This window comes from Microbacterium sp. MEJ108Y, assembly GCF_000834175.1.
Classification (GTDB): Bacteria; Actinomycetota; Actinomycetes; order Actinomycetales; family Microbacteriaceae; genus Microbacterium; species Microbacterium forte.
Window position 1 is genome coordinate 1 of the sequence record NZ_JXQX01000041.1, and the last position, 52281, is coordinate 52281.

At 69.2% G+C, this 52281-nt stretch carries 41 protein-coding genes; 28 read left to right on the forward strand and 13 right to left on the reverse strand.

Annotation, left to right across the window (positions count from 1 at the left end; genetic code table 11):
- The 11 genes from RU09_RS17725 to RU09_RS18640 all read left to right on the forward strand — a co-directional run.
- The coding region (locus RU09_RS17725; protein ID WP_042542222.1) for an HNH endonuclease signature motif containing protein at nt 1-914 on the forward strand (914 nt) is incomplete at its 5' end.
- A gap of 369 nt (nt 915-1283) precedes the next feature.
- Complete coding sequence (locus tag RU09_RS18155; RefSeq protein ID WP_052493029.1) at nt 1284-1973, forward strand: GntR family transcriptional regulator; 690 nt, start codon at nt 1284-1286, stop codon at nt 1971-1973.
- 64 nt (nt 1974-2037) lie between these two features.
- Nucleotides 2038-2604, forward strand: a complete 567-nt coding sequence (locus RU09_RS17735) for a DNA-3-methyladenine glycosylase I (RefSeq protein ID WP_042542223.1) — start codon at nt 2038-2040, stop codon at nt 2602-2604.
- Between the two features lie 133 nt (nt 2605-2737).
- On the forward strand, nt 2738-3868 hold the full coding sequence (locus tag RU09_RS17740) for a serine/threonine-protein kinase (RefSeq protein ID WP_228385641.1): 1131 nt from the start codon (nt 2738-2740) through the stop codon (nt 3866-3868).
- Nucleotides 3868-9858 (forward strand): Ig-like domain-containing protein, encoded by a 5991-nt coding sequence (locus RU09_RS17745; RefSeq protein ID WP_052493030.1) that lies wholly within the window; start codon nt 3868-3870, stop codon nt 9856-9858. The genes RU09_RS17740 and RU09_RS17745 overlap by 1 nt, the downstream gene beginning before the upstream one ends.
- Before the next feature lie 99 nt (nt 9859-9957).
- The gene (locus RU09_RS17750) at nt 9958-10923 is read left to right on the forward strand and encodes an AAA family ATPase (protein WP_042542259.1); all 966 of its coding nucleotides are present in this window, start codon (nt 9958-9960) and stop codon (nt 10921-10923) included.
- The gene (locus tag RU09_RS17755) at nt 10920-12290 is read left to right on the forward strand and encodes a DUF58 domain-containing protein (RefSeq protein WP_042542225.1); all 1371 of its coding nucleotides are present in this window, start codon (nt 10920-10922) and stop codon (nt 12288-12290) included. The genes RU09_RS17750 and RU09_RS17755 overlap by 4 nt, the downstream gene beginning before the upstream one ends.
- Entirely contained in the window at nt 12287-14839 is a 2553-nt protein-coding gene (locus RU09_RS17760; RefSeq protein ID WP_042542226.1) for a transglutaminase domain-containing protein, read from the forward strand. The genes RU09_RS17755 and RU09_RS17760 overlap by 4 nt, the downstream gene beginning before the upstream one ends.
- A complete protein-coding gene (locus RU09_RS17765; protein ID WP_042542227.1) occupies nt 14836-16674 on the forward strand; it encodes a DUF5684 domain-containing protein in 1839 nt (612 codons plus the stop codon). Before RU09_RS17760 ends, RU09_RS17765 begins: the two co-directional genes overlap by 4 nt.
- Nucleotides 16671-17501, forward strand: a complete 831-nt coding sequence (locus tag RU09_RS17770; protein WP_042542228.1) for a PP2C family protein-serine/threonine phosphatase — start codon at nt 16671-16673, stop codon at nt 17499-17501. Before RU09_RS17765 ends, RU09_RS17770 begins: the two co-directional genes overlap by 4 nt.
- Nucleotides 17498-18295 carry a hypothetical protein gene (locus RU09_RS18640; RefSeq protein WP_042542229.1) on the forward strand — a complete coding sequence of 266 codons (798 nt, stop codon included), beginning with the start codon at nt 17498-17500 and terminating at the stop codon, nt 18293-18295. The genes RU09_RS17770 and RU09_RS18640 overlap by 4 nt, the downstream gene beginning before the upstream one ends.
- A 26-nt stretch (nt 18296-18321) precedes the next feature.
- On the opposite strand, the gene RU09_RS17780 is transcribed toward RU09_RS18640, so the two are convergent.
- The 7 genes from RU09_RS17780 to eccD all read right to left on the reverse strand — a co-directional run bounded on the left by RU09_RS17780 (nt 18322) and on the right by eccD (nt 24757).
- Nucleotides 18322-18789, reverse strand: a complete 468-nt coding sequence (locus tag RU09_RS17780) for a hypothetical protein (RefSeq protein ID WP_042542230.1) — start codon at nt 18787-18789, stop codon at nt 18322-18324.
- Nucleotides 18790-18817: 28 nt separating this feature from the next.
- Nucleotides 18818-19531 carry a hypothetical protein gene (locus tag RU09_RS17785; RefSeq protein ID WP_042542231.1) on the reverse strand — a complete coding sequence of 238 codons (714 nt, stop codon included), beginning with the start codon at nt 19529-19531 and terminating at the stop codon, nt 18818-18820.
- 49 nt (nt 19532-19580) lie between these two features.
- A complete protein-coding gene (locus RU09_RS17790) occupies nt 19581-19904 on the reverse strand; it encodes a hypothetical protein (RefSeq protein WP_042542232.1) in 324 nt (107 codons plus the stop codon).
- Between the two features lie 4 nt (nt 19905-19908).
- Nucleotides 19909-20634, reverse strand: a complete 726-nt coding sequence (locus RU09_RS17795; RefSeq protein ID WP_042542233.1) for a hypothetical protein — start codon at nt 20632-20634, stop codon at nt 19909-19911.
- A 92-nt stretch (nt 20635-20726) separates the two neighbouring features.
- Complete coding sequence (locus tag RU09_RS17800) at nt 20727-22070, reverse strand: S8 family serine peptidase (protein ID WP_052493031.1); 1344 nt, start codon at nt 22068-22070, stop codon at nt 20727-20729.
- A complete protein-coding gene (gene eccB, locus RU09_RS17805) occupies nt 22070-23422 on the reverse strand; it encodes a type VII secretion protein EccB (RefSeq protein ID WP_042542234.1) in 1353 nt (450 codons plus the stop codon). Before eccB ends, RU09_RS17800 begins: the two co-directional genes overlap by 1 nt.
- Before the next feature lie 3 nt (nt 23423-23425).
- Nucleotides 23426-24757 carry a type VII secretion integral membrane protein EccD gene (gene eccD, locus RU09_RS17810; RefSeq protein WP_042542235.1) on the reverse strand — a complete coding sequence of 444 codons (1332 nt, stop codon included), beginning with the start codon at nt 24755-24757 and terminating at the stop codon, nt 23426-23428.
- A 288-nt stretch (nt 24758-25045) separates the two neighbouring features.
- Here eccD and RU09_RS17815 point away from each other — a divergent pair, with 288 nt between their 5' ends.
- The 8 genes from RU09_RS17815 to RU09_RS17850 all read left to right on the forward strand — a co-directional run bounded on the left by RU09_RS17815 (nt 25046) and on the right by RU09_RS17850 (nt 35729).
- Nucleotides 25046-25360, forward strand: a complete 315-nt coding sequence (locus RU09_RS17815) for a WXG100 family type VII secretion target (RefSeq protein WP_042542236.1) — start codon at nt 25046-25048, stop codon at nt 25358-25360.
- 41 nt (nt 25361-25401) lie between these two features.
- On the forward strand, nt 25402-25683 hold the full coding sequence (locus RU09_RS17820; protein WP_079113895.1) for a WXG100 family type VII secretion target: 282 nt from the start codon (nt 25402-25404) through the stop codon (nt 25681-25683).
- Nucleotides 25684-25809: 126 nt separating this feature from the next.
- Complete coding sequence (locus RU09_RS17825) at nt 25810-26196, forward strand: hypothetical protein (RefSeq protein WP_042542238.1); 387 nt, start codon at nt 25810-25812, stop codon at nt 26194-26196.
- Nucleotides 26196-27566, forward strand: a complete 1371-nt coding sequence (locus tag RU09_RS17830; RefSeq protein WP_042542239.1) for a S8 family peptidase — start codon at nt 26196-26198, stop codon at nt 27564-27566. The genes RU09_RS17825 and RU09_RS17830 overlap by 1 nt, the downstream gene beginning before the upstream one ends.
- Nucleotides 27559-29037: a WXG100 family type VII secretion target gene (locus RU09_RS17835; RefSeq protein ID WP_153302123.1), complete on the forward strand. Its 1479-nt coding sequence runs from the start codon at nt 27559-27561 to the stop codon at nt 29035-29037. Before RU09_RS17830 ends, RU09_RS17835 begins: the two co-directional genes overlap by 8 nt.
- Before the next feature lie 115 nt (nt 29038-29152).
- On the forward strand, nt 29153-30517 hold the full coding sequence (locus tag RU09_RS18645) for a hypothetical protein (protein ID WP_042542241.1): 1365 nt from the start codon (nt 29153-29155) through the stop codon (nt 30515-30517).
- A complete protein-coding gene (locus RU09_RS17845) occupies nt 30514-31758 on the forward strand; it encodes an RDD family protein (protein ID WP_042542242.1) in 1245 nt (414 codons plus the stop codon). Before RU09_RS18645 ends, RU09_RS17845 begins: the two co-directional genes overlap by 4 nt.
- Nucleotides 31755-35729: a type VII secretion protein EccC gene (locus RU09_RS17850; protein WP_042542243.1), complete on the forward strand. Its 3975-nt coding sequence runs from the start codon at nt 31755-31757 to the stop codon at nt 35727-35729. Before RU09_RS17845 ends, RU09_RS17850 begins: the two co-directional genes overlap by 4 nt.
- 48 nt (nt 35730-35777) lie before the next feature.
- Here RU09_RS17850 and RU09_RS17855 read toward each other — a convergent pair whose 3' ends face one another.
- Together RU09_RS17855 and RU09_RS17860 are read right to left on the reverse strand one after the other, a co-directional pair.
- Nucleotides 35778-36248, reverse strand: a complete 471-nt coding sequence (locus RU09_RS17855; RefSeq protein WP_052493032.1) for a recombinase family protein — start codon at nt 36246-36248, stop codon at nt 35778-35780.
- Nucleotides 36249-36300: 52 nt separating this feature from the next.
- Nucleotides 36301-37290, reverse strand: a complete 990-nt coding sequence (locus RU09_RS17860; RefSeq protein WP_042542244.1) for a malate dehydrogenase — start codon at nt 37288-37290, stop codon at nt 36301-36303.
- Nucleotides 37291-37341: 51 nt separating this feature from the next.
- On the opposite strand from RU09_RS17860, the gene ypfJ reads away from it, so the two are divergent.
- Nucleotides 37342-38226 carry a KPN_02809 family neutral zinc metallopeptidase gene (ypfJ, locus tag RU09_RS17865; protein ID WP_042542245.1) on the forward strand — a complete coding sequence of 295 codons (885 nt, stop codon included), beginning with the start codon at nt 37342-37344 and terminating at the stop codon, nt 38224-38226.
- Between the two features lie 2 nt (nt 38227-38228).
- Nucleotides 38229-39191, forward strand: a complete 963-nt coding sequence (pip, locus tag RU09_RS17870) for a prolyl aminopeptidase (RefSeq protein ID WP_042542246.1) — start codon at nt 38229-38231, stop codon at nt 39189-39191.
- Nucleotides 39192-39213: 22 nt separating this feature from the next.
- On the opposite strand, the gene RU09_RS17875 is transcribed toward pip, so the two are convergent.
- The 3 genes from RU09_RS17875 to RU09_RS17885 are packed head-to-tail and all read right to left on the reverse strand — an operon-like array spanning nt 39214 to nt 42696.
- Entirely contained in the window at nt 39214-40968 is a 1755-nt protein-coding gene (locus tag RU09_RS17875) for an aldehyde dehydrogenase family protein (RefSeq protein WP_042542247.1), read from the reverse strand.
- Between the two features lie 46 nt (nt 40969-41014).
- Complete coding sequence (locus tag RU09_RS17880; protein ID WP_042542248.1) at nt 41015-42394, reverse strand: MFS transporter; 1380 nt, start codon at nt 42392-42394, stop codon at nt 41015-41017.
- 38 nt (nt 42395-42432) lie between these two features.
- Nucleotides 42433-42696 carry a glutaredoxin domain-containing protein gene (locus RU09_RS17885; RefSeq protein WP_042542249.1) on the reverse strand — a complete coding sequence of 88 codons (264 nt, stop codon included), beginning with the start codon at nt 42694-42696 and terminating at the stop codon, nt 42433-42435.
- A gap of 99 nt (nt 42697-42795) precedes the next feature.
- Between RU09_RS17885 and RU09_RS17890 the strand changes: the two genes are divergently transcribed.
- A complete protein-coding gene (locus RU09_RS17890) occupies nt 42796-43188 on the forward strand; it encodes an SIP domain-containing protein (protein WP_042542250.1) in 393 nt (130 codons plus the stop codon).
- A gap of 30 nt (nt 43189-43218) precedes the next feature.
- Here RU09_RS17890 and RU09_RS17895 read toward each other — a convergent pair whose 3' ends face one another.
- Nucleotides 43219-43677: an adenylyltransferase/cytidyltransferase family protein gene (locus RU09_RS17895; protein WP_042542251.1), complete on the reverse strand. Its 459-nt coding sequence runs from the start codon at nt 43675-43677 to the stop codon at nt 43219-43221.
- A gap of 97 nt (nt 43678-43774) precedes the next feature.
- On the opposite strand from RU09_RS17895, the gene RU09_RS17900 reads away from it, so the two are divergent.
- From RU09_RS17900 to RU09_RS17925, 6 genes are all read left to right on the forward strand, one after another.
- Entirely contained in the window at nt 43775-45016 is a 1242-nt protein-coding gene (locus RU09_RS17900; protein ID WP_042542252.1) for a glycosyltransferase, read from the forward strand.
- Nucleotides 45017-45118: 102 nt separating this feature from the next.
- Entirely contained in the window at nt 45119-46327 is a 1209-nt protein-coding gene (locus RU09_RS17905; RefSeq protein WP_042542253.1) for a lipopolysaccharide biosynthesis protein, read from the forward strand.
- Nucleotides 46328-46386: 59 nt separating this feature from the next.
- Complete coding sequence (locus RU09_RS17910) at nt 46387-47718, forward strand: YveK family protein (RefSeq protein WP_042542254.1); 1332 nt, start codon at nt 46387-46389, stop codon at nt 47716-47718.
- On the forward strand, nt 47702-48979 hold the full coding sequence (locus RU09_RS17915) for an O-antigen ligase family protein (RefSeq protein WP_156145974.1): 1278 nt from the start codon (nt 47702-47704) through the stop codon (nt 48977-48979). The genes RU09_RS17910 and RU09_RS17915 overlap by 17 nt, the downstream gene beginning before the upstream one ends.
- Before the next feature lie 57 nt (nt 48980-49036).
- Nucleotides 49037-49687 carry a hypothetical protein gene (locus RU09_RS17920; RefSeq protein ID WP_042542256.1) on the forward strand — a complete coding sequence of 217 codons (651 nt, stop codon included), beginning with the start codon at nt 49037-49039 and terminating at the stop codon, nt 49685-49687.
- Nucleotides 49688-49797: 110 nt separating this feature from the next.
- A partial coding sequence (locus RU09_RS17925; RefSeq protein WP_197066116.1) for a LamG domain-containing protein occupies nt 49798-52281 on the forward strand: 2484 nt, incomplete at its 3' end.

Sequence of the window (52281 nt, forward strand, 5' to 3'; positions counted from 1 at the left end):
TGCAGCTCATCTTGGACGCGATCCTCAACCCGAAGGGCGACGGGCCGCCGATGCCCGGGGTGTTCTTCGCGCCGAGCGGGGCCCCCGGTGCCGACACCGATTCTTCGGACACCGACTCTTCGACTGGTGCCGCTGCTGGTGCTGGTGCCGGTTCTGGCGTCGACGCTGACGCCGAGAGGGGGCGCGATCCGGAGGAGACCGATCCGTTCAACTCCGACCCGCGCTCTGTGCTCGATGACCGCACCGCGGCGCAGAAGCGCCACGACGCCCTGACCGCAGCGCTCGGCATCGCGGCCCGGCACAAGGACATGCCCACCCTCGGCGGCGCATCACCGGTCGTCGTCGTCACCGTCGACGCGAACGACCTCGCCACCCACGCCACTCATGCCACCGGTGCTGCCTTCGGAGGCGCTGCCTTCGGAGGTGCCGGCGCTGCGGCCGGGGCGAGCGGCAATGGTGGGTGGGCGACGATCCCCGGCTCCGGTGCCCATGTTCCCGTCTCTGTGGCCGCGCAGGTCGCATGCAGCGGAGCGATTCAGCGCGTCCTCATGGACGAGGGGCGGATCATCGGGATCACGACCACGGATCGGATCTTCACCGTGCACCAGCGTCGGGCGATCATCGCCCGCGACAAGGAGTGCCTGATCCCCGGATGCCACGTCCCCGCCTCATGGTGTGAGATCCACCACGTCACCGAACACGCCAGGGGCGGCCCGACGCACACGGATAACGGTGTGCCGTTGTGCTGGTGGCACCACCGCTCCCTCGGCACCTCAGGGTGGGAGATCCGGATGAACGACGGCCTCCCGCAAGTGCGCGGACCGGCATGGTGGGATCCCGCCCAGCAGTGGCGCACCCCACGACTCAGCCTGCCGTCACCCGCTCGAGTGCGCCGCACCTCACTTCGCATCTGAGCGCGTTTCGCTCGATGAACTTCGAGTAGAAGCGGTAGAACACGAGCCCGGAACCCATCGGTTGACGCGCGCCGTCACGTGACACCCTCCCTCGCGTGACACCCTCCCTCGCGTGACACTCATCATCACGTGGCTGTCACCACTGCGTGGCACCCAATACCGAGCACCGAGCACCGAACACCGAACACCGAACACCGAACACCGAGCACTGATCGCCGCACAGCGACCACTGGTTGTCGGCTCTCCACATTCGTATCTGACGTCACAAGGTGTCCTAGAGCCGAGCCCGGCGGGTTGGCTGGTGACTGTCACAGCGCATCCGGCACGATCCCCCCCACCGGTGTTCGGCACCATGAGAAAGGCAAGACCATGCCCACGGGCTCCCTCGAGGAACAGCTGAGGCCGCAGCTTCTCAGCGGTCTCGCCTACGAGCGACTGCTCGCCGAGATCGTGAGCGGCCGTCTTCCTCCCGGGCAGCGGCTGCGTCTCGACCTGCTCGCCCATGCCTGGGCTGTGTCGCGCACCCCGGTGCGCGAGGCTCTGCAGAGACTGGTCGACATGCGATTCGTGCAGGTGTCGCCGAGCGCAGGGACCCGCGTCGCAGAATGGTCGTCCGTCGACATGGTCGAGCGCGCTCACGTCGTCGGTCGCCTGATCGTCGAGAAGACGTGCAGCGGCCCGCCCGTGCCGATGCGCGAACAGGCTCCTCGGTTCGCCGAAGGCGCCTGTGAACTGCTCGGATACCTCGAACTCGCCGAACACCTCATCTCGCGGGAACTCGGCCGCCTCGGCACGAGGATCGTCCGCGATCACATCGACCCCCTCCGGCTGTTCGTGGACTCGCAGACCGCGAGTCGTCACGGCGTGGACCTCGACGCGGATCGCACTTCGCGCCGCGACCTCCTTTCGGGCGCCCTCGACGCCATCGAGCGACAGGAGCCCGTCGCGGCCCTTGAAGCACTCGACGCGTTCTCGGCATCCTTCATCGACGCGCTCGGATCCGGAACCGCGCGAACCGCCGCTCAGCCGCAACCCCAGACCCCGGACATCTTCTTCTGAGGGCATGCGAGCGCCGGCGCAGCGATCCGTCCCGGGTGTCCGTGGCGACGGCTAGCGTGGACACATGACGTCACTGATCGCCGGCCCCGACCGACGCGAGCGATGCGGCTGGGTTGGCGACGACCCGGAATACCGCCGGTATCACGACGAAGAGTGGGGCACGCCCCTGCATGGGGATCGGGCGCTGTTCGAGAAGATGGCGCTCGAGGGTTTCCAGGCGGGGCTCTCGTGGATCACCATCCTCCGCAAGCGCCCCCGCTTCCGCGAGGTCTTCGCCGGATTCGTCCCTGAGCTGGTCGCCGAGTTCGATGAGTCCGACGTGGAGCGCCTCATGGCGGATGCGGGGATCATCCGCAACCGGGCGAAGATCGAGGCCACGATCGGCAACGCGCGTATCGTCCGCTCGATGGCAGAGGGCGAGCTCGATGAGCTGATGTGGTCGTTCGCGCCGGCGCCCGGCATCCGCCCCGCGTCCTTCGCAGATGTTCCGGCGGTGACGCCGGAGTCGACGGCGATGAGCAAAGAGCTGCGCCGTCGAGGCTTCAGGTTCGTCGGGCCGACCACCATGTACGCCCTGATGCAGTCGGCCGGCATGGTCGACGACCATGTGGTGGGATGCTGGCGCGCCTGACCAGCAGCATCGGCCCAGACCGCCTTCGAGATCATCCATGCCCTCGATATACTCGTTGATCGGGGGGATCGTCCAGCGCAGCGCGCAGGGCGAATGCAGAGCGCGGTCTCCCATCCGACCGTGAGGAGCATGGGTGGCCACGCGCATGGCATCGACACCGCCGACGCTGGCGGGGTACAGCTATGTGCGCCCGCTGGGTTCCGGTGGGTTCGCCGACGTCTTCCTGTATGAACAGGACATGCCGCGTCGCGTCGCCGCTGTGAAGGTGCTGCTGGCGGATGCGGTGAACCGCGAGGTGCTGCGCACCTTCAACGTCGAGGCCGACATCTCCGCGAGGCTCAGCGCACACCCCTCGATCGTGACGATCTATCAGGCGTCGATCTCTGCCGACGGCCGTCCGTACTTCGCCATGGAGTACTGCCCCGACACCATGAGCGCTCGCTACAAGAAGGCGCCACTGGCGCTCGCCGACGTGCTCGACACCGGGGTGCGTATCGCGGGTGCGCTCGAGACGGTGCACAGGGCGGGGCTCCTGCATCGCGACATCAAGCCGTCGAACGTGCTGATCAACTCCCTCGGGGCTCCCGTGCTCGCCGACTTCGGCATCGCCGCAGCCGTGATCGACGAGGGCGACGGAGAGACGATCGCGATGTCGGTGCCGTGGAGCTCGCCCGAAGTGCTGCAGGAGCGCGTCTCCGGGTCGGTGCCGAGCGAGATCTGGAGCCTCGGTGCCACCCTGTACACGCTGCTCGCCGGAAGGAGCCCGTTCGAGAGAGCGGACCGCGGCTCCAATTCACGCGATCAGCTCACCGATCGGATCATCAAGGCGCGTTACACGGCGGTGCCCGTCGACGGCATCCCTCCGATCATCGACGAGATCTTCGCGACCGCGATGCACCGTGATCCCGCCAAGAGGTTCGCGAGCATGGCCGACTTCGCCGAACGACTCCGCTGGGCGCAGTACGAGCTCGGACTGCACCCGACGGCGTTCGAGGCGGCATCCGCCGAGTGGGCCGCCGCGGCTCCCGTCAGCTTCTCGGACGCCACGGCCCGTGGCCCGGTGATCACGACGGTCGCACCCGACTCGCGACGTGCCGAGCGTGCCGCACGGCAGCAGGCGATGCCGCGCGACCGCGACGACCTGCCCGCAGCGCGTGCGAAGACCCGCTCCCCACTCGTCGCCGGTGTCATCGGCGCGCTGATCGGAGCCGCGGTGCTCGCCGCAGTCGGCCTCGGCGCCCTCCACCTCACCGGGGTTCTGTGATGGCGATCGGCGATCGCGCGCGTGCGGAGGCGAACCCCCGATCACGGGGACGCCTGATCACGGCGATCTCCGGCATCGCCGCTCTGGCGGTGGTGCTCACCCTCGCCATCACCGCGCAGGGCTACCAGTCGCAGGAGGTGCCCCGGCTCGAGTCGTCGGTCTGGGTCATGCGCGACAGCGGTCAGTACGCACGCGTCAACACCGAGCTCGCCGAGATCGACACGGTGCGCAACGTCGACGACCCGGAGGCGGTCTGGCAGAACGGCTCCGCGGCCGTGGTCTATGCGCAGGGCAACCGGCAGCGCTGGGACGTAGACCCTGCAAGCCCCGCCGATCTGCTCTCCGACTCGTCGGAGGAGGGCACGCCGATCGCTTCCGAGCCGACGCCGGCGGGCACGCGGGAGATCCTCTCCGCCGGGGCCCACGTGGCCTATCGCACCGACACCGGTCAGGTGTCGGTGACCACGCTTGACGCCGGCGCGGCCACCGCTCTCGTCGACCCGTTCGCGGGCGTCGAGGTCGAAGAGGGCGAAGATCCCCCGACATACACGGCGGATGCGATCGGACTGTCGCCCGAAGGACTGCTGGTGCTCTATTCCTCGGACGAGGGCGCGATCCGGCGGTTCGACATCGACGAGCACAGCTTCCTCGGCGATCCCGAGTCCGTCTCCGCAGCTCCGGATGCCGCCGAGGGTCTGACCCTCACGGTCGTGGGAGACCGCTGGGCGATGCTCCAGACGGGCACCGGCGAGCTGTGGCTCCAGGGGCGCGACGAGCCGCTCGAGCTCGATGTCGCCGAGGATGCGCGCCTGCAGGAGGGCGCCGACTCCGGCGAGGTCGTGGTGATCGCCGACTCCGACGGCCTCGTGTCGGTCGACCTCGCCTCGGGTGAGCCCGAGCGCGTCGCGGAGGCGTCGGGCGTCCCGGCCACTCCTGTCGTCGTGGCAGGCGAGACCTACGCGGCCTGGCTCGACACCGGTGCGGGAACCCTGTGGGCGGACGGCGAGAGCGTGCCGCTGCGTGTTCCGGACGGGGCCCTCGACTCGTCGACGATCGAACCGGTGTTCCAGGAGAACGGTGATCGCGCGGTGCTGAGCGAGATCGGCACCGGACTCATCTGGACGGCCCCCGACGGCGTCCTCATCCCGCTCGAGCAGTGGGCGATCGAAGACGATACCGAGCAGCAGGAGGGCACGATCATCGTCGAGGACGTGGCCGAGCAGATGCCGCCCGTCGCCGTCGACGACGCGTTCGGCGTGCGCGCGGGTGAACAGGTGATCCTGCCGGTGCTGCTCAACGACCACGATCCGAACAAGAAGGACGTGCTGTCGATCGACCCCGACTCGGTGTCGGGCGGACTCGGCGATCCCGCGTTCGGCGACCTGACTCTCGTCGCCAATGGGCAGTCGCTCGTCGTCAATGTCACGGCGGGATCGGGGCAGGCCAGCTTCACCTATGCGGTCACCGACGGTGCCGCCATATCGTCGCCGGCGACAGTGACGCTGACCGTCGTCGACGAGGACGCCAACTCCGCGCCCGTGTGGTGCGGGGTCGACGCGTGCCAGCAGGAGTGGCCGACACCGCAGCTTCTTCCCGGTGGCAGCACCGTCGTCTCGGCGCTGTCGGGCTGGGTCGACCCCGAGGGCGACCCGTTCGTGCTCAGCGATGCCTACGAGACCGACTCCTCGTCGCCCGTCATGGTCGTGCCCATGGCAGACGGACGGGTGGCCATCCGCCACACCGACCCCAACGCCGCCGATGCGGTGATCTCGGTCACCGTCGTCGTCGAGGATGTGCACGGTGCGACGGCCGAGAAGACCCTCGATGTCCAGGTCACCGGCAGCCCGGCCCTGGTCGCCTCGCCCGTGGCGCTGACCGCCCGAGTCGGAGAGCTGCAGTCGGTCCGCATCTCCGACCACCTGTCCGGAGGATCCGGCTCGTACCGTCTGGTCGACGCCGTGCAGACCGCCGCGACCGCTCAGGGCCTCGAGGTCAACCCCAACGCGGCGTCGGGCACCGTCGAGATGACGGTGGCCGAACCCGGTCAGTACGTCGTGACCTACACCGCCCAGGACGTCTCGACCCAGGCGGAGCAGTCGGCGGTCATCCGCATCACGGCCGTCGACGGATCCGCAGGCCTCGCGATGGCACCTCTGACCGCGTTCGTGCGCGAAGGCGAGGACACGACCGTCGATGTGCTCCGTGCCGTGCAGAACACCAGTGGGCGAGTGCTCATGCTGGCGGATGCCGTGAGCTCGACGCCTCAGCTCGGCGTGCGTGTGGTCGGCAACGAGAGCATCCGCGTCAACGGCACCACGGAGGACGGCGAGCCCGGGGTGATCGGCAAGGCCACCGTGACCGTCGCCGACGGAACCGGAGCCGCGGTGCAGGGAACGGTCACGGTCTTCCTCACTCCGCCGTCGACCGTCACCCGGCCGATCGTGTTCCCCGATGCGATCACCGTCCGTGCCGGTTCACTCACGCGCATCAACGTCGCGGCGAACGACGTGGCCCCGCGCGGTGAACCCCTGGTCGTGCTCCCCGAGGTGACCGGCTCAGGTGAGTCCGGAGAGCTCGTCTTCGCCGATCGCAACGCGCTGCGATACCTCGCACCCACGACGCCGGGCACCTACCGCCTCACGTACTCGGTGTCGCTCGAGCGCAATCCTGCTCTCTCCGACAACGGCGTCGTGACGGTCACGGTCGTTCCTCCGGGCACGAACCGCGCGCCGACACCCTCGACACTGACGGGTCGGGTCCTCAGCGGTCAGACGGTGTCGCTGCCGGTGCCTGCGACCGGCATGGACAGCGACGGCGACCGCGTGGCCCTCGCGGGCATCGACCAGCCCCAGAAGGGCTATGGCACGGCGACGATCTCGGCCGACGGAGACGCGATCGTCTACCGGGCACCGGCGGCCGGCGTCGACGGCGGTCAGGTGACGTTCCGCTACACGGTGCGCGACCCTCAGGGCGAGCAGGGGACAGGCGTGGTCCGCGTCGGCGTGCTCGACGCCGACATCGACGACGCGGCTCCCGTGACCTTCAGCGACTACGTGCGGGTCGAGGCAGGATCGACCACTCCGATCGTGCTGGACCCGCGTCTCAACGACCTCGACCCGGCGCAGAGCGAGCTCGAGATCACCGAACTCGTGCCCAACGCGCCTCCGGTCAAGGGCAACCCGCTGTACGACCGCCTGAATGCGCTGATCGACTCGGACACCTCTCTCGAAGACGGCCGCGTCGTTCTCCGTGCGGGAGACACGGCAGGCACGAACTCCTACTTCTACACCGTCAAGTCCTCGCGCACGTCGAGCACGTCGCAGGGGCTCATCGTGGTCACCGTGACCGACGGCGCGGTCGCCGATCAGCCGAGCGTCGCCGACACCGTGCTCACCGCGCGCGACCGGGAAGACCTCCCGGAGCGGGGCATCGACGTCGTGACCGACCGTGTGAGCTGGCCGTCAGGCGATGCCTCCTCGCTCACGCTGAGTCTGTGGGGTGACCAGCCCGGATTCACGGTGCAGGGCGACCGCATCGTGGGCGCGGCGCCGGAAGACGGCGCGCTGGTGCCGTTCCAGCTCAAGGGCAAGGGGTCGGGAGGCAGAGACGTGGTCGCCTACGGGTTCCTGCGCATTCCCGCCTTCGACGACATGCAGGTGCAGCTGAAGCCCGGCACGACCCCCGTCGTGGTCGACGAGGACGCGTCTGTCTCGTTCGATGCGGCCGACTATGTCGATCTGATCGCCTCGGATGCCGTCGAGGTGGGCTCCGGCCAGTTCAGCGCCCAGCGCGCGGCGGCGTCGTGCTCAGCCGAGGGCTCGGGCGAGGTGACCTACCGAGCCGGCCGGGAAGCGCCCTGGTCGGACACCTGCCTCGTTCAGGTGCGGCTGCAGGGGCAGGAGCGCTGGTCGTTCATCGATGTGCCGATCAGCATCCGCCCTGCGGAGCCACAGCTGCTGCTGTCGTCGATCTCGCACACGATCGCTCCCGGAACCACCGAGACGGTCGACATGTACTCGAACATGGCCGCCTGGGAGGGCGGCCGCGAGGGGGACGCCGGATCGCTCGAGTACCGGATCGTGTATTCGGGATCGGCCTTCATCGTCACGCGCACCGGTTCTCAACTGACCATCGAAGCGCGAGCGGACGCCAGACCGGGCAACACCGAGAACGTGAGCGTCACCGTGCCGCAGTACGGTGAGCCGTCGGCATCCGTCCGCCTGGTCGTCGGCGCGGCGCCGCCCGATGCGCCGCGGGGCGCGACCTTCACGACGCAGTGCATCGTCACGAACCCGAGCTGCACGATCGATGTCGTCGACGTCGCGGGGGAGTACGATCCGTTCGCGGGCAAGCCCGGATCGGGGCTCCGACTGATGTCGCTCGGCGGGGGCTCACGGTGCGATGTCGCATCGGTCTCGACCTCGGGGAGCACGTCCATCACTGCGACCTGGCCCGGCGGAGGGCAGGCGCCCGGGGGCCAGTGCATCATCCCGTTCATCGTGTCGGATGCGCAGGGACGCACCGGCACCGGAACCCTCACCCTCGATCTGCAGGGCTTCCCGCAAGCGCCCGCCAGCGTGACGACCGTCGGATTCACACGCTCGACCGTGGTGCTGGACGTGCCGCTCGGCGAAGCGGGGCGCGCGCACCCCGGCGTCACCGGTGTGACGATCCTGCAGGACGGCTCCCCGGCGAACGCGTCATGCAGCCCGGCGGGAGGCGTCTACCGCTGCACGGTGAACGGGCTCGTCAACGGAGCGCCGCATGTCTTCACCGCGGCGGCCGTCAACGCGGTCGGAACCTCAGCGGCCACGTCACCGCACACCAGCTGGGCGTATGCCGCCCCCGAGGTGTCGAACGCGACCGCCATGCCCGTCTACCGCCCCGACGGCACCGAACGCGGACGCGGCATCGTCGAACTCGCGATCGCCGCGTCAGACGACTCGCTGTCCTTCCGCATCGAGGAGACCGGCCAGGTCATCAACCGCACCGGCGCGACGACCTCGGCCGAGATCGCGCTGTCTCCCGGCCCGCAGAACATCACGATCGTGCCGATCAGCCAGTTCCAGCCGCCGACGGGCGACGGCGGCAATGAGGGCGGCGCCTTCCACACGTCGGTCACGGCCGCGGGAACCGTCTACTTCGACCCCGCGGGCACGCAGGCGAAAGCGACCTCCAACACGTCGATCGATGTCTCCGGCGTCGCTGCGCAGCCCAACGGCAGCGCCCTCGGAATCGACGTCGTCTACCTTGCGTGGCGCTCGGGCGATGCGAGCTGCAGCGCCGACGGAAACGGGCGGCTGCGGATCTCGGGCGCGGAGGCGCAGTCGTCCTCTCCCGCGTTTACCGGACTCGCCGAATACTCCACTTATAACGTCAAGGCCTGTGCCTCGAACGGGTTCGGCGTGTCCGAGTCGAACACCACGCAGGTCTTCACCTTCACTTTCGTCGAGGGTCCGAAGGGCAAGACCAACTACACGGTCGCGACCCAGCCCTCGGTCGAGGGCAACCGCTATTCCTATGGCCTGGAGTCGCCGCCCGAGATCGGTGCGCGAGACGGCTTCATCGCGCGGTACAACCTGTACGGATCGTGGTTCGAGAACTTCGAGCTGAGCCCCGATGCTTCGCCGCTGCCGGTCGTCGCGCGCTCCTGCCACTCGGTGCTGACCACCTACTGCTCCGATCCGATCGAGATCACCGCGAGGACCGTGCCTACGGTGGTGGTCGTGCAGTTCCAGGAGTGCGTACCGGCGAACCCTGGTGACCTGTTCGTCGTCAGCCGCGCTGCGCGCGGTTCGTACTCGACCATCCTCACCCCGAACATCGTCGACGGGACCTCCGTGATCGACGCGAGGATCACCTGGACGGGGGCCTACGCTCCGCTCAAGCCGATCACGCACCGCGCGCCGCTGTGCACGCAGCCGGATCCGGTCGACCCGCCTGCCCCCGTCCCGTCAGGCCCTGCCGAACCGGCCGACCCCGAGGGATGAGCGCGCTCAGATGACGACTCCCTACACCCCACCGCCCTGCACCGCGCAGGTGCCCGAGACGAATACGGTTGCCCTATGCCTGCTCCCTCCGTCGCTCCCGTGACCATCGCTCCCGAACAGGCCTCCTGGTTCGCGGAGACGTTCTCGATCCTCGCCGCCAACGTCGAACAGGCGATCCTCGGCAAGCGGCATGTCATCGAGCTGGCGCTCGCCGCGGCCGTCAGCGGCGGGCATGTGCTGCTCGAGGACTTCCCCGGCACCGGCAAGACCGCTCTCGCCCGAGCCATCGCCCAGACCGTCACGGGCACGAGCACGCGCATCCAGTTCACCCCCGACCTGCTTCCGGGCGATGTGACAGGCATCACCGTCTACGACCAGAAGGAAGGGGCGTTCGAGTTCCACGCCGGCCCCGTCTTCGCGAACATCGTGCTCGCGGACGAGATCAACCGGGCGAGCCCGAAGACGCAGTCGGCGCTGCTGGAGGTCATGGAAGAGGGCACGGTCACGGTCGACGGTGTCACGCGTCCTGTTCCTTCGCCCTTCCTCGTCATGGCGACGCAGAACCCGATCGAGCAGGGCGGCACCTACCGCCTGCCTGAGGCGCAGCTCGACCGCTTCATGATCAAGACGTCGATCGGCTACCCCGACGAGGCCGCGACCATGCGCATCCTCCAGGGCGCCGCACAGCCGAAGCATGTGCTCGACGGCATCGTCGGCACCGACACCATCCTCACGATGGCCGAGATGACGCGCGGCGTGTATGTGAATCCGCTGGTGTCCGACTACATCATGCGCATCGTCGATGCGACGCGTCGCGCCTCCGAGGTGCGCCTCGGCGCCAGCGTGCGAGGTGCGATCGCGCTCTCGCGCCTCGTGATGACGTGGGCGGCGAAGAACGGCCGCACGTTCGCCACCCCCGACGACGTCCGAGAGCTCGCGGTCGTGGCACTCGCCCACCGCCTCGTGCTCGAACCGGAGGCCGAATTCGACGGCGTCACCGCGGTCGCCGTGGTGGGGCAGATCCTGCTCGACGTCGAGCCGCCGCGCGAGAACGGCACTGCGTGAGCTTCAGCACCGAGTCCCGTCTGACGCGCACCACGGCGGGCACCAGCACGTCGACGCGTACGTCGACGGTCACGCGATACGACCGCACACGACGAGGGCCCGTCCGCGGCGCCGTCTTCGGTGTCCGTCGTGCCGCTCGCACGACGCGTCGCGCGGCCCGCACGGCTGTCGCGTGGGTGCGCGAGACGGTCACGTCGGCCGGGATGCTGGTCGTCGTGGCGCTCGTGCTCTGCATCGCCGCCGGACTGCTCTTCGGGTGGGTCGAGGCATGGGCGGTGGCTGCGATCGCGCTCGTGCTGCTGATCGCGTGCGTCCCCTTCATCCTGGGGACCCACGACTATCGCATCGAGCTGACGCTCGACCGCGATCGCGTGGTCGCGGGGGCGGAGATCGGCGCGACGCTCGATGTGCGCAACAACAGCGAGCGCCTCTCGCTGCCGGGTATCGTCGACGTCCCCGTGGGGGAGGGGCTGGTCGAAGCACACGTTCCACTGCTGCGCCCCGCCGCCCACCACCGCGAGCAGCTCACGATCGCCGCGCACCGCCGCGGTGTCATCGACGTCGGACCCATGACCATCACCCGAGGCGACCCGATCGGCATCCTCCGACGCGAGCTGCGGTGGCCCGACGTCCAGCGCATCCATGTGCACCCTGTCACGGTTCCTCTGCCCAGCACGAGCGCGGGTCTGATCCGCGATCTCGAGGGAACGCCGAGCTCGACGCTGGTCGATGCCGACCTGTCGTTCCACGCGGTGCGCGAATACGTGGTGGGTGACTCGCAGCGGCACGTGCACTGGAAGTCGACCGCGAAGACCGGAAAGCTCATGGTGCGCCAGTACGAGGAGTCGCGTCATGCCCGCATCGCGATCATCCTCGACCTCGACACCGAGTCGTACGAGAGCGACGACGAGTTCGAGAACACGGTCAGCGCTGCCGCATCCCTGGCGCTTCAGGGCGTGCGCGACGGCCGCGATGTGCTCTTCTCGGTGAGCAACGAGATCCCCGAGCACAGCCGTGCCGAGGTGCTGTCGATCCGCACACTTCCCACTGTCACGCCCAAGGCGCTGCTCGACGCGACGTCGACCATCGACCCTGCCGACCGCGTGATGCGCCTCGAGGCGGTCGCCGCACTCACCGCGCAGTCCTACCCCGACCTGTCGATCGGGTTCCTGATGACGGGCTCGCGCATGCCGCTCGAGCGACTGCGTCATGCCGCGGTCAAGCTGCCGGCGGCGGTCGAGGCTGTCGCGGTGCGCAGCGAGCTGGGCGAGCAGCCCACGATGCGCACGGCACGCGAGCTCGCGGTGATGACCCTGGGCGCGCTGGGCGATCTTCCGCAGATGCTGGCTCGGGGAGCGCTGCGATGAGCGCGGCAGGCCCCCGGCGCGGCGTCGCAGGGTCGCGACGTTCGTTCGCGCTCTCGGCCCTGACTGTCTGGGCTCTCGGATACGTGCTGGTCGGCGTCGGCCTCGCGACGGCGGCCGCGTGGCCGGTCTACGAGGCCCCGCGCGCTCTGGCGGTCGGCCTGATCGGCGGACTGCTCGGCATGGCCGTCGCCGTGCTGACGCGGGTGCTCCGGTGGGGCATGCTGATCGGTTCTCTCGCGGCGGCCGGCACCTATCTGGTCGTCGCGGTTCCGCTCGCGATCCCCTCGGCACTCTCGTCGATCCCTGCTTTCCTCGGCGGACTCCGGGATGCCGTGCTCGGGATCGCACTCGGGTGGAAGCAGATGCTGACGCTGAACCCGCCGCTCGGCGAGTATCAGGCGGTGCTGATCCCGTTCCTCGTCGTGATGCTGTTCGGCACGTTCATCGCGACCCTCCTCGTGCTCGAGGGCGGTCGTCGCGCCACGATCGCGGTTCCCGTCGTGACCGCGATGAGCGTCTTCGGCATCGCCTTCGGGGTGAGCGGCACGACGGCTCCCGTCTCTGTGCTGGGCGTGGCGCTTCCGGCGCCGCGGGAATGGCTGATCGGCGTCGCGCTCTTCGTGACCTCTCTCGTCTGGCTGGTCGGTCGCTCGCGGCTGCAGCGTGCGCAGGCGCTGCGCACCGTCGCCGCGGCGAACATCTCGCGTCGGGCGACGCCTGTGTGGCTGACCATCCGGCGTCATCTGCTGTCGGCGGGGCTCGCCGTGGTCGCCCTGGTCGCCGGGTTCGCGGTCGCACCCGCAGCGGCCGGGTGGAGCGATCGCTCGGTTCTGCGCGACGAGGTCGAGCCCATGGTCGTCGTGCAGCAGCAGGCGAGCCCGCTCAGCGCCTACCGCTCGTGGTTCGCCGGCAGCACTCTCGACGACACTGTCGTGAAGATGGAGGGCGACCCCGGCGCGATCGAGCGCCTCCGGCTCGTCACCCTCGACTCGTACGACGGCGAGGACTTCCACATCGCCCCCGAGGACCGGTTCAGCAGATTGCCCCGCACGGCGATGCCGGGCGCCGGTCGCATGTCGCTCGAGATCACGATCGGCGACGCGTACCGCGGCATCTGGGTGCCGTCGCCCGCGGGTCTCGCCGAGGCGCCCGACTTCACCGGCGCGCGGGCGGATGCGCTCGCCGACGGCTTCCATGTGAACTCCGGCGGCGACACCGCGATCACCGTGGCAGAGGCGCCGGGCGGCGGAGAAGGGCTCGTCCCCGGTGACCGCTACACCGTGCTCGTGGACGCTCCCGGTGCCCCCGGCGAGGTCGCCGCGCTTCAGGGCTCCGCCTCTCACCTCGACACAGACCTGTATCCCGCGCTCACCGAGTGGGCCGAGATGCAGGAGCAGCCTCGCACGGGAGCCGGATACCTCGAGATCATCGATCGTCTGCGAGCGCGTGGCTACCTCAGCCATGCGCTCATCGACGACGACGCCGCGACGGGGTGGATCGCCTCGCTCGAGGAGTCCGAGGGATACGCGTTCGCGCCGAGCTATGCGGGGCACTCTGCCGCCCGCATCGAGGAGCTGTTCACCGACATGGTCGAGCAGGAGCGAAGGGCGGGGTCTGACGCCGCACCCGAGCTGCTGGTGTCCGCCGTCGGCGACGACGAGCAGTTCTCGGTGGCGGCTGCGCTGCTCGCCGAGCACTGGGGTCTCGAGTCCCGAGTCGTGATCGGGGCACGGCTCGCGGCGGCAGAAGAGGTTCCGGGCATTCCGGCCTGCACCGAGACCTGCACGGGCGCCAACATGAGCGCCTGGGTCGAGGTCAGGGGGTCCGGTGGAGAGTGGATGCCGGTCGACACCACGCCGCAGTACGCGATGCTGCCGAGCTCCATCACCGAGGGCGAGCAGCTGCCGGAGCACCCGACCGTGCCCGAGCAGCCGCGGTCCGAGGCGCTCGACCCGCCTCAGGCGCAGAGCGATTCGAACAACGACGCACCCCCGCTCGAGGCTCCGCAGTCGGAGGTGCTCGCCTTCCTGCTGCCGATCCTCAAGGCCGTGGGACTCAGCCTGCTAGCTCTCGCGCTGCTCGCTCTGCCGTTCCTGGTGCTGTTGTTCGCCAAGAGGCAGCGCGCCCGAACCCGCCGCACGGCGGAAGACCCCGAGGTGCGGCTGGCCGGAGCCTGGGAGGAGCTGGTCGACGTGTACGCCGATCACGACGTGGCGATGGACGCCGAGGGCACCCGAACCCAGCGCGCGCTGTCGACCGACCGCGAGGCCGCTGACCGCCTGGCGGTGCTCGTCGATCGCGCGGTCTTCGCCGAGCATCCTCCGACGAACGACGATGCGAGCGCCGCCTGGGCGATCGTGGATGCCGAGCGGGCTGAGCTGGCAGCATCCGGCAAGTGGTGGCACCGCATCGTCAGGCGTGTGCGGCCGACGTCGTTCATCGGACGCATGCGGGCTGCGAGCGGTGGAGGTTACGCCGGAGCCAGGCCCGCTCTCGCTACGCTCGGATTCACCGGGTCGTTCGGCGACCGGAAGAAGGGGAACTCATGATCGCACCCGTGGATAGCGGCTACGTGACGATGCTCGCCATCGTGGGAGGTGTCGGCGTGCTCGTCGGCCTCGCCGTCTACGTCTGGTACGCCTTGGCGCTGTCGCGTCTGTTCCCGCGCATCGACGGAGAGGGGTGGAAGGGCTGGGTGCCCGTCCTCAACGAGGCCGAGATCCTGGCGCGAGGCGGAGTTCCTGCGTGGTCGGTGGTCTTCTACTTCATCCCGATCGTGCAGCTGTACGGCATCTACCTCAAGGTCGTCGCGACGCACCGCATCAATCGGAGGTTCGGCAGGGGTGCCGGCATGACGGTGCTCGCCATCCTGCTGCCTCCGGTCTGGGCGACCATCCTCGCCTGGGGCACCCCGCCGCACCCCGAGGGCGAACGACTGGCCGCGCTGCAGCCTGGTCCTCGCCGCACCGCGCAGCCCGCTGCCGCGCCTGCCAGGGATGCGTCGGGGTACACGATCCCGTCGCTGGCTCCGCACACTCCGAGTCAGCCGGATGCCCCCGCGCTCGTGTTCCCCGACTACGCCGCGCCGACCCGTGCGAACGCGCCGTCTGACGCGCACGCCGGCGCCGTCGCGCCCGGCGCACCCTCGGATGCCGACGCCGTCGCTCCCTCTGCGTGGGGAGCGCCGCCGCAGAGACCGCAGTCGCCGGTCGGGCGCCCGCCGGTTCCCGGGGCTGCGCCTGTTCCCGGGGCCGCGCCTGTTCCCGGGGCTGCGCCCGCTCCTGGAGCGCCTCCCGTTCCCGGAGCACCGCCCGTTCCCGTCAACGGGCAGCCCCCGGCCGCCGGTGCGCCCGCTGCGTCGTTCGCGCCGCCCCAGCCTCCCGCTCCTGCCTACGGGCAGCAGCCTCCCGCTCCCGCCTACGGGCAGCAGCCTCCGGCACCGCAGTCTCCTGCGCCTGTGGCAGCACCTGCACCGCAGCCCCCTGCGCCTGCGACTCCTGCCGATCCGCACCCGACGACCGGGATCATGGCGGCAATGGGCGGCGACCCCGTGGCCGCGGGCACGCCGCAGCCCCCTGCGTCTCCGGCACCCGCCCCTGGCGACATCGCGGTGCAGCCGCCTGCGTCCCCGGCGCCCGCATCCGCGCCTGCGTCTCCGGCACCCGCATCCGCGTTTGCGGCCCCGTTCGGGACGTCGGGAGAGCACGCGCCTTCTTCGCCGCCCGTCGGAGAACCGCAGCGCGCGGTCCGACCCGCGCCGCCGTCGTTCCGCGACGGCGGGCACTCGGCCGAACAACCGCAGATGCCGACGATCCGTCCGGTCCCGTCATCCGCCGCAGATGTCCCTGCCGCCGCAGACGTCCCGGTCGCAGAGGCACCGCCCGCGCCCGCCGCTGATGCGCCTGATGCGCCTGCCGTGCCTGCCCCACAGTCTCAGGGGATGCCGTCGGGTGGGCTCGCGGCGGATGTCGACAAGACGGTCGTCACCCCGCGCCCGACGGACGACGTCGTCGTCGACGACCTCGACGCGACGGTCGTCGTCGCCCGCAGGCGCGGTGTGCGTCGCTCGCTGGTGCTCGACGACGGACGCAAGTTCTCGTTGTCGGGGGCGAGCGTCGTGATCGGACGCAACCCGATCGGCGAGCCGGGCGAGCAGCGGCTCGCGATCTCCGACACCACCCGCACGCTGTCGAAGACGCACGCTCGCCTCGTCGTGCACGACGACGAGTGGCGCCTCACCGATCTGCACGCCACGAACGGCGTCGTCGTGGTCGAGGAGAACGGCACCGAGACGCTGCTAGATCCGGGCGAGAGCGTGACCGGCAACGGCCGGTTCATCCTCGGCGAAGTGGGAATGCACGTGATGGCGGAGCGCGACTCGTGACGGTCTCGTCGGTCGTACTGAACGTCGCGTCCTTGACCGACACGGGGCTCAAACGCGCCGCGAACGAGGACTCCTTGCTCGTGGCATCCCCGGTCTTCCTCGTCGCAGACGGCATGGGCGGGCATGAGGCCGGCGACCGAGCGAGCGCCGCGGTGGTCGATGCGTTCGAGCCTCTTCGCGGGTCGGTGATCGAGGTCGCCGACATCGGCGACGCGCTGAGCCGAGCCTCGGCCGTCGTCGACGACATCTCCGCCGAGCACAAGCGCGGGGCGGGCACCACGGTGACGGGTGTCGCGCTCGTCGACCACGAAGGCGCACCGCACTGGCTCGTCTTCAACGTCGGCGACTCTCGCGTCTACCGGCACCACGCCAACGAGCTGACCCAGCTGACGATCGATCATTCGCTGGGGCAGGAGTTGGTGGATGCCGGTGAGCTCCGCGCAGAGGATCTCTCGTCGTTCTCGCAGCGCAACGTCATCACCAGGGCGATCGGGGCGCCGGACAGCACGGCCGACAGCTGGCTGCTGCCGGTGGTCGACGGTGAGCGGCTGCTGCTCTGCTCAGACGGCCTCAGCGGCGAGGTGAGCGACGAAGCGATCCGAGCCACCCTGACCATGAACGGGAGACCCGAGTCGGCCGCTGCGGCTCTCGTGAGCCGGGCGCTCAAAGCGGGTGGTCGCGACAACGTGTCGGTCGTCGTGATCGACGTGGTCTCGGGAGGAGCGAACACGCGTCCGGACGACAGCACGGCCGGTCGCGAGGCCGCATCCGCCTCTCTCACCGACTCGAGCCTCGAGGGCACGACGATCCCGGTCCGCGCCAGATGACCGACGACGAGTCCGAGGTCGACGAGACCGTCATGCTCACCCGTCGCGATCGGCGCCGGGGCGGGGTGGTCGTCGGTTCGCCAGCAGCGCCGAGCGAATCGGAGGCGGCTGTCGCGGACGGCGCAGCGGAGACCCACGATTCCACCGCGGCCGACGATTCTGAGGCGCCGGGCGATGTCGATGAGGCGACCGTCGTCGTCGACCGCCATCCGATCGCGGTCGACGAACCAGCCGGTGCCCTCGGGGAACCAGTGGATCCTCTCGGGGAACCAGTCGATCCTCTCGAGGAGGCGACCGTCGTCGTCGACCGGAGCCCGTCGAGGTCCGATTCGAGGTCGGATGTGCCGGACGGTGCTCGCGACGGGGAACGGGATCAGGAGCTCCCCGATGAGCCGACCGTGCTCGTCTCCCGGACTCCGCGCCGTGTGCGCAGGAAGCGATCGGAACGGCCCGAACAGGGCGACGCCGTCGGCGATCCCGCCCCCCTCACCGATCCCGTCACCGATCCCGTCACCGAGCCCGTCACCGATCCCAGTGCCGCAGCCGTCTCGTTCGAGGCGCCGACCGACGCTCCGGAGCCGGCGATCTACCGACCGCGTCCCGCGCCACTGGGCCCTTCCGCGCCGCCCGTGGTGATCGGCGCCGCCGCGCCCACCCGCGCGGTGGACCCGGAGCTGCCTTCGGTCACGAAGCAGGGACTGCGCTGGAGCGTGACCACCCTCTTCGCGTTCGCAGCGGCCTGTGTCGTCTCGGTCGCCGGACTGGTGGCACTGGGCTTCGTCGTCTTCGCCTGACACCCTCACCCGGATGGGCGCATCGCTCAGCGCCGAGGCTCTCCCACCGGCCGCTGGGCCGCCAGAGGGCCCTGGAGGGAGCGCGCCTTCCAATTGAGGATCAGGAGGGTTTCGAGAGCAGCGGAGAGCACCACGGCATAGACGAGAAGCACGGCCCATCCGTCGGAGCCCACGGCGGTGATGGCGGAGAAGACCATCGCGAAGACCACCACCAGCCCGACCAGCGCGATCAGGCGGTCCGTCGCCGCGCTCATCTCTGTGTGCCCGCCTCTCGCAGCGAGAACGAAGGCCCGAACCGCGGCGACGAGGAACGCGGCGCTGAGCAGCAGGTTGCTGGGGAGTGAGACCATCCCCGGCGCCGCTGTCTCCTTCCAGAGGTCGAGGGTCAGCAGCACGCCGATGAGACTGACGACCACCAGGATCGCCGCGACGATACCGCGCAGACGCGCGGAACGACGAACTCGGTCAGGCGGAGAACTCGTGGAAGACGTCATGCGATTCTCCTCTGCGGAACAGCTCGCCTCAGCTGGCTGCGAAGTCGGGCCATCCGGTCGCCTTCGCGGCGACGCCCGCGATCTGGCTCTTGGCCGAGTCGATGGCGTTGTCGAGCTGCACGTTGGCGCTGGCGATCTGGATCAGCGCCGCGGCGAGCGCGCCGACCATCGCAAGGATCCCGGCGGGTGCCGCGATCAGCGTCGCGAGAGCAGCGATGCCGGAGATGAGTCCGGCGACCAACGTTCCCAGCGTGGTCCACATCAGCGTCGTGAAGGTGTCGAGGCCGCCGGCCAGCTTCTCGAGTCCGCCCGCCACCGGGTTCACGATGGCGGATTCGAAGTCCGAGAGAGTCGTCCGCTGTGCGGCGGTGGTCTGCTCGTAGCGCTCAGCGCCCTTTCCGCCCCACTCCTCGTCGGTCTGCAGAGCGGAAGGATCGATCTGATCCTTCGCGTTCGAGAGCGGCGTGGCGAGGTCCGAGCGCCAGGTGCCGGCAAGGGCGCGGATCTGCTCACGGTAGCCGGGGCGCTCGTACGGGGCGGAGATGACATCCCAGAACTCGCCGAGACGCTCGGTGAGCCAGTTCCAGGCGTCCAACAGGCGGTCGGCCGCCCATTGCAGCCAATCCCAGACGTTCGAGAGAAGGTTGTTGACGTTGTTCCGTGCCTCTTCGATTCGCTGCTCGATGTCTTCGACCAGCTGACCCCAATCGGGGGTTCCCGAACCACTCACAGGGATGGACATTGACGCCTCCAGACGTTGCGGTCGACCCGCAGGTTCATTCGGACTTGGTTCACAGCTGCACGTCCCATGCGCCGTTGATCGTGCTGACCGTCTCGTCTTCGCGAGCGATGAACAGGTCGCGTACTTCGCGGAGGACCTGAGCGCCGTCAGCCGCTGCGGACGATCCGTCCGCAAGATATGTCGATACCGCGTCGACGATCTCGGTGTACTGAGCGTAGAGCTCGTCACCCTTCCAGCAGAACGCCGCATCCGAGGAACGCATCGATCCCGTGGCGGATGCTGCTGTCGAGAGCGTCGCCGAGACGCCATCCCACACCGTCGCATCGCTGCTGAGAGCTTCGGATGCGACCCTGATCTCTTCCGGTGAGAGCATCGTCTCAGCCTCCCCTTGTCAGCATTCTGATCATCTCGACCGGATCGGCCATTCCCTCGGCGTACTGCGCGAGCGGAGTGCCCTCGAAGGGGAGTGCCGGCGTCGCCGCGGCGACGGAGGTCTGGGCCTTCGAGAGAGCGGAGCGGATCGCGTCGGTGACGTCTCGGCCGTCGGCGGTGCGCAGCCAGGTCTCGTCGAGTCGGAGCCCCACGATCGTGCCCCTGCTGTCGAGATCGACCTGAGCGTTGCCGCCGCTGTCTTCGCCGCCGTGCACCTGAGCGGCGCGCTCGCTGAGCTGAGACAGGGTCGAGTTCAACTCCTTCGAGAATGTCTCGATGAATCGATTGACGTTGCGGTGGAAGACGTCGCCATCCGCAGACTCCACGAGCTCGTTGATCTCGTTCGCGGCGATGGCGGGCGAGGGCGCGGGCGGCGCCGCGACCTCGGGAGCGTCGTTGCTGAAGCTGGCTCCCCACGCGTGAAGACGAGCGAGGAGCACCGTGTTCACGGTCTCGAGAATGACGCCGGACAACTCTTCTGGGCGGATGGATGCGCGCCAGAAGGTGCCGATCGTGATCTCGATCGACGGATCGTCGAACCGGACGGAGACCTGTCCGGTCGGATCCTCGGCGGTCTCGGAGCCGGTCTGCTCGAGTGCCTCGCGCATCTGGACTGTCTTCTTCATGAGCTGATCGTGCAGCTCGTAGATCGCGTCGTTGTCGTGAGCCATGCAGTTTCCCCCCCCGGGTGAGCGTCGTCCGACGGTCCCACCGTACATGATCCGACTGCCCCCGCCCTAGGGCCTCGAGCGCGTCGCTCGGTTCAGAGAGATCTGCCCGTATCGGCGGAGCCCGGCCCGGGCACGTTGAGCAGCCCGCCCTCGCGTTCGATCTCCACTGGATCCACGGCAGGCTGCTCTCTGCGGCGGCGCAGCACGATGAGGATGCCGAGCACACCGAGAAGGGTCGCTCCGCCGATGGTCGTGAAGAGTGCGGCCTCCCGTGTGAGCAGGAACGGCGATGCGCCGTGGTCGGGATTCACGGCGGCGGCAGGCGGGCGCGCCGCGCTCTCGCTGGTGTCGAAGTAGGGGCTCACCGGCCCTCGCGTCGTCTCGTCCGGGAGCAGCTCGATGGCCGCGAACGGCTGGATGAATCCCCATCCGTTGACGTCGTCACGGTTGTCGGCGTCGTCTCGCAGGGCCGTGGCGGTGAGCCGGTATGCCCATCCGGCCGGTGGATCCTCGGGGTGCGCCTCGGCCACCAGAGCCGCGGCCGCGCTGGCGTATCCGGTCGCGAAACTCGATGCGGGGGCGTCGGCGGCGAAGATGCAGTCTCCACCGCCCAGCGCCGCGCTCAGCACATTCATCCCGGGAGCCGTCACGCCGACCTGCGGGCCATGGATCGATGCATCGTTCGCGCGGCCGCTGGCGTCGGCGGCGCTGACTCCGAGCACCTGCTCGTACCCTGCGGGGTAGCGAGCGCCGTCTTTCGCATCGGGGTCCGATGCCCTGTTGCCGCCGCTCGCCACGACCAGGGCTCCGACGGCTGACGCGTGCTCCACCGCCGCACGGAGGTCGGGGGAGTCGGTCTCCTGCGAGATCGAGACGTTGATGATGTCGGCGCCGTTGTCGGCCGCCCAGTGGATGCCGTCCGCGATGCGCTGCGACGTCGGTCCGAAGCCCTTGTCCTTGTCCTGCTGCTGGTTGCTGCGGAAGACCCGCACCGAGAGCAGACGGGCGTCCGGCGCGAGCCCGACGACCCCGGAACCGTCGACCGGCTGTGCCGCGATCTGGCCGGCGATGGCGGTGCCGTGCCCGGTGGTGTCACTCAGACCATCGGCGCGCTCGCCGTCGCCGACGAGATCCACACCGCCGATCACGACTCCGGCGAGATGCGGATTTCCCGCATCGATGCCCGAGTCGACGACGGCGACGACGACTCCTCTGCCTGTGGCGACGCGGTTGGCGTCTTCGGCGCCGAGCAGAGCGAGGGCCGGTGGGGCCTCGGGTGTGAACACCACGGTGCCCGGGGTGCAGGCCTCTCCGGCAGTCGCTGCGGGCACGGTCGAGCCGAGCGTGGCCGCCGATGCCGGCGCACTCGTCAAGACGGCGCCGAGCGCGATCGCGCCCACCAGGAGGGCGGGAAGGGCGGTTCTGCGTCGACGCATCACTTCGTCCCTGAGCCGGGCGACTCTCTGGCGGCTTCGGAGGTCAGTGCAGGGCCGGCGGCGAAGAACTCGATCCACGCGTCGGACACACGCCCGACGTCGTCGGGGGAGTAGCCGAGCTGAGCGATGGGGCCGCTCGCCGCGTCCTCCGCGCTCTGTTCCGCGGCGGCACCGGGGATCGCGAACGCGGTGCCTGATTCGTCGATGAGCACGGCCAGGCCCGCCGCGTCGTCAGACGCTCCGCTCACTTCGACGAGGGCGCCGCCGCCGACCGAGACGTCGACGCCGGAGCGCTCTTCCGGCAGCTCGGTCGTGGTCGCTCCGAGCACGGTGCGAGCATCATCGGTGACCATCGCGCACGGTGTCTCGCCCGCAGCGAGCGTCGTCAGCGGGAGAGTCGGCCAGTCCTCACCGCCGATGAACGGACGTGTCTCCACGTCTGCGATCTCCGCGGGAGACACCTCCTGCTCGGCGCCGGCCTCCTGCCCGCTGCCGAGAAGGTAGAGCTGGTAGGCGAGCGGGCTGAGGCGAGCGATCTCGCCGGTCGCGAGCGCCACATAGCGCTCCTCCGCGGGGCTGCCCTGCGTGTGCACGATCGTCCCCGCCGTCAGATCGGTGCCGGGAACCGAGGCTCCCATCGCGTTGAGACTGATCGGCTCGAGATCCTCGCCCGACTCGAAGAGATTGAGCCAACGCCCGTCGACCTCGAGGATGTCGGCGGTGCCGAGTCCGACGGCGCGGAGCACGGCGTTGGCGTCGTCCGACGGAACGGCGTATCGGAGACCGTCGGCGATCACGAACAGCTCGTCGCCGCGCTGGACGACGGCGCCGGTCCCGGTGGAGATCTCGGCGATCGGCGTGCTCGACAGCGAGACAGACGCACCAGCGGTGTCGTCGATGCAGGCCGTCCACGACGAGTTGATCAGGGCGCTCGGGGCCGGCAGGTCGTCCGGTGCGCCGAGGATGCCGATCGAGGGGCCGACCGGGATGCCGTCGAGTGCGGCCTGATCCGTGCGCACGACCTTGAACTCGCCGGCAGGGATCAGCAGTCGTGCGCTCGCCGTGTTGATCACCGGGTACAGCGTTCCCTCGACCGAGACGTAGCGGGCCCCGGTGTCGGTGGCGACGATCAGACGGTTGTTCTGCCAGTCGCCCGGGAGTCCAGGCTGCATGATCCCCCAGAACACCCCGACGAGGATGACGCCGATCGTGAGCGCGACTCCGGCGACGACCGCGCGCAGCGGCTTCGCGGGGTCGAGCTCTTTGCCCCCGGGGGCTCCACCGGTGAACGCCGAGAGCAGTCGTCGCCTGCTGAAGCCCTGGGCCTCGATCAGATCCTTCTTGGTCGCCATGGGTCAGACGAGCCCGGCCGTCGTGACGCCGAGCGGCAGCAGCAGCGCGAGGGCGATGACCTCGACCGTGTCGCCGAGCCTCGTGAGCCGCAGACGCGCCTTCGGCGTCAGCAGCGTGAGCCCGACCAGGATCACGGTGGCGACGACGAGGATGAGGAGCATCCAGGTGCGGACGTCGGGCAGGGCCAGTGCCACCGTGACACCGGTGACGGCGAGCCCGATCGCGCCGATCGCCATCAGCACGAGCACGCCGAGGCGGGCGTAGATCTGCCGAGACTGGAACATCATCCCGACGAACGCGAGCACGCACAGCAGGGCGCCGAAGACGCCGCTCGCAGCGACCAACGGCGTCGCCGTCAGGGCCGCGAGGCCCAGAGCTGCACGGAGTGCGATCAGGGTGCGCGTCCCTGCCGCTGCGCGACGCTTGACCTCGTCCGCGTCGATCGGCTCCGGCGCCGCGAACATGTCGGCGTCGCTCTGCGGCGAGATGACCCGGATGCGCGTGGAGCTGAGCGCGAGCCACGGGATGCCGTTCGCGAGCAGTGCGGTGGTCGCGAGCATGATCGCGTAGGGCGCGAGTGCGTCGCCGAAGATCGCGGCCGTGGTCGCGGTGATGCCGATCGAGGCGCCGAGTGCGATGGGCACGAGATGGATCTCGGGCTTCTCCTGGGTCACGGCGAGGCCGAGGCCGCCGACGATGACGAGGCCCAGTCCCATCGCGGCGAGCGGCCAGCCCCAGATGCTCTGCACCGGAACGGCGAGGTAGCCCGCGAGTCCGCCGTAGGCCGCGGCGGTGAGTCCGAGCGCGTGCCCGGCTTCGGGCTGACGGAGGCGCATGAGCACGGCGGCCGCGACGCTGAGGACGACCGCCCCCGACGCCGCGATGATCGCGGGCAGAAGGGAGGTGGGCGGGGTCGCGACGAGCAGGAGCGCGCAGAGGGCGAGGAAGGTGAGGCTGACGAAGAGGGCGGTGCGCGAACTGTCTGCCGGCGTCCAGGAGCCGTGCTGCTCGGCCGTGGCGTCGATCACCGCTTCGACGACGTCGTCGTACACACGCGGCTCCTGCATCAGGCCGCCCCGCACGAGCGTCAGCAGCTCCCCGTCGTGCACGCCCTGCGCTGCGGCTCCGCGTGCGGGGTCGAGGGGTGTGCCGTCGGCTCGCTGCAGCGAGTAGCCGCCATGGGTGAGCGTCGGGTCGAGCACGCCGAGACTCCGAGCGAAGCCGGGGATGATCTCGACGAGCGGGATCTGCGATGGCACGCCGACATCAAGCCGGCGGTCGTCGCTGACGACGGAAAGCCGCAGCACGGTGCCTGCCGTTGCGCTCTGAGTCATGGAACGATGCCCCCTCCATGGTGTGCAACCGAGCGGGAGGAGACCCGTGGCTGCGCATTCCGCCTTTCACCCTAGTTGAGGCGTGCGGCAACGCGTAGTCGCGAGGCGGGACGATTTCTCCATCGAACGCACGAATGCTGTGCGGATACAGCTGGTGTTATGGCGCATCCCGCCGATGTGATCTAGCCTGGCTCCTGAAACGAATCGTGGGGGGTTGTTTCGAAGTCGTCCCAACACAGGGATGCGCTCCCCCGCACGTGTGTCCGTGAGGACCGGAGGGAGTGAGTTATGGCTGATGTCATCTCCGCAGAAGAAGGGGCTCTGCGCCGCGGAGCCCAGGCGGTGCGGGAGACCAAGTCCGGGATCGACCAGCAGACCAAGAAGGTCCGCAGCGAGATCGAGCAGCTGCGCGGCTTCTGGACGGGTGCGGCTGCCGCATCGTTCACGACGCTGATGTCCCGCTGGGACGAGCAGGCTCGTCAGCTGAACGAGGTCCTCGTGACGCTCGAGGATGCCCTCGCAGGCACCGAGCGCGACCAGGCCGCAACCGAAGAAGCTCACCAGCAGACCATCTCGGGCCTCGGCTCGATGATGGGTTCCTGAGCGACGACCACAGAGATTTCAAGGAGAACATGATGCAGTCGATGTCAGTTCGCCCGGAGCAGGTCAACGCTCTGGCAGCGCAGATCCGCAGCGGGTCGCAGGGTATCCGTTCAGAGCTCGACCGTCTCGAGTCCGAGGTCGGCAAGCTGCGTGCGGCGTGGGATGGTTCCGCGCAGCAGGCCTACGACCAGGCTCAGGCCAAGTGGAACCGTTCGCTGAGTGAGATGCAGCAGCTTCTCACGCAGATCGCGGGCAAGACCGAGGAGATCTCGGGCCAGTACGTCCAGACCGACAAGTCGGCCGCCGGGCGCTTCGGAGCCTGATCTCCGGCGCGGGCCCGACGCAGAGATGCGCCGGGCCCGCGCCGTCTGCTGTGCTGTTCGGCGATCGAGTCGGAGGGCGCAGCAGATGTCACGGGAATCGCCGTAGTCAACAGGGAGGGGTTGTCGATGGCCATCGCATTCGACTTCGAGCAGATCTTCGCCGAGCTGAAGCGCATCGAGCGCGACATGCAGCAGTTCCCTGCCGCATCCGAGGTGGCCGTGTCTGAGGGCGGGTCATCGAAGGCCACCGCCGAGTTCCGGGTGGCCGTCACTCAGGTCGCCCAGGGCATGGGTGCCGTCACGGAGAACTCGATCGCCGCTCTCAACGACGCCAACCAGGCGATCCGACAGGCGGTCACGGAGATCGCAGAGCAGGATGCCGCGCTCGCGGATGAGGCGAAACTGATCCTGACCCTGCTCGACTCCGCCGGCCAGCAGACGCCGGCCGGGCAGCAGCCGGTCGGCGGCCAGACGGATGCCGCCGCCGAGGAGCCTGAGGAGATGGACTACTGATGACCCGAGTGCGGCGGTCGATCGCTGCAGTGATCGGCGTGGTCGCGCTGAGCATCGTGGTCGCGGTCCCGGCTGCCGCCGCCACAGACGCGTCGGAAGGCGGGCTCTGGTATTTCACTCGAGGCAAGGTGCAGGCGGCGATCGATGCGGGTTTCGACGGGTCCGGAGTCACGATCGCTGTGGTCGACACGCAGGTGAATCCTGACGCGCCGGGCCTCCGAGGGGCTGACCTCGAGGTGCGCGAGGAGTCATATTGCTTCGATGCCTCCGGTGAGAGGTACGACGCGGTGTCGTCCGATTACATCGCTGCGAACCATGGCACGAATGTGACGTCGATGATCCTGGGCACCGGCGAAGCCGTCGGCGGGACGCCGATCAGGGGCGTGGCGCCCGGCGCGAAGGTGCTCTACTACAACTCGATGGTCACCTCGAGTGCGCCCCAGGGCAACGACGTCGATTCGACATGCCTTCAGGAGAACGGCGAGTTGATCGGCGACGGCGACACCCGGGAAGAGAGGAACCTCGCGTCGGGCCTGGCCCAGGCGATCTCGGACGCCGTTGACGACGGCGCCGACATCATCTCCGTCTCGCTGGGCGGTCTCGTCGACGCGTCGTATGCGGTGGCCAAGGCGCACGCGGCCGGTGTGGTCGTGCTCGGGTCTCTCCCGAACGTCGGCGGAGTGGGCGACTGGCCGTCGAGCTACAACGGGGTGATCGCGGTTCAGGCGTTCGGTCCTGACGGGCAGATCCAGTACTCGACGTACGACCCGGCGCTCGCAGAGCCGTCGCCCAATCTGAGCGACGACGTGATCATCGCATCGCCCGGACTCGACGTCATCGCGCAGGGGACCGCTGATTCCTGGGACGCACAGCAGCTGCGGTCAGGCACGTCGTTCGCTGCCCCGATCGCCGCGGGCTTCCTGGCTGTGGTGAAGCAGAAATATCCGGATGCCACCTCGAATCAGCTCATCCAGAGCCTGATCCACAACACGGGCACAAAGGGCGAACACGAGCCGAAGTGGGACAACAGCGGTGGGTACGGAGCGATCTCGCTCACGGGGATGCTCGCGGTCGACCCGACCAAGTATCCGGATGTGAATCCGCTCTTCGACGCGGAGAACGAGGACGCTCTTCCCAATCAGGCCACCGTGGACGAGGAAGCCCGGTTGCTCGAGGCGGAAGCCACCTCGCAGCCGACGAGCGATCCGGCCGGCGGGGCGTCGTCGGAGGGCGTCGACGCGATGCCGTTCCTGGTCGGCGGGGGAGTCGTGATCGCGATTCTCGTCATCGGCGGCGTGGTGCTCGCCGTGGTCCTGACGAGATCGTCTCGGCGACAGACGACACAACAAGGGGGAGACCATCGTGAGTAGTCAAGGGGCAGGGCCCTACGAGACCGAGCTCGAACGGATCCGGGGGCTCGAGGACTGGCGGATTCCGAAGGCGGCGTCGTTGCGGACGGCACTCACTACGCTGGACCGCGCATTGGGCACTGTGCTCGAGTCGGCGGCGTGGGAGGGAAGCTCTGCAGAGGCTGCGCGGAGCGCGCTGGCTCGGCTGCAGCAGAACTTCCGGATGATCGAGACGTACGTGGGGCATCTCACCGAGACGATCGAACACGCCAACACCTACCGCCGCAACGCCGCGGCCGCGGAGCTCCCGTCAGCCACCGTCGATCCGTTCTGGGCGAACGCGGCCAAGGTGGGATCCGTCGTCGTGCACCCGGTGCTCGGCCCGCTCGCCGCCGACAAGGCCCTCGATGTGATCGGCGGGTTCCTCGGCAACCAGCGTGAGGAGGAAGCGAAGAAGATCGTCGATCAGATCGAGAGGGACCTCTCGCCGTCGGCGAAGTCGCTCACAAAGGCATCCTCGACGTTGGCGGATTTCGATCCGCGCGTCGCAGTACCCACCCCGCCTGAGAAGCCGGTCGACCCAGGGACGGGCATCGATGGTCCGCAGATCACCTATCCCGGAGGAGGGTCGTCGCCTTCGGGTCCCGGGGCCGGCGGCGGCGGGCAGCAGCCCTCGACGCCGACGTTCCCGACGCACCCCGGCGGCGGGGGTGGAAGCGGCGGCCTCAACCCCGGCGGCTGGGAGCCGACGTATCCCGGCGGCTGGGAGCCGACGTACCCCGGCGGTGGGGAGCCGACGTATCCCGGCGGCTGGGAGCCGACCTATCCCGGTGGGGTGGAAGGCGTCGACCCCGACGGCTCGGGCAGCGGAGACGGCGACCCTTCGGTCGATCACCCCGGCGGCGGGGTGCTCCCCGGGGCGCCCATCGGCACGGGTGGTGGCGGTTACCCCGGTGGGGCCGGCGGCCCTGGTTCTGGTGCGTCCCCGGGCGGTTCGCTTCCTGGGGCGTTCCTGCCCGGTGGCGGTGGCGGCCTGGGTGGCGTCGTCGGAGGGGGTGCGGGAGCGGCGGCGATCGCCGCCAGCTCGAAGATCGCCAGTGTCGGCAGCATGGGAGGAATCGGCGGCTCGGCATCCGGCGCAGGGCTCAAGTCGGGCGGCGGGCTCCTCGGCAACTCCGCGTCCGGCGCTGCCGGCGGAACGGCCGCGGGCGGCACTGCTCGCGGTGGCGTCGGTGGCGTGGGTGGCGTGGGTGGCGTGGGCGGCGCGGGCGGCCCCGGTTCTGCGTCGGGCTCGGCCGGTGCCGGTTCGTCCGGTGCGGCCGGTGGTCGCCCCGGCATGGGCATGATGGGCGCCGGCGGAGCCGACGAGGAGGACAAGGCGAAGCGCTCCGGACTCGGAGGCCCGATCGCCCCCAAGCTCGAAGATGAAGAGGAGCGTGGTCCGCGTGCGAAGAGCGCGCAGGCCGGCTCCCGTGACGAGCACACAGACTGATCCACGGGGCGGCGGAGAGCGTGGGCGGCGGATGCCGTGCACGCCCTCGGCATCAGGGTGATCAGTGGTCGGATGGGCCGCGGCGAGAGCCGCACACGGTCGATAGGGTTCAGGTATGTCAGTCGAAACGGTAGAGCGGCGTCGGATCGTTCTTCAGAGCGAGGATCGTCGATTCGATCTCTCGCTTCCGTTCGACGAGACCCTCGACGACGCACTCATCCTCAGCGGACTGTCCACGGCTGATCGATTCGTGACGATCGGTCCCGGCGGGTTCGAGATCCCCGGGGACACCGAGTGCGAAGACCTCGTCGATGGCGGTCTCTATGCGCTCATCGACCGCACGGCGCTGGCGCCGCAGGCCCGACCTGCGGTGACGAACGAACGGGCGTCACGCGCAGACCACGGTGCTCGATGGTGGATGCTCGCGGTCAGCGGGCTGCTGCTCGTCGCCGTCTTCGCACAGGGGGCCGGAGATCCGCTGCTCAGACTCCTGATCGGTCTCTTCCTCGTGGTCGGTGCCGTCAGCGGAGCGGTCGCATGGTCGCGCCGGGATTCGGCGGCAGGGGTGCGCGGCATCCTCGGGGTCCTCGCCCCGGTCCTCCTCTCGTTCGCCGCGGGCGCTCTCCTGATCCCGGCGGAACTCGACGCGAGCGCGCACCTCTCCGCCGCCGCAGGTCTTCTCGCCGCCGGAATCACCACGGCGGTCATCGCCGTCTCTGCCCGAGCGCGTCCGATGCGGGCGGCCGCCGGAACCGCGACCGTGCTCCTCGTCGGCGTCGCCGCGGTCTGGGGGCTCGCGTTGCTGCTGCGCTGGGGACCGGCCGAGGCCGCCGCCATCTCGCTCGGACTCGTGCCGCTCGGACTGCGCGCTCTGCCGAGCAGCCTGGTGAACCTCCCTGAGGGGTACTTCATCGACTACAAGCACTTCATGACCAGTCGCTGGACGGTCCGCGGAGCCATCCCCGAGTCCGTCGGTCTCCTGCGACCCGAGCGCATCATCGCCGTCGTCGACGATTCCTCGGCACGACTCATCGCCGGAACCGCCGTGCTCAGCATCGTCGCCGCTCTGATGACCCCCCTCGCGTTCCTGCGTCCGTGGCCGGACGACCCCTTCGTGATCTCCGGAGGCATCGCACTTCTCGTCTGCGTCGGCCTCGCGCTGCTGCTGACACCCCGGCACACGACCTCGCGCATCCTCCGCTGGCTTCCCCGTGCGGCCGCCGCCGTCGTGTTCCTGGTCGCCGGTCTGCAGGCATCCGCCGCGATGGGCGACGGCTTCCAGGTGCTCGGTGCCCTTGTGCTGTTCGCTGTCGGTCTCACCGCGGTCGCGGTCATCATCCCCATCTCGCGCGGCGCGAGCTCGCTCGTCTGGTCGCGCTTCGGAGACGCCTTCGAATGGCTCGCCGTCGCGCTCGCCCTCCCCGCGGCGCTCCTCTACGCGAATGCGCTGTCCCTCCTTCGTGGAATGATGGCGGGATGATCGGGAACGGCGAACCACAGCCCTGGCCGGGCGGTGGCACCATCCCACCCGTGCATCCGGGACCCGGCCAGCCTGGTGAGATCCCCGCGCTGCCGCCGGCGTTGATCGCGGCTCCGCCCGGAGTCGACGGCGCACCGCTGCGGTCGGGATCCACGCCTCCCGCACCGACGCCGATCGTCTCGACACGCGCCAGGACGAGACGCCCCTCTGACGGGCTCGGCCCGGCTTTCGTCGGCGCGCCGGCGGGGACCGGAGCGCGGATCGCCGCCTTCACACTCGATGCCGCGGCAGTGATCCTCAGCGCGGCGATCGTGCTCATCACCACCCGCAGCATGCTGCTCGCAGGGCTCACGGCCGCCGAGCTCGCGATCTTCCTCTGCGTGCTCGAAGCGCGCACCGGACTCACCCTCGGCAACGCCGTGCTTCGTCTGCGCGCCGCCCGCGGCGACCGGCCCTACTCGCCGGGCGTCGGGCGCCAGTTCGTGCGCGCGATCATCACGGGCGCCGGTTTCCTGGTGGCGGTCGGCAGCTGGGTCGTCGTCGCGTCGAGCGCGTGGGATCGCGGTGGTCGCCGTCAGTCCTGGGCCGATCGCGTCGCCGGCACCGTCGTGGTCTCGGTCCCGCCTCGTGCCGCCGCGGACGCACAGCAGAAGGTCTCCGTCGCCGAGGCCGCCGCCCCTCTGGCGCCTCCGCAGGTCGTGCCTCTGGGCGCACACCCGTCCGTCATCGACGAGGACTCCGAGCCGACCGACTCTCGCGCGGCCTCGCACCGCACCGAGACGCCCGCACCCGTGTCGCAGGGGGACAACAGGCCGCTCTTCACCGTCGCCCCGGCCGCAGCACAGCAGTCCGATCCCGCCGCCCAGGCATCCGAGTCCGGAGCGCTGCTCCTGATCTTCGACACCGGGCAGCGCGTGCAGCTCGGGCTGCCGCTCGCGGCGAACCTCGGACGCGCACCTGCGGCGAGTGTGCACGACGACCGACTCGTGATCGTGACCGACCCCGACTCTTCGGTGTCGAAGACGCACCTGCGCCTCGAGCACTCGCGCGGCCGCACCTGGGTCACCGATTTCGGATCCACCAACGGCTCCGACATCCGATCCGACGACGGGCAGACGACCGAGCTCGTCGCCGGTGAGCGCGTCCTGCTCGACGACGCGGATCGCGTCAGGATCGGCAACCGCAGCTTCACCATCAGCCTCCTGCTGGCCACGGACAGCAGCGCCGGAGAGAGAGCATGACAGGACCCCGTCTCGCGCCGCCCCGCGTCCCCTCCGGAAAGCTCCCCGTTCAGGCGCCCCCTGAGCTTCAGCCCAATGACGGCGGCATGGGGATCCTCGGATCCCTGCTGCCGATGCTGGGCAGTGTGGGTGCGATCGTCATGGTCACGATGTCGAACCAGTCGGTGACGGGTCTGCTCACCGGCGGCATGTTCCTGCTGTCGTCGCTCGGGTTCGTCGCGGTGAACGGCTGGCGTCAGCGATCGCAGCGTCAGGCTGCGACTCTCGGCGAGCGTCGGGAGTACCTCGCGTACCTGACCGAGCTGCGCCAGACAGTGAGGGTCGCGGCGCGGCAGCAGCGCCGCGCGGCGAACTGGCACCTTCCTGCGCCTTCGGCCCTGCCCTACATCGCCGAAGAGCGCACGAGGGTGTGGGAGCGCGGCGTGAACGACCCCGATTTCCTCTCCGTGCGCGTCGGCACGAGCGACCAGCCGCTGTGCATCTCGCTCGAGGCGCCCGAGCTGCCCCCGCTCGCGCAGCTCGACCCGGTCGCCGCATCGGCCGCGCATCGCTTCATGCTGACGCACGAGATCCAGAAGAACCTCTCGCTCGGCATCACGCTGCGCGACTACGCCCGTGTCGAGATCACGGGAGACGAGACCGAATCCCGCGGCCTCGCGCGCGCCATGCTGCTGCACCTCGCGACCATGCACGACCCAGACACGGTGCAGATCGTGATCGCCGCTGACGCGGCCGTGCTGCCCCAGTGGGAATGGGCCAAGTGGATGCCGCACACGCATTCGCGCACGGTCAGGGACGGTCTCGGCGCCGCACGCATGATCGGCTCTCAGCTGTCAGAGCTCGAGGACATGCTCCCCGCCGAGGTGCGCGAGCGGCCGCGTTTCGCCCGCGACGGCTCCGGCGTCAAGGCGCCGCACATCGTGATCCTGACGGATGGCATCACCACCTCGTTCAACGACGTGCTGGCGAGCGGCGACGGCGTGCAGGGGGTGACCGTGATCGACCTCCCCTCCCGGTGGGGCGATCTCGACGACCCGAACGCCCTGCGCATCGCGTTCGCGCCGGGCGACAAGGGCAGCCGAGCCGAGCTCGTCAGTCTGCAGGTGCCTGCTCGCCCCTTCGAGGCCGACGCGATCAGCATCGTCGAAGCCGAGGCGACCGCCCGGCGACTCATCGCCCTCTACTCGGGCGGCACGACGATCACGAAGAAGAAGAGCGCGACCGATCAGGCCGAGCTCGTCGAGCTGCTCGGCCTCCCCGACGTCCGTGATCTCGATCTCGATGCGGCCTGGTCGCCGCGTCTCGAGCGGGATCGGCTGCGTGTGCCCATCGGGCAGACGGAAGACGGCAGCCCGCTGATCCTCGACATCAAAGAGTCGGCTCAGCAGGGCATGGGCCCGCACGGCCTCATCATCGGTGCGACCGGTTCGGGAAAGTCCGAGGTCCTCCGCACGCTCGTGCTCGCGCTCGCGATGACCCACTCGCCCGAGCAGCTCAACTTCGTGCTCGTCGACTTCAAGGGTGGAGCCACCTTCGCAGGCATGGCCGACATGCCGCACGTGTCGGCGATCATCACGAACCTCGGCGAGGAGATCTCGCTGGTCGACCGCATGCAGGATGCGCTGCAGGGTGAGATGGTTCGGCGTCAGGAACTGCTCCGGGCGACCGGACCCTTCGCCAACGTCGCCGACTACGAGAAGGCCCGTCGTGGCGGCCGCACCGACCTCGCGCCGCTTCCTGCGCTGCTCATCGTCGCCGACGAGTTCTCGGAGCTGCTGTCGGCGAAGCCCGAGTTCGTCGACACCTTCGTGAACATCGGCCGACTCGGCCGTTCGCTGCAGGTGCACCTGCTGCTCTCGTCGCAGCGTCTGGAAGAGGGCAAGCTCCGCGGACTCGACACCCACCTGTCGTACCGCATCGGTCTGCGCACCTTCTCCGCCGCCGAATCGCGCACCGTCCTCGGAGTCCCCGACGCCTATCACCTGCCCACGCAGCCCGGCGCCGGAATCCTGAAGTCCGACACCGAGACCATGACGCAGTTCCGTGCCGCCTACGTGTCAGGACCCCCGCCCCGCCGTCGGCGCCGTGCGGCATCCGGTTCTGCGCAGAGCACGGGCTCGACCGCGGTCGAGCTCTTCACCGCGGCGCCGGTGTGGCGAGCCGAGACGACGGTCGAGGAGCCCGAGGTCGTCGTCGACGCCGAGCCCGAAGAGAAGCGCAACAGCTTCGAGATCGCCGTCGAGATGATGAGCGGACGAGGGCCGGCGGCCCACCAGGTGTGGCTGCCGCCGCTCGAGACCCCTGCCACCCTCGATCAGCTGTTCGGCGATCTCGTCGAAGACCCCGCCCTCGGACTCATCTCGCCGCGGTGGAGAGGTGCTGGGGCGCTCACCGTGCCGCTCGGAATCGTCGATGTGCCGCTCGAGCAGCGGCGCGAGAATCTCGCGATCTCGCTCGGGGGCGCGGCCGGTCACATGGCGATCGTCGGTGCGCCGCTCAGCGGCAAGAGCACCCTCGCCCGCACCGCGCTGGTCGCCCTCGCCCTCACGCACACACCACAGGAGGTGCAGTTCTTCGTCATCGACTTCGGCGGTGGCAGCTTCACGGGACTGCAGCGTTTCACGCACATCAGCGGCGTGGCGACGCGCTCCGAGCCCGACATCGTGCGCCGCACGGTCGCCGAGGTCACCAGCCTGCTCAACGCGCGCGAGGTGTATTTCCGGCAGAACGGCATCGACTCGATCGACACCTACCGACAGCGCCGCGCCCAAGGACTCGCCGATGACGGATACGGCGACATCTTCCTCATGGTCGACGGCTGGGGAACCCTGCGTGCGGAGTTCGAGATGCTCGAACCGCAGATCCATGCCATCGCCGCGCGAGGACTCACCTACGGCGTGCACATCATCATCACGGCGTCGCGCTGGATGGAGGTCCGTGCCAACATCAAGGACCTCATCGGCACCCGCATCGAGCTGCGGCTCGGCGACCCGACGGACTCCGAGGTCAACCGCAAGGCCGCCGAGAACGTCACGGCGATCCCTGGTCGCGGTCTCAACGAGAACGGCCTGCAGATGCTCACGGCGCTGCCGCGCATCGACGGCGTCGACGACGCATCCTCGCTCGCCGGCGGCATCGACGATCTCGTCACCCGCGTCGCATCCGCATGGCACGGCCCCGCCGGCCCCAAGCTGCGTCTGCTGCCCTCGCGCATCAGCCACGCCGACCTCCGGGCAGTGGCCGCCGCCGCGTCGGCGGACGGCTCGGAGCCGCGTGAGATCCTGCTCGGCATCGACGAGGCGAACCTCGCGCCGTTCTCGATCGACCCGCTCGAAGAGCCGCTGCTCTATCTCTACGGCGACGCAGATTCGGGCAAGTCGTCGATGCTCCGCGGTGTCGTGCACGAGATCACGCGTCTCTATGGTCCGACCGAGGCGAAGATCTTCGTCGTCGACTACCGTCGCGCGCTGCTCGGTGAGATCCCGCAGGACTACCTCGGTGCCTACCTCACCTCGCACGAGATGACCGAGGGTGGGATGAGCGAGCTCGCCCAGTTCTTCCAGAGCCGCATCCCCGGCCCCGACGTCACGCCCGACCAGCTGCGCTCACGGTCGTGGTGGAAGGGCGCAGAGGGCTTCGTGCTGATCGACGACTACGACCTCGTGTCGACGTCGCAGGGCAACCCCGTCGCGGTGCTCGCCCCGCTGCTCGCGCAGGCGGCAGACCTCGGTCTTCACGTGATCCTCACGCGTCGCACCGGTGGAGCGAGCCGTGCCGCCTACGATCCGATCATCCAGCGCATGACCGACCTGGGCGCCACCGGCATCCTGCTCTCGGGAAACCCCGAGGAGGGACAGCTGATCGGCAAGGTCAAGGCGATCCCGGCGATCCCCGGCCGTGCCCAGATCGTCAGCCGCGACCGCGGGCTGGTCGCCGCACAGCTGCTGTGGGTGCCGCCGAGCTATCAGTGATCTGGCGGGGGCGGTCAGTGGGCGAGTGCGCCGACTGGCCGCCTGAGCTCAGCGGGTCGCGTCGGCGAGGTGACGTGCGTCGTGGCTCAGCACCTTGACGATGATGCCGTGGCGACGCAGCTCCTTGGCGGTGCGAGCACCCTCCTCGGCGTCGCGCCCCAGAGCGTTGATGTTCGCCACGACGAGAACGTCTCCGGTCTTCAGCGTGCCGATCAGGCGCGACAGTCGATCGCTCCAGCTCTCGAGGATGTCGGGAGCGGGGTGACGGAACCCCTCGATCGGCACCCCGAACCGGGTGAGGTCGTCGCGCTGCTCGACCACCGACGGCATGCCCTCGCGGGAGACGACGAGTCCGACCAGGCGTGACCCGTCGGGGCGCGCGAGCCAGAAGTCGCGGTTCTGCTGCAGTTCGGTGAAGCACTTGGGGCACTCCGCGGCCGCGTGCGGCAGATGCAGCGGACTCGTCAGGGCCTCGTCGACGGATGCCGTCGCCTTCATGGGATCGATCGTCTCGCTCATCGCGCACCTCCGGCATCCATTCTGCCCTGATCGGAGCCGGCGCGGTGACCTTTCAGAGCATCCCGAGCGCGCGTACCGCTTCTCGTTCCTCTACGAGCTCGGCCACGGAGGCGTCGATGCGAGCCTGGGCCCATTCACTGATCTCGAGCCCTTCGACGATCTGCCACTCTCCGTCGATCGACCGCACCGGGAACGACGAGATCAGACCAGCGGGAACGCCGTACTCGCCGTGCGAGACGACCCCGGCAGAGGTCCAGTCGTCGGTGCCGTGCACCCAGTCGCGCACGTGCTCGATCGTGGCGTTCGCGGCAGACGCCACGGAAGACGAGCCGCGCACCCGGATGATCTCGGCCCCTCGCTTCGCGACACGAGGGATGAAGGTCTCATCGAGCCACGTGGGCACATCGCCGACGATGGCCTCGAGAGCCTTCGCGACCGGTTCTCCTGCCACTGTCGCGTGCGAGACGTCGGGGAACTGCGTCGCCGAGTGGTTGCCCCAGATGGGCACACGACGAATGGTGTCGACCGGCACTGCGAGCGTCTGCGCCAGCTGTGCCCTGGCGCGATTCTCGTCGAGTCGGGTGAGAGCGGTGAATCGCTCTGCAGGGATGCCGTCGGCCGCGGCCGCGGCGATCAGCGCGTTCGTGTTCGCCGGGTTGCCCACCACGGTGACGCGCACGTCGGACGACGCGTGGGCCGCGATCGCGGCGCCCTGCGGGCCGAAGATGCCGGCGTTGGCGGCGAGCAGGTCTCCGCGTTCCATCCCGGGTCCTCGTGGACGAGCGCCGACCAGCAGAGCGAGGTCGCACCCGTCGAAGCCGACGGCGGGGTCGTCCGTGACCTCGACGTGCTCGAGCAGGCCGAAGGCGCCGTCCTGCAGCTCGAGGGCCGCTCCCTCGGCGGCGCCGAGCCCCTGGGGGATCTCCAGCAGCCGCAGTCGCACCTTCTCGTCGGGGCCGAGCATGTCTCCGGCGGCGATTCTGAACAGCAGTGCGTAGCCGATCTGTCCGCCCGCACCCGTGAGCGTGATGGTGGTCGTCATGACTCGAGCCTACGACCGTGAAGAGGCCGCCGTGCAGAGTACCCTCGTGGCATGACCTTCAACCCTGACGCTGATGTCTCCGGCAACACCGCCCGCCGACGCGGCCGCGGCGCCGTCGTCGCCGGAGCGGGCGGTGTCGGCCTGCTCGGCATCATCGCCCTGATCGCCGGACCACTGCTGGGCATCGACCTGACCGGCCTGCTGGGCGGCGGTGGCGGCACCGGCGGGGGCACCGAGCCTGCGGGCGGCAGCGTGATCGAGAACTGCCTCACCGGCGAGGACGCCAACGAGAACGTCGACTGCCGAGTGGCGGCCTCGCAGCTGGCGCTCGACGGCTACTGGGAGGACCACGTCGAGGGCTACCGCCCGCCGCAGCTCATCATCGTCGACGGAGCCACCTCGACCTCGTGCGGCACCGCGTCGAACGCGGTCGGCCCGTTCTACTGCCCGCCCGATGAGACGGTCTTCATCGATCCCACGTTCTTCGACCTCATGCAGCAGCAGTTCGGGGCATCCGCCGGCGATCTCGCTCAGCTCTACATCGTGGGTCACGAGTGGGGCCACCACATCCAGTACATCACCGACGTGATGAATCAGTATCCGAACAACGGCACCGGCCCGGACAGCAACGGCGTGCGCATCGAGCTGCAGGCCGACTGCTATGCGGGCGCCTGGATCGGGCAGATGACCCAGGAGAAGGACCCGGACGGTGTCCCCTACCTGTTGGAGCCGACCGAGGCGGAGATCACCGACGCGCTGAACGCCGCGAACACGGTCGGCGACGACAACATCCAGGAGCAGTCGTCCGGTTCGGTCAACCCCGAGAGCTTCACGCATGGCACCAGCGAGCAGCGGCAGGGGTGGTTCGCGAGCGGCTACAAGTACGGACTCGATGTGTGCGCCGACCCGCTCACGGCGGCGCCCGGAGAACTCTGACCATGGAACTCGACGCGCTGTATCCGCCCATCGAACCGTACGACTCCGGTGAACTGCTCGTCGGCGACGGGCACCGCATGTACTGGGAGACCAGCGGCAACCCCGAGGGCAAACCCGTGGTGTTCCTGCACGGCGGACCCGGCAGCGGCACGTCGCCGTGGCAGCGTCGGTTCTTCGACCCTGAGGTGTATCGGATCGTGCTCCTCGACCAGCGCGGGTGCGGGCGCAGCACTCCGCACGCGAGCGCCCCCGATGTCGACCTCCGCTTCGTCACCACCGCGCACCTGATCGCCGACATCGAGCTGCTTCGCCGCAACCTCGGCATCGAGCGGTGGCAGGTGTTCGGCGGGTCGTGGGGGAGTGCACTCGCGCTCGCCTACGCGCAGGCTCATCCGGATGCCGTCAGCGAGCTGATCCTGCGGGGCATCTTCACACTCCGTCGGGCAGAGCTGGAGTGGTTCTACGAGGGCGGCGCCGCCGCTCTGTTCCCCGACCTCTGGGAGGAGTACATCGCGCCCATCCCGGTGCTCGAGCGCTCGCACATGATCGAGGCCTATCACCGGCGTCTGTTCGACCCCGATCCGGCCGTGCACGAACCGGCGGCTGTCGCCTGGTCGCGGTGGGAAGCCTCGACGGTCACGTTGCGCCCGGATGCCGCGCAGATCGAGGCGATGTCCGACCCGCACACGGCGACCGCCTTCGCCCGCATCGAGAACCACTTCTTCGTGAACCGCGGATGGTGGACCGAGGGGCAGCTCATCGCCGGTGTCGACGGCATCCGTCACATCCCGACCGTCATCGTGCAGGGGCGTCACGACGTGTGCACTCCGATGATGACCGCCTGGGACCTGCATACCGCCTGGCCGGAGGCCGAGTTCGTCGTCATCGACGATGCCGGACACTCGGCGACGGAGCCCGGCATCCAGCGCGCGCTGCGCGCCGCGACCGACCGCTTCGCCGGCTGAGCCCGCGGCGGCCGGTCGCGCGTCAGGCGCGCAGCGCCGCGGTCAGGGTCTTCAGCAGCCCGATCGTGCCGCCGTGCGCGCGGAACCGCGTGAGGCCCTCGCTCACCGCTGCGCCCGTCCGGGAGGAGACGAACCACGGCGGCTTGGGCAGGATGGTGAGGCGCCCGCCGCCGTTGACGACCGGAAGAGAACGCGGGAACGGCCGGAAGGGTCCGCGGATCACCGAGCGCTCGACGCGATCGAGCAGGAGTGCGTTGTGGACGACGCCGATGCCGCTGCCGACGTCGGCGATCGTGCTGCCGGGGAACGCTCCCCAGGTCATGGTCGGGGTGATGAAGCCGAAGGCCGTCCAGCCGTTGATCGCGATCGAGCCATAGCGAAGGGCCGCGATCGCCCGGTCGAATCCCGCGCCCAGTGCCTTCTCGGTCGACGGGTCGATCAGCAGGTTCGCGCCGAGCGTGCCCTGCAGCCGGTCGTTCGCGTAGGCCACGGCCGCGTCGAGGAACTCCTGGCCGGTGCCCGCCACCGAGACGACGCCCAGCACCGGAGCGAAGTACTCGGTGCTCTGCAGCGCTGTCGCGTCGTCGCCGTCGGAGACCTCGACCAGCACACGATCGCCGAGCACGAGGGCGTCGGGGTACGCATCGGTCGCGAGGTGCATCCTCGAGGTCGCACCGGGGTACCAGATCGGCCGGTCCGGAGCGTTCGCGTAGGCGCGGCGCAGAGCGGCTCGGAAGTCGTCGGCCTGCGCCCAATCCGACGACATGATCACCACCTGGCCGGCGATGCAGTTGTGTCCGCTGTTCTGCAGACGCATCGTCGCGACATGCTCCGCCTGATACGTGAGATCGGCGTCCGTCCACTCGCCCGGGACGATGATGATGGGCGAGACCCCGCCGAGCTCGGCCGTGATGGGCTTCTTCAGCAGCGGACGGTTCTCACGGCGCCGCCGCGTGGCCGCAGCCCCCGTGCCCCACACGATGGCGTCGAAGGTCGCGGCCGACCCCGTGATGTGCACGTGCACGAGGTCGGGGTGGCCGGTCAGGTAGGCGCCGACGTCGGGCCCGCCGCGCGTGATGCGCAGCAGCCCAGGACCGATGAGCGGCGCGAGCGCTCGCTTGTAGACGGGCACGAGCGCGTCCTGCGTCGGATTGACCTTGAGCAGCGCCGTGCGATTGTGAGCGAGCAGTTCGTAGAGCACGTCGAGCACCGGGATCGAGGTGATGTTGCCGGCGCCGAGCACGAGTCCCACGCCCCCCGAGTCCGACGGGGTGCGCTGCGCGAGCCCTGCCGCGGCGCGCGCGCCGTTGGGGGTGACGCCGGGTTCGAGCCAGACCTCTCCCGTGTAGCCGGAGAGCAGGAACCGGTCGATGCCGGTGAGGGGGAAGGCGTGCACGCGGGTGCGTCCGCCGGGAGCCCGGTCGATTGTGATCCCGTCCAGCGGGTTGGTGCCGTTCGCGAGGCGCGTGAGCGTCTCGATGTAGGCATCGAGGGCACCGAGCACGCTGTAGGGTCCGCTGAGCCATTCCTCCCCGCGCAGCGGATGCCGGCCGTCGAGGCCCTTCGACGCGGCTGCGGTGTCGGCCCAGTCCTCCGCAGCGGCGGCGACGCTCGAGCGCACGGCGCGCAGCAGGGTGACCCGCTGGGCGAGCGTCAGGGCCGACCACGTGCGGCTGCCGCCCTGAAGGTCGTCGATCGCGGCGTCGAGGCGATCGCGTTCGGCCTCTCCGAGCTCCGGGGTCTTCGTCGAAGCGGCGGGCGTTGTCGCAGAAGTCATCGGCGTCTCCTTCGGGCGGGATCCCAGCTTATGTCGCGCATTCCGGTCAGGCGTCGATGTCGGCGCGGCGCAGGCGGTAGCGGCGAAGCGTGAGCAGGCTCGCCGCCATCAGCAGGGCGGGCAGGATGCTGAATGCGAGCACGATGCCGGTGATCGCGGCGTCCGGCTGTTGCGTGGTCGTGCCCGCCACGCTCGAGACGTATCCCGTCGCGGCCAGCGTGAGGGAGACCGCGCTCGCTCCGAGCGCGAACCCGACGGTCTCTCCTGCCGTCCAGACGCCCGTGAAGGTGCCGGCCCGGCCTCTTCCGGTGCGGCGCTCGTCGTGTGAGATCACATCGGGCAGCATCGCCATCGGCAGCGACTGCAGCCCGGCATAGGCGATGCCGGCCACCGCGATCGAGCCGTACATCCAGGGGCCCGGCGTCCAGACGGCGAGGACGAGTGATGCGGCGGCGATCAGGAAGAGGATGCTCGCGAGAGCGAACGCCCGCTCCTTGCCCAGGCGCCGGGCGACGACCGTCCAGCCCGGCGTCGCGAGCAGAGCGGGCCCGACGAGCGCCAGGAACACGAGTGTCACGGCGTCTTCCGAGCGCAGCACCCACGTGGCGACGTACTGCGCGCCGGCGAGCATGGTCCCGGTCGCGAGCGCCTGCAGCACGAACGTGCCGAGGAGGGCGCGGAACGGCTGACTGCGCCGTAGAGTGCGCACGCCGGCGGCATACTGCTCCCGGAGTCCTGCCGGAGCGACCGCCGGGGGGCGTTCGTCCGCGGCCATGTGATGGGCGGCGGCATCCGCTGTCCGCGACGCGATGAGCATGCCGACGCCGATGACCACGCCCGCCACCACGCCCATCAGCAGGTATCCCGCGACGGGGTCGGCGGTGGCGCCCCTCAGCTCGGGGCCGCCGGCGCCGAAGAGCAGGATGGCTGCGGTGAGCACGACGACGCGCCACCCGAGCAGCCGGGTGCGCTCGTCGTAGCCCGAGGTCAGTTCGGCGGGCAGTGCGACGTAGGGCACCTGGAACAGGCTGAAGGATGTCGCTGTGGCGAGGAACGCGAGGAGCACGCAGACGGCGCCGGCGGTCGGGCCCCAGGACGGGGGCACCGCGAAGGTGAGGGCGAAGAACACCGGAAGAGTGAGGCCGCCTGCGACCATGAATCCTCGACGCGAGCCGGTCCTTGCGTACTGACGGTCCGACGCGGCGCCGATCACCGGGTCGATGATGACGTCCCAGATCTTCGCCCCGGTGACGATGAGGCCGGCGGTGAGGGCGGCGACACCCAGATTGTCGGTGAGGAAGTACGTCAGAACCAGCCCGGGGAGGGTCGCGTACCCGCCTGTGCCGAGGGAGCCGATCGCGTAGAGGGCGACCGTGCGGGCGGACAGGCGGACGGAGGCTGCTTCGGGCCGAGCCGCGGTGCTCATCGCGCCAGTGTATCGGTGCGCGAAGAGCCTGCTTCAGGTCAGATGAGCGAGAGCTCCCGGAGCTTCGACTCGACGTCCGCGTTCGACGGCTCGACGTGGTGCGAGGAGTCGGGGTAGAGCACCACGGGGATGTTCATGCGGCCCGAGATCTCCTTCGCGATGTCGGCCGCCGAGGGGTCGGCGACGAGGTCGACGTAGGTGTACTCCACGCCGAGGGAGTCGAGTTGCTTCTTGGTGCGGATGCAGTCGCGGCACCAGTCGGCGCCGAACACGGTGATCGCGGAGTCTGCGGGAGAAGTCATGCTTCCAGCGTAGAGCGCCCTGGCTGGGCGGGCGCCGAGCGGAGTGACGCCATCGATCGATCATTGCTCACTAAGGGTAGCCTTACCTATACTGAGGGCATGAACAGCGCGTGCGAGCATCTCGAAGACCCCGACTGGGAGAACATCGAGGGGGTCGTGCTCATCGCCGGCGACTCGACCGACGCCGGAGCCATCGCCGCCATCGCCGCACGGCTGCCCTGGGATGCCGAGGGGGTCATCCTCCTCGAGGCGGCCGCACGCATCCAGTTCCGCCACATCGACGTGCCCGAGGGAGTGTCGGTGCGCTGGCTGCTGCGCGGCGACGGCATCCGTCAGCATGCGAAAGGCGAACGCCTCGCGAATGCCGTGCACTCGTGGTGCATCGAGTGGACGTGCGCGGAGCCCGCGCTGCAGTGGACGGTCTGGCTCGGCGCGCATACGCCTCCGCACGTGGCGCGGATGGCACGCAGTCTGCTCGGCGTCGCGAACTGACGCCGCGGGCGCAGCGTCAGCGGTCCCGATTCAGCGGGTCGCGAGCGCCGGAGCGCCGACGGTCGCGCCGGCGCTGATCGCATCGAGCGCGCGGCGGAGCGACGAGCTCGACGTGTGCGCCGTGTACGGGAAGTACACGACCTCGACGCCCACCTCCGCGAACTCCCGCTCGAGCCGCAGGCCCTTGTCGGTGCCGCGCCAGTCGTCGCCCTTGAAGAAGTGCGTGAACTGCACGTCTCGCCACGAATCCATCTTCGACGGAGTGGTCTCGACGTAGACGTCGTCGACGAACGAGATGTGACGGACGATCTCCGCCCGCTCAGCGGTCGGGATGACGGGCTCGATGCCCTTCACCTGCCGCAGCATCTCATCGCTGACGACACCGGCGACGAGAATGTCGCAGTGCTGCTTGGCGTGACGAAGAAGGTTGAGATGCCCGACGTGAAACAGGTCGAAAGCACCCACGGCATAGCCGATGCGCGTCCCCATGATCTCCCCAGATCAGTATTTCCCCAGAGGCGGATCCCCATCCGCCCAGCGACTCCCACAGCCGCATCCCGTCACTCTAGCAGGTCGTCGTTTCCTCATGCATAGGAACACATGGAACTATGGAGTCCGCAGTGCTGTCGGCACAGGGGAGGGGCGCACAGTGGGGACATCGGTCACCGTCATCGTGCCGACCTTCAACGAGCGTGAGAACGTCGCCGAGCTCGTCGCACGCACCGCCGTCGCGCTTGCCGGATACGACGCGGAGATCCTCTTCGTCGACGACAGCACCGACAGCACCGCCGCCGAGGTCGAGCGGGTGGCCGCCGACGCCCCGCTGCCGGTCAGGGTCATCCACCGCACGGACAACACCGGCGGACTCGGGGGAGCGGTCGCCGTGGGCCTCGAGGCCGCGGCATCCGATCTCTGCATCGTCATGGACGGCGACCTGCAGCATCCGCCCGAACTGCTTCCTGCACTGGTGCGCCGGCACGACGAAGGCGATGCCGATGTCGTGGCAGCCTCGCGCTACATCGGCGGGGGCGACATGAGCGGTCTGGGCACTGCCGTGCGGTTCGGAGTCTCTCGGTCGGCCACGTGGCTGACGCGAGCGATGTTCCCGATCCGTCTCGCGCGCAGCACCGATCCGATGACCGGCTTCTTCCTGGTCGACCGCTCGCGCCTCGACCTCTCCGCCCTCAGGCCGCAGGGCTTCAAGATCCTTCTCGAGATCCTCGCCCGCACCGATCTGCGCATCGCCGAGGTGCCGATGGAGTTCGGCGAGCGCCGCCACGGAACCTCCAAGGCGAGCCTGCGTCAGGGGGCGACCTTCGTCGCGCACCTGGCCAGACTGCGATTCGGCAAAATGTCGCTCTTCGCGATGATCGGCGTGATCGGGGCGGTCGCCAACCTCGGCATCATGTGGCTGCTGACGCTGGCCGGTGTGCCCTACATCTGGGCGGCGATCATCGGCGCCGAGGTCACCATCATCGGCAATTTCATCCTGCAGGAGCGATTCGTCTTCGCGGATATGCGCACGGATGCGCGAGGGTTGGGCGGTCGCTTCGCCGCGTCGTTCACCTTCAACAACGTCGAGGCAGCGCTGCGCATCCCGGTGATGGCATTGATGGTCGAGACCTGGCATATCTCGAGCGTCCTCGCGACGGGACTGTCGCTCATCGTCGCGTTCGTCGCGCGCTTCCTCTTCCACTCCCTGGTCGTATATGCGCCGAAACGGCGTGTGAAGGCGGACGGGACGACGGGCGAGCCGAAGCCGGACACCGCGACCGTGCGCATCATCCGGGCGATCGACGCCGAGGCGATGAAGCCCGGCGAGCTCTGAGGTCGTGTCGAGTCGGATCACTGTGCGGCGCGCCGGGTCCCCGCGGTAGACCCGAACTCGTGATCCGGTCGTGCGTGCGAGGATGTCTGGCGGGGAGGCGAGATGAAACGCAAGGCTCTGGGGGCCGTGATCGCGCAAGCGGCGCAGGCGGGAATAGGTCTGCTTCTGCAGATACTCGTCGCGCGACTGCTCGGGATCGACGAGTACGGGCGCTTCGCGATCCTGTACGGGGTCGTGATCGTCGCGACGGCCGTGGTGACGGGGCTCATCGGCGATTCACTCGTCGTGCTGGAGCGTTCGCAGCGCGCGATCCGGGCCGGTCTGCAGGCGATGCTGCTCATCACGTCGGCGGTGCTCGCGGCTGGTGCGTTCCTGACCGCCTGGCTGACGGGCTTCTCGGATGCGCTCGAAGCCGCGATCTTCGCGGTCGCCCTCGCCGCATTCGCCGTCGAGGAGATCGTGCGGCGGCTCCTGATCGCGCACATGTCGTTCGTGCGCACCGCCGCCACCGATATCTCGGGCTTCCTCGTCGCGATCGCGATCATCCTCATTGTGAATGCGACCGGAACCCTCTCGCTGGGGGTGTTCCTCGCGGGCATCGCTGCGGGGCAGATCGTCGCGACAGTCATCGGCTGGTTGCTCGTGCCCCGCTCCGATCGACATCTCGTCGGACTCCGCGGTGCCGCGATCGCCCCTGTCTGGCGCTATGGCATGTGGCGGGGACTGCAGCAGGTGCTGCGCCCCAGCCTGTTCACGGTGCTGCGCCTGCTGGTGCTCGCGGGCGCCGGACTCACCGCGGTCGGCCTGCTCGAAGCTGCGCGCACGTACACATCGCCACTGATCCTGGTGATCGGTGGGCTCTCGTCGTTCCTGTTCGTGCGCTTCGCCGACCAGCACAGAGCAGGCACGGGAGGCTCCGTCCGTGAGGCGGACCGCGTCGTGGGCTTCCTCCTGATCGGCACGGTCCTGATGAGCGTCGTCGCCGTGGCGCTGGTTCCCTGGGTGAGTCCGCTTCTCTTCGACGTCGAGGTCGATCCGCTCGCGGTGGTCGCCTGGCTCGCGTATGGGATGTCCGTCGCGATCGTCACCCCGTACGGCGCACTGGGAGCGGTCGGAGGCAAGCAGGTGGCGGTGTTCCTGATCCGCCTCTCGGACACCATCCTCGCGATCATCGCCGTGATCGTGATGCTCGCGTGGGGAGCGGAACCGTCGACTCTCCCGTTCGCGCTCGCGGTGGCGTCGATGCTCGGCGGTCTGGGGCTGCGGTGGCTCGTCGTCGCCGACGGTCGGACCGAGAGGCCGCCGCGGTAACAGGTGGCCGCGGGGCGAATGGTAGGTTTAGGCCCTGTCTTCGACTGAGGGGGTTGGCGATGGAAGATGTTCCTTACGGACGTATTCTGCGCGAGGGATGGGTGGTCATCGTCGTGCTCGCGGTGTTCGGGGCCGGCATGGGGTGGCTCGTGACCAAGATGCTTCCAGAGACCTATGCGGCGACGTCGACTCTCCTGCTGCGCGTCGACTCGACCGAGGCATCGCTGTTCGAGCGCAACCAGTTCAGCCTGGCGCGCATCAAGTCGTATCCGCCGCTGGTCGACAGTCCGGAGGTCATCGACGCCGTACGCGACGACCTCGACCTCGACGACGACGAGTACCCCGACCGCGACATCCGGCGAATGGTCTCGGCCGAGAACACGGCTGACACCGTGCTGCTCGTGGTCCGCGCCGACGCGCCGACCGCCCAGCTCGCAACGGACATCGCCAATTCGGCCGCGACCCACCTGTCCGAGTTGATCGGTGAGACCGAGAACGACGAGGATGACGCGCGCTACACCGTGGCGCTCGATCAGGTGCTGCCGGCGGTCGCACCGCTTGCTCCGATCTCGCCGCAGGTGACGGCGATCACAGGGCTCGGCGGCATCGCGGGTCTCGCGCTCGGAGCGATCGTCGCCGTATACCGCACCACGACCAACCGGCGTCTGCGCACGATCTCGGATGTCCGACGCTCGTCCGGCCTTCCCGTCATCGGGCAGATACCGAGACGCAGCCGTCTGCGCCAGGACGCGAACTCCGGAGCGGCAGTCGCCTACGAGGAAGCGGCAGGAAACCTCGTCGCGCTCGCCGGAGGCGGCGTGCGCACACACGTGGTCGTCCCAGCCACAGACGACGCGATGGACGACGAGGCGATCACGGGGATGCTCGAGGCCCAGCGGCTGATCGGTGCGACCGCATGCGTCGTGGACACGAGAGAATCGCACGTGAAGGGCCACGGTCACACGCTCAACGAGGTGCTCGAGGGCGAGCCGATCTCGACCGGTGAGGAGACCGACGCGGTCTTCGTCGCCGACGATCCCATCCCGCTCGAGAAGCTGGTCTCGGCGCTTCCCGGCATCATCGCGGCCATGCATGAGGCCTTCGACGTGGTGGTCGTCGTATGCGATCCCGGGGCCTCGGCGCTCATCGAGAAGCTGGCGGGTCCGGGGGCGGGTGTCATCATCAACGTGAAGCACAACTCCACGTCCGCGACCGATCTGGTGGCCGTCACGACGCGCCTGCGGGTCATGGGCGTGCGCCCAGTGGGCGTGGTGATGCTGCACACGGGTTCGAGGTCCCTCGGCTCCATCGCCGAGTCATGGCGGATCTCCGACCGTGATCCGGCTCCGGTTCTCGCGGGCGCCGGAGGCTCGCATGCCCGCTCTGACTGACACCCGTCGCCAACCCCGGCAGCAGTCCGCTCACCACCCGAGCACCGCGCGGGTGACGGCGGTGGGCGCTCTCTACGTGCTGATCATCGTCAGCGTGATCCCGTGGCGAAGCGCGACGATCTACTCCGGCGGTGCCGATGGAGTGGTGGTCGCCAAGGCGTTCATCGCTGTGCTCGCGTTCGCCGCCACCCTCGCCCTGGCCGCGCGGACGCGCGAGCGGGTCGCCGTGGGGATCGCCCCTGCATGCGTGATCGCCCTCGCTCTGCTGGTGAGTGTGCTGGGTTCGGTTCTCGCGGGCAACGACTCCGCGACGATCATCCTCGTCGGCAGGATGTTCCTGGTGATGGCCACGATCCTCTTCCTGCTCACCACCGTCCCCTGGGTGACGAGCATCGTGTGCCTCCTCGCAGCGATGGCCTCGGTGGCGGTCGTCGCCGCCGTCACGGGCCTGCCGAGCCTCGCGGCCAGTGGTCGCCTCGGCGGCGGCATCCCGGAGATCCATCCGAACGAGCTCGCGGGACTCGTGGCCGCGCCGATCATCGGACTGGTGATCCTGATGCTGCGCAACGGCGTGCGGGTGTGGCGCCTGCTCGCCGCGGTCGTCCTGGTGGGGATCGCCGTGGCCAGCGGATCGCGGACCGGGCTGCTCGCGATCGTCGTCGGAATCGGCGTCGCCGTTCTGGTCAACGGGATCCGCGACCGCAGCGTGCTCTATCTGCTTCTCGGAGCTCTCCCGCTCGGTTACGCCATCGGCTCGTTCACCGACGTGTTCGGCAGCCTGGCCACGAGAGCGGGTTCCAACGACACGTCCACCGCGCTCGACTCGCGCTTCGACGTGTGGAGGGTCGTGCTCGGCTGGGACTGGGGTGAATGGCAGAAGTGGATCGGCATCGGGCTCTCGGCCAAGAAGATCCCCGTCGACATCAAGTGGCGTGACGAGCAGGTGCTCGACAGCAGCTGGGCGTCGCTGCTCGCCCAGACCGGCCTCATCGGCACGGCGCTGATCGCGGCACTCATCGTGTGGTGCGTGGCGAGCGCGCTGATCTCGTCTCGGCGTCGGTGGCTCATCACGCCGTTGCTGACGCTCGTCATCATCCGATCCGTCACCGAGAGCGGGCTGATCGACAGCGCTACGGCCTTCATCCTGTTCTTCGTGGTGGCCTCGCTGCTCACACATCGGTCGCGACATGCGGACGACCCCGTGGGACCCGAATACGATCGGGTCGACGGGCGCAGGTCACACCACCTGAGTCTCACCTAGAATGTCGGTATATCCGTGTCATCGACGCGGAGAACCGGTGCGCGGAGGAGGGGACCAGTGTCTGAGTCGCTCAACGAGCCGCGTCGGCGGATGGGGTGGCGAGGATGGGCGATCGCCGGCGTGATCGCGGCGCTCCTCATCGGCGGAACGGTCTGGGGTGTGCTGGCGAACAGCGACTCCAGCCAGGGGAAACCCGGCGCTTCGGCATCCCCCGGCGCCACGGGCAGCCCGGGGCCGACACCGACGCCTCAGCCCACTGAGTTCGAGACGCCGTCGCCCGGCTCCACCGACGCGGTCGTCAAACCCGATGCGGGCGATGAGGTGCCGATCGACGAGCCGGCGCCGCCCGTGCAGGGCGTCGTCTCAGAGGTCACGGCGCTCGAGGCCATCACTGCCGGCAACGACATCCCGGGAGAGCCGAGCGGCCCGGCGATTCAGGTGACGGTGCGGCTGACGAACGAGTCGGACGAGGCTGTCGATACCGCAGGCGCGAACGTCACCCTCACGTACGGCGGTGACGACAGACTTCCCGCAGCCGGTCTCACGGGAGACGCCTCGTCGGTCTGGCCGGCATCGATCGCAGCGGGCGACAGCGCAGAAGCGATATTCCAGTTTGCAGTTCCCTCTTCTCCTGAGGGGGACCTGCGTGTTACCGTCGATATACTGGCCTCTGCGCCAAACGTCATCTTCGTAGGCCCACGACCCTAGGTCGTCAGCACCGAGCGACGTAATACTGGGGAATCATCGTTCGGTGCCGATGTAGGGGTCGCGCACGAACGGTCCATCATCTGGGGAGATGAACGATGGGCACTACAGCAATGTCTTGGGGACGCCGCGGACGCGGTGCATTGATCGCGATCGCGGTGACGCTCGCCGTCGCCTTCGGATCGCTGGTGACGATGTCGCCCGCGCAGGCGGACGTGAGTCCACCGGCCGGAGAGGCCTCGACGGTCACCGCTGATTCGCTGCCTACGGTGCAGATCAACGGCATCGTCTGGGATCAGGCCGTGGTCGGCAACGTCGTGTACGCCGCCGGCAAGTTCACCAGCGCACGCCCCGCAGGGGCGGCCGCCGGAACGAATGAGACGCCGCGGTCGAACCTCCTGGCCTACGACATCCGCACCGGGGTGCTGATCGCGTCGTTCGCGCCGTCGATCAACGGCCAGGTGCGTCAGGTCGAGGCATCGCCAGACGGCACTCGCCTCTACATCGTCGGCGACTTCACGACCGTGAACACCCAGACCCGCAACCGCGTGGCGGCGTTCGACCTGCCCAGCGGAAACCTCGCGGCGTTCAACCCGAACTCCAACGGCGTCACCTCGGGTGTCGCCGCGACCAACGACACCGTGTACATCACCGGGACGTTCGGTCGCGTCTCCGGCAACGACCGTTCCGGCGCCGCAGCGTTCACCCGCGCCGGCGCTCTGCTGCCCTGGGCCCCGGCGCTCGAAGGCCGGCAGGGTCGTGTCGTGACCGTCTCTCCCGCGGGCGACAAGGTGGTCCTCGGCGGTAACTTCCAGACTCTCAACGGCAGCTCGAACCCGGGCTACGGCCTGGCCATGGTCTCGGCATCCGACGCCTCCCTGCTGCCGTTCTCGGCGAACAACGTCATCCGCAACGCCGGACTCGACGCGGCGATCCTCTCGCTCAAGTCGTCCGGCGACGACATCTACGGCACCGGCTACGTGTTCGGCGCCGGTGGCAACCTCGAGGGCTCCTTCCGCGCATCGTGGTCGAGCGGCGACCTCGTCTGGGTCAACGACTGCCACGGCGACCAGTACGACGTGGAGCCGATGGGCGACACCGTGTACGCGGCCGGTCACTCGCACTACTGCGGCAGCCTCGAAGGCGGTTTCCCGCAGAGCGACCCCTGGTCCTTCTACCGCGGTCTCGCGGTCTCGAAAGACGTCGCGCGGACGACGCCCTACGGACTGAACCTCGGATACTACGACTTCGGCGGCAACCCGGCGCCCAAGCTGCTGCACTGGTTCCCCGCTTTCAACGCGGGCAACGTCAGCGGCGCATCGCAGGGCCCGTGGTCGGTCAGCTCGAACAGCGAGTACCTCGTCTACGGCGGTGAGTTCACCCGGGTGAACAACACCGGTCAGCAGGGTCTCGCCCGCTTCGCGGTGACGTCGAAGGCGCCCAACGCGCAGGGACCGATCCTCTGGAACACGGCCTGGCCCGCCTCGTCGATCGCCCTCACGGGCGGATCGGTCCGCGTCAGCTGGCCGCTCAACTACGACCGTGACAGCGAGTACCTGAAGTACGAGGTGCTGCGCGACAACGCGGTCGTCAAGACCTATGAGAACGTCCGGTCGAAGTCCGCCGACTGGGGGCTCCCTCCGATGGCGTTCGTCGACACCACCGTCACGAACGGAACCACGTACACGTACCGCGTGCGTGCCACCGACAACGAGGGACACTCGATCCTCGGTGGGACGACGACCGTGACGGCATCCGGATCCGCGGCCCCGAGCGCGTACCGCACCGCGGTGCTCGATGACGCACCGTTGAACTACTGGCCCCTCGACGACTCGTCGGCCACGCTCTCGTATGACTGGGCCGGCGCATCCGACCTCGCCGTGCGCAGCGGCGTGACCCGCGGAACCACCGGTGCCATGCTCTCGGACTCGCGCAGCGCGTCGAGCTTCGACGGGTCCGGCGAGGGCTTCGCGTCGACGACATCGGCGATCGCCGGTCCGAACACGTTCGGCATCGAGGCCTGGTTCAAGACGACCACCACCAACGGTGGAAAGATCGTCGGATTCGGCAACAGCTCCACCGGCACCTCCGGCAGCTACGACCGCCACGTCTACATGGAGCCGAGCGGACAGGTCACCTTCGGTGTCTACCCGGGGTCGTCGCAGACGATCAGCTCGGCCAGCGCGTTCAACGACGGGCAGTGGCACTACGTGTCGGCGGGTCTGAGCGACGGCGGCATGGTGCTCTACATCGACGGCGTCCGCGTCGCCCAGCGCACCGATGTCACGTCGGCGCAGGCGTACAACGGCTACTGGCGAGTCGGAGGCGACAGCCCGTGGTCGGGAGCAGCCTTCTTCCCCGGTCAGATCGACGACGTCGCCATCTACGGCGCCCCGCTGACCCGCGAGCAGGTCGCTTCGCACTACACGGCATCCGGTCGTGAGCTCGAGGGATCGACCGCTCCGGCTGACGCGTACGGCGCGGCCGTGTACGCCGCAGACCCGGCGCTGTACTGGCGACTCGGCGAGTCGACGGGCGACACCGCAGCGGATGCCTCGGGCTACAACCAGAAGGGCACCTACTTCGGCAGCGTCAAC

What these genes read in the sequence shown, in the direction of transcription:
- RU09_RS18155 (WP_052493029.1), top strand. Translation starts at nt 1,284, where the DNA reads ATGCCCACGGGCTCCCTCGAGGAACAGCTGAGGCCGCAGCTTCTCAGC.
- RU09_RS17735 (WP_042542223.1), top strand. Translation starts at nt 2,038, where the DNA reads ATGACGTCACTGATCGCCGGCCCCGACCGACGCGAGCGATGCGGCTGG.
- RU09_RS17745 (WP_052493030.1), top strand. Translation starts at nt 3,868, where the DNA reads ATGGCGATCGGCGATCGCGCGCGTGCGGAGGCGAACCCCCGATCACGG.
- RU09_RS17760 (WP_042542226.1), top strand. Translation starts at nt 12,287, where the DNA reads ATGAGCGCGGCAGGCCCCCGGCGCGGCGTCGCAGGGTCGCGACGTTCG.
- RU09_RS17765 (WP_042542227.1), top strand. Translation starts at nt 14,836, where the DNA reads ATGATCGCACCCGTGGATAGCGGCTACGTGACGATGCTCGCCATCGTG.
- RU09_RS18640 (WP_042542229.1), top strand. Translation starts at nt 17,498, where the DNA reads ATGACCGACGACGAGTCCGAGGTCGACGAGACCGTCATGCTCACCCGT.
- RU09_RS17780 (WP_042542230.1), bottom strand. Translation starts at nt 18,789, where the DNA reads ATGACGTCTTCCACGAGTTCTCCGCCTGACCGAGTTCGTCGTTCCGCG.
- RU09_RS17785 (WP_042542231.1), bottom strand. Translation starts at nt 19,531, where the DNA reads ATGTCCATCCCTGTGAGTGGTTCGGGAACCCCCGATTGGGGTCAGCTG.
- RU09_RS17790 (WP_042542232.1), bottom strand. Translation starts at nt 19,904, where the DNA reads ATGCTCTCACCGGAAGAGATCAGGGTCGCATCCGAAGCTCTCAGCAGC.
- RU09_RS17795 (WP_042542233.1), bottom strand. Translation starts at nt 20,634, where the DNA reads ATGGCTCACGACAACGACGCGATCTACGAGCTGCACGATCAGCTCATG.
- RU09_RS17800 (WP_052493031.1), bottom strand. Translation starts at nt 22,070, where the DNA reads ATGCGTCGACGCAGAACCGCCCTTCCCGCCCTCCTGGTGGGCGCGATC.
- eccB (WP_042542234.1), bottom strand. Translation starts at nt 23,422, where the DNA reads ATGGCGACCAAGAAGGATCTGATCGAGGCCCAGGGCTTCAGCAGGCGA.
- eccD (WP_042542235.1), bottom strand. Translation starts at nt 24,757, where the DNA reads ATGACTCAGAGCGCAACGGCAGGCACCGTGCTGCGGCTTTCCGTCGTC.
- RU09_RS17815 (WP_042542236.1), top strand. Translation starts at nt 25,046, where the DNA reads ATGGCTGATGTCATCTCCGCAGAAGAAGGGGCTCTGCGCCGCGGAGCC.
- RU09_RS17820 (WP_079113895.1), top strand. Translation starts at nt 25,402, where the DNA reads ATGTCAGTTCGCCCGGAGCAGGTCAACGCTCTGGCAGCGCAGATCCGC.
- RU09_RS17825 (WP_042542238.1), top strand. Translation starts at nt 25,810, where the DNA reads ATGGCCATCGCATTCGACTTCGAGCAGATCTTCGCCGAGCTGAAGCGC.
- RU09_RS17830 (WP_042542239.1), top strand. Translation starts at nt 26,196, where the DNA reads ATGACCCGAGTGCGGCGGTCGATCGCTGCAGTGATCGGCGTGGTCGCG.
- RU09_RS18645 (WP_042542241.1), top strand. Translation starts at nt 29,153, where the DNA reads ATGTCAGTCGAAACGGTAGAGCGGCGTCGGATCGTTCTTCAGAGCGAG.
- RU09_RS17845 (WP_042542242.1), top strand. Translation starts at nt 30,514, where the DNA reads ATGATCGGGAACGGCGAACCACAGCCCTGGCCGGGCGGTGGCACCATC.
- RU09_RS17850 (WP_042542243.1), top strand. Translation starts at nt 31,755, where the DNA reads ATGACAGGACCCCGTCTCGCGCCGCCCCGCGTCCCCTCCGGAAAGCTC.
- RU09_RS17855 (WP_052493032.1), bottom strand. Translation starts at nt 36,248, where the DNA reads ATGAGCGAGACGATCGATCCCATGAAGGCGACGGCATCCGTCGACGAG.
- RU09_RS17860 (WP_042542244.1), bottom strand. Translation starts at nt 37,290, where the DNA reads ATGACGACCACCATCACGCTCACGGGTGCGGGCGGACAGATCGGCTAC.
- ypfJ (WP_042542245.1), top strand. Translation starts at nt 37,342, where the DNA reads ATGACCTTCAACCCTGACGCTGATGTCTCCGGCAACACCGCCCGCCGA.
- pip (WP_042542246.1), top strand. Translation starts at nt 38,229, where the DNA reads ATGGAACTCGACGCGCTGTATCCGCCCATCGAACCGTACGACTCCGGT.
- RU09_RS17875 (WP_042542247.1), bottom strand. Translation starts at nt 40,968, where the DNA reads ATGACTTCTGCGACAACGCCCGCCGCTTCGACGAAGACCCCGGAGCTC.
- RU09_RS17880 (WP_042542248.1), bottom strand. Translation starts at nt 42,394, where the DNA reads ATGAGCACCGCGGCTCGGCCCGAAGCAGCCTCCGTCCGCCTGTCCGCC.
- RU09_RS17885 (WP_042542249.1), bottom strand. Translation starts at nt 42,696, where the DNA reads ATGACTTCTCCCGCAGACTCCGCGATCACCGTGTTCGGCGCCGACTGG.
- RU09_RS17890 (WP_042542250.1), top strand. Translation starts at nt 42,796, where the DNA reads ATGAACAGCGCGTGCGAGCATCTCGAAGACCCCGACTGGGAGAACATC.
- RU09_RS17895 (WP_042542251.1), bottom strand. Translation starts at nt 43,677, where the DNA reads ATGGGGACGCGCATCGGCTATGCCGTGGGTGCTTTCGACCTGTTTCAC.
- RU09_RS17900 (WP_042542252.1), top strand. Translation starts at nt 43,775, where the DNA reads ATGCATAGGAACACATGGAACTATGGAGTCCGCAGTGCTGTCGGCACA.
- RU09_RS17905 (WP_042542253.1), top strand. Translation starts at nt 45,119, where the DNA reads ATGAAACGCAAGGCTCTGGGGGCCGTGATCGCGCAAGCGGCGCAGGCG.
- RU09_RS17910 (WP_042542254.1), top strand. Translation starts at nt 46,387, where the DNA reads ATGGAAGATGTTCCTTACGGACGTATTCTGCGCGAGGGATGGGTGGTC.
- RU09_RS17915 (WP_156145974.1), top strand. Translation starts at nt 47,702, where the DNA reads ATGCCCGCTCTGACTGACACCCGTCGCCAACCCCGGCAGCAGTCCGCT.